Annotated in this window: 54 protein-coding genes, 1 pseudogene and 1 riboswitch (2 of these 56 cut by a window edge); of the genes and pseudogenes, 8 read left to right on the plus strand and 47 right to left on the minus strand. The window is 48.3% G+C overall.

Translation table 11 applies throughout. The features are described 5' to 3' along the window. From C6P39_RS26870 to spoIIIAA, 32 genes are all read right to left on the minus strand, one after another. Nucleotides 1-300 carry the beginning of a sensor histidine kinase gene (locus C6P39_RS26870; protein ID WP_104805766.1) on the minus strand. Its footprint begins 717 nt before the window's first position, so the window shows 300 of its 1,017 coding nt (coding positions 1-300); its start codon is at nt 298-300; its stop codon lies beyond the left edge, outside the window. Then, entirely contained in the window at nt 297-965 is a 669-nt protein-coding gene (locus C6P39_RS26875; RefSeq protein WP_104805767.1) for a response regulator transcription factor, read from the minus strand. Before C6P39_RS26875 ends, C6P39_RS26870 begins: the two co-directional genes overlap by 4 nt. A 112-nt stretch (nt 966-1,077) precedes the next feature. Next, the gene (gene glgA, locus C6P39_RS26880) at nt 1,078-2,523 is read right to left on the minus strand and encodes a glycogen synthase GlgA (protein ID WP_095172471.1); all 1,446 of its coding nucleotides are present in this window, start codon (nt 2,521-2,523) and stop codon (nt 1,078-1,080) included. A gap of 150 nt (nt 2,524-2,673) precedes the next feature. Beyond that, entirely contained in the window at nt 2,674-3,468 is a 795-nt protein-coding gene (gene spo0A / locus C6P39_RS26885; RefSeq protein ID WP_033141185.1) for a sporulation transcription factor Spo0A, read from the minus strand. Nucleotides 3,469-3,667: 199 nt separating this feature from the next. Continuing rightward, entirely contained in the window at nt 3,668-4,870 is a 1,203-nt protein-coding gene (gene spoIVB, locus C6P39_RS26890) for a SpoIVB peptidase (RefSeq protein WP_242987151.1), read from the minus strand. 82 nt (nt 4,871-4,952) lie between these two features. Beyond that, on the minus strand, nt 4,953-6,638 hold the full coding sequence (recN, locus tag C6P39_RS26895; RefSeq protein WP_104805769.1) for a DNA repair protein RecN: 1,686 nt from the start codon (nt 6,636-6,638) through the stop codon (nt 4,953-4,955). A gap of 5 nt (nt 6,639-6,643) precedes the next feature. After that, on the minus strand, nt 6,644-7,114 hold the full coding sequence (argR, locus tag C6P39_RS26900) for an arginine repressor (RefSeq protein WP_095172468.1): 471 nt from the start codon (nt 7,112-7,114) through the stop codon (nt 6,644-6,646). Nucleotides 7,115-7,206: 92 nt separating this feature from the next. After that, nucleotides 7,207-8,067: an NAD(+)/NADH kinase gene (locus C6P39_RS26905; RefSeq protein ID WP_104805770.1), complete on the minus strand. Its 861-nt coding sequence runs from the start codon at nt 8,065-8,067 to the stop codon at nt 7,207-7,209. Nucleotides 8,068-8,071: 4 nt separating this feature from the next. Further along, complete coding sequence (locus C6P39_RS26910) at nt 8,072-8,881, minus strand: TlyA family RNA methyltransferase (protein WP_095172466.1); 810 nt, start codon at nt 8,879-8,881, stop codon at nt 8,072-8,074. After that, nucleotides 8,878-10,740, minus strand: a complete 1,863-nt coding sequence (gene dxs / locus C6P39_RS26915) for a 1-deoxy-D-xylulose-5-phosphate synthase (RefSeq protein ID WP_104805771.1) — start codon at nt 10,738-10,740, stop codon at nt 8,878-8,880. Before dxs ends, C6P39_RS26910 begins: the two co-directional genes overlap by 4 nt. Nucleotides 10,741-10,754: 14 nt before the next feature. Next, nucleotides 10,755-11,657: a polyprenyl synthetase family protein gene (locus C6P39_RS26920; protein ID WP_104805772.1), complete on the minus strand. Its 903-nt coding sequence runs from the start codon at nt 11,655-11,657 to the stop codon at nt 10,755-10,757. Further along, complete coding sequence (gene xseB, locus C6P39_RS26925) at nt 11,647-11,868, minus strand: exodeoxyribonuclease VII small subunit (RefSeq protein ID WP_095172463.1); 222 nt, start codon at nt 11,866-11,868, stop codon at nt 11,647-11,649. The genes C6P39_RS26920 and xseB overlap by 11 nt, the downstream gene beginning before the upstream one ends. Nucleotides 11,869-11,890: 22 nt before the next feature. Then, a complete protein-coding gene (xseA, locus tag C6P39_RS26930) occupies nt 11,891-13,186 on the minus strand; it encodes an exodeoxyribonuclease VII large subunit (RefSeq protein ID WP_242987153.1) in 1,296 nt (431 codons plus the stop codon). Continuing rightward, nucleotides 13,183-13,590: a transcription antitermination factor NusB gene (gene nusB, locus C6P39_RS26935; protein WP_095172462.1), complete on the minus strand. Its 408-nt coding sequence runs from the start codon at nt 13,588-13,590 to the stop codon at nt 13,183-13,185. The genes xseA and nusB overlap by 4 nt, the downstream gene beginning before the upstream one ends. A gap of 146 nt (nt 13,591-13,736) precedes the next feature. Then, a complete protein-coding gene (locus C6P39_RS26940; RefSeq protein WP_095172461.1) occupies nt 13,737-14,117 on the minus strand; it encodes an Asp23/Gls24 family envelope stress response protein in 381 nt (126 codons plus the stop codon). Between the two features lie 553 nt (nt 14,118-14,670). Then, the gene (locus C6P39_RS26945) at nt 14,671-16,944 is read right to left on the minus strand and encodes an oxidoreductase (RefSeq protein WP_104805773.1); all 2,274 of its coding nucleotides are present in this window, start codon (nt 16,942-16,944) and stop codon (nt 14,671-14,673) included. Between the two features lie 5 nt (nt 16,945-16,949). Beyond that, nucleotides 16,950-17,663, minus strand: a complete 714-nt coding sequence (locus C6P39_RS26950) for a hypothetical protein (protein WP_095172458.1) — start codon at nt 17,661-17,663, stop codon at nt 16,950-16,952. Further along, on the minus strand, nt 17,663-17,863 hold the full coding sequence (locus C6P39_RS26955; protein ID WP_095172457.1) for a hypothetical protein: 201 nt from the start codon (nt 17,861-17,863) through the stop codon (nt 17,663-17,665). Before C6P39_RS26955 ends, C6P39_RS26950 begins: the two co-directional genes overlap by 1 nt. 13 nt (nt 17,864-17,876) lie before the next feature. Further along, a complete protein-coding gene (locus tag C6P39_RS26960; RefSeq protein ID WP_095172456.1) occupies nt 17,877-18,671 on the minus strand; it encodes an acyl-CoA dehydratase activase in 795 nt (264 codons plus the stop codon). Between the two features lie 27 nt (nt 18,672-18,698). Then, on the minus strand, nt 18,699-20,345 hold the full coding sequence (locus tag C6P39_RS26965) for a 2-hydroxyacyl-CoA dehydratase family protein (RefSeq protein ID WP_104805774.1): 1,647 nt from the start codon (nt 20,343-20,345) through the stop codon (nt 18,699-18,701). Then, the gene (locus C6P39_RS26970; RefSeq protein WP_095172454.1) at nt 20,338-21,543 is read right to left on the minus strand and encodes a 2-hydroxyacyl-CoA dehydratase family protein; all 1,206 of its coding nucleotides are present in this window, start codon (nt 21,541-21,543) and stop codon (nt 20,338-20,340) included. Before C6P39_RS26970 ends, C6P39_RS26965 begins: the two co-directional genes overlap by 8 nt. A 15-nt stretch (nt 21,544-21,558) precedes the next feature. Next, nucleotides 21,559-22,365, minus strand: a complete 807-nt coding sequence (locus C6P39_RS26975) for an ATP-binding protein (protein ID WP_242987157.1) — start codon at nt 22,363-22,365, stop codon at nt 21,559-21,561. Between the two features lie 238 nt (nt 22,366-22,603). Further along, complete coding sequence (locus C6P39_RS26980) at nt 22,604-23,143, minus strand: M48 family metallopeptidase (protein WP_104805775.1); 540 nt, start codon at nt 23,141-23,143, stop codon at nt 22,604-22,606. Between the two features lie 240 nt (nt 23,144-23,383). Then, a complete protein-coding gene (locus C6P39_RS26985; RefSeq protein ID WP_095172452.1) occupies nt 23,384-24,976 on the minus strand; it encodes a peptide chain release factor 3 in 1,593 nt (530 codons plus the stop codon). 139 nt (nt 24,977-25,115) lie between these two features. Beyond that, a complete protein-coding gene (locus C6P39_RS26990; RefSeq protein WP_095172451.1) occupies nt 25,116-25,901 on the minus strand; it encodes a SpoIIIAH-like family protein in 786 nt (261 codons plus the stop codon). Nucleotides 25,902-25,961: 60 nt separating this feature from the next. Beyond that, the gene (locus tag C6P39_RS26995) at nt 25,962-26,447 is read right to left on the minus strand and encodes a stage III sporulation protein AG (RefSeq protein WP_104805776.1); all 486 of its coding nucleotides are present in this window, start codon (nt 26,445-26,447) and stop codon (nt 25,962-25,964) included. Next, a complete protein-coding gene (locus C6P39_RS27000; protein WP_104805777.1) occupies nt 26,444-26,797 on the minus strand; it encodes a stage III sporulation protein AF in 354 nt (117 codons plus the stop codon). Before C6P39_RS27000 ends, C6P39_RS26995 begins: the two co-directional genes overlap by 4 nt. Nucleotides 26,798-26,837: 40 nt before the next feature. Continuing rightward, on the minus strand, nt 26,838-28,376 hold the full coding sequence (locus C6P39_RS27005; RefSeq protein WP_104805778.1) for a stage III sporulation protein AE: 1,539 nt from the start codon (nt 28,374-28,376) through the stop codon (nt 26,838-26,840). After that, nucleotides 28,373-28,759: a stage III sporulation AC/AD family protein gene (locus C6P39_RS27010; protein WP_065541165.1), complete on the minus strand. Its 387-nt coding sequence runs from the start codon at nt 28,757-28,759 to the stop codon at nt 28,373-28,375. The genes C6P39_RS27005 and C6P39_RS27010 overlap by 4 nt, the downstream gene beginning before the upstream one ends. A gap of 19 nt (nt 28,760-28,778) precedes the next feature. Next, nucleotides 28,779-28,973: a stage III sporulation protein AC gene (gene spoIIIAC / locus C6P39_RS27015; protein ID WP_026255597.1), complete on the minus strand. Its 195-nt coding sequence runs from the start codon at nt 28,971-28,973 to the stop codon at nt 28,779-28,781. A gap of 78 nt (nt 28,974-29,051) precedes the next feature. Next, nucleotides 29,052-29,570 (minus strand): stage III sporulation protein AB, encoded by a 519-nt coding sequence (locus C6P39_RS27020; RefSeq protein ID WP_095172448.1) that lies wholly within the window; start codon nt 29,568-29,570, stop codon nt 29,052-29,054. Further along, nucleotides 29,564-30,535 (minus strand): stage III sporulation protein AA, encoded by a 972-nt coding sequence (gene spoIIIAA, locus C6P39_RS27025; RefSeq protein ID WP_104805779.1) that lies wholly within the window; start codon nt 30,533-30,535, stop codon nt 29,564-29,566. The genes C6P39_RS27020 and spoIIIAA overlap by 7 nt, the downstream gene beginning before the upstream one ends. 352 nt (nt 30,536-30,887) lie before the next feature. Here spoIIIAA and C6P39_RS27030 point away from each other — a divergent pair, with 352 nt between their 5' ends. Then, the gene (locus C6P39_RS27030; protein WP_095172446.1) at nt 30,888-31,448 is read left to right on the plus strand and encodes an HD domain-containing protein; all 561 of its coding nucleotides are present in this window, start codon (nt 30,888-30,890) and stop codon (nt 31,446-31,448) included. A 323-nt stretch (nt 31,449-31,771) separates the two neighbouring features. On the opposite strand, the gene C6P39_RS27035 is transcribed toward C6P39_RS27030, so the two are convergent. Then, nucleotides 31,772-32,659 carry an Rpn family recombination-promoting nuclease/putative transposase gene (locus C6P39_RS27035; protein ID WP_104805780.1) on the minus strand — a complete coding sequence of 296 codons (888 nt, stop codon included), beginning with the start codon at nt 32,657-32,659 and terminating at the stop codon, nt 31,772-31,774. Between the two features lie 674 nt (nt 32,660-33,333). After that, complete coding sequence (locus C6P39_RS27045) at nt 33,334-35,277, minus strand: glycoside hydrolase family 127 protein (RefSeq protein ID WP_104805782.1); 1,944 nt, start codon at nt 35,275-35,277, stop codon at nt 33,334-33,336. 190 nt (nt 35,278-35,467) lie between these two features. Between C6P39_RS27045 and C6P39_RS27050 the strand changes: the two genes are divergently transcribed. Then, nucleotides 35,468-36,367 carry a helix-turn-helix domain-containing protein gene (locus C6P39_RS27050; protein WP_158661703.1) on the plus strand — a complete coding sequence of 300 codons (900 nt, stop codon included), beginning with the start codon at nt 35,468-35,470 and terminating at the stop codon, nt 36,365-36,367. Nucleotides 36,368-36,604: 237 nt separating this feature from the next. Here the strand turns inward: C6P39_RS27050 and C6P39_RS27060 are convergent, their stop codons facing one another. Beyond that, nucleotides 36,605-37,015, minus strand: a complete 411-nt coding sequence (locus tag C6P39_RS27060; RefSeq protein ID WP_104805784.1) for a MerR family transcriptional regulator — start codon at nt 37,013-37,015, stop codon at nt 36,605-36,607. 368 nt (nt 37,016-37,383) lie between these two features. Here C6P39_RS27060 and C6P39_RS27065 point away from each other — a divergent pair, with 368 nt between their 5' ends. After that, nucleotides 37,384-38,370 carry an aldo/keto reductase gene (locus tag C6P39_RS27065; RefSeq protein ID WP_104805785.1) on the plus strand — a complete coding sequence of 329 codons (987 nt, stop codon included), beginning with the start codon at nt 37,384-37,386 and terminating at the stop codon, nt 38,368-38,370. A gap of 59 nt (nt 38,371-38,429) precedes the next feature. Here the strand turns inward: C6P39_RS27065 and C6P39_RS27070 are convergent, their stop codons facing one another. The 8 genes from C6P39_RS27070 to C6P39_RS27105 form a co-directional block, all read right to left on the minus strand. After that, on the minus strand, nt 38,430-39,029 hold the full coding sequence (locus C6P39_RS27070) for a 4'-phosphopantetheinyl transferase family protein (protein WP_104805786.1): 600 nt from the start codon (nt 39,027-39,029) through the stop codon (nt 38,430-38,432). Nucleotides 39,030-39,031: 2 nt separating this feature from the next. Beyond that, nucleotides 39,032-40,900 carry an ATP-dependent helicase gene (locus C6P39_RS27075; protein ID WP_104805787.1) on the minus strand — a complete coding sequence of 623 codons (1,869 nt, stop codon included), beginning with the start codon at nt 40,898-40,900 and terminating at the stop codon, nt 39,032-39,034. 79 nt (nt 40,901-40,979) lie between these two features. After that, nucleotides 40,980-42,440, minus strand: a complete 1,461-nt coding sequence (gltX, locus tag C6P39_RS27080; RefSeq protein WP_104805788.1) for a glutamate--tRNA ligase — start codon at nt 42,438-42,440, stop codon at nt 40,980-40,982. A gap of 110 nt (nt 42,441-42,550) precedes the next feature. Continuing rightward, nucleotides 42,551-44,443, minus strand: coding sequence for a beta-L-arabinofuranosidase domain-containing protein (locus C6P39_RS27085; RefSeq protein WP_104805789.1), 1,893 nt, complete (start codon nt 44,441-44,443; stop codon nt 42,551-42,553). Nucleotides 44,444-44,463: 20 nt separating this feature from the next. Further along, nucleotides 44,464-45,096: a YesL family protein gene (locus C6P39_RS27090; protein ID WP_104805790.1), complete on the minus strand. Its 633-nt coding sequence runs from the start codon at nt 45,094-45,096 to the stop codon at nt 44,464-44,466. A gap of 166 nt (nt 45,097-45,262) precedes the next feature. After that, a complete protein-coding gene (locus C6P39_RS27095) occupies nt 45,263-46,096 on the minus strand; it encodes a carbohydrate ABC transporter permease (RefSeq protein ID WP_095172434.1) in 834 nt (277 codons plus the stop codon). 15 nt (nt 46,097-46,111) lie between these two features. Then, complete coding sequence (locus C6P39_RS27100) at nt 46,112-47,005, minus strand: carbohydrate ABC transporter permease (protein ID WP_104805791.1); 894 nt, start codon at nt 47,003-47,005, stop codon at nt 46,112-46,114. A 139-nt stretch (nt 47,006-47,144) separates the two neighbouring features. Next, nucleotides 47,145-48,503 carry an ABC transporter substrate-binding protein gene (locus C6P39_RS27105; protein ID WP_104805792.1) on the minus strand — a complete coding sequence of 453 codons (1,359 nt, stop codon included), beginning with the start codon at nt 48,501-48,503 and terminating at the stop codon, nt 47,145-47,147. 216 nt (nt 48,504-48,719) lie between these two features. On the opposite strand from C6P39_RS27105, the pseudogene C6P39_RS28820 reads away from it, so the two are divergent. From C6P39_RS28820 to C6P39_RS27115, 3 genes and pseudogenes are all read left to right on the plus strand, one after another. Continuing rightward, nucleotides 48,720-48,803, plus strand: a pseudogene (locus tag C6P39_RS28820) (DUF6783 domain-containing protein); the annotation flags it as partial. After that, nucleotides 48,784-49,227: an AraC family ligand binding domain-containing protein gene (locus tag C6P39_RS27110; RefSeq protein ID WP_104805793.1), complete on the plus strand. Its 444-nt coding sequence runs from the start codon at nt 48,784-48,786 to the stop codon at nt 49,225-49,227. The pseudogene C6P39_RS28820 and the gene C6P39_RS27110, both read left to right, overlap by 20 nt. Further along, nucleotides 49,187-49,684, plus strand: a complete 498-nt coding sequence (locus C6P39_RS27115) for an AraC family transcriptional regulator (protein ID WP_147737695.1) — start codon at nt 49,187-49,189, stop codon at nt 49,682-49,684. Before C6P39_RS27110 ends, C6P39_RS27115 begins: the two co-directional genes overlap by 41 nt. A gap of 51 nt (nt 49,685-49,735) precedes the next feature. Here the strand turns inward: C6P39_RS27115 and xdhC are convergent, their stop codons facing one another. Genes xdhC through C6P39_RS27135 form a run of 4 tightly spaced genes read right to left on the minus strand, consistent with a single transcriptional unit; the run spans nt 49,736 to nt 54,864 of the window. Continuing rightward, the gene (gene xdhC, locus C6P39_RS27120) at nt 49,736-50,230 is read right to left on the minus strand and encodes a xanthine dehydrogenase subunit XdhC (RefSeq protein WP_104805795.1); all 495 of its coding nucleotides are present in this window, start codon (nt 50,228-50,230) and stop codon (nt 49,736-49,738) included. Next, a complete protein-coding gene (gene xdhB / locus C6P39_RS27125; RefSeq protein ID WP_104805796.1) occupies nt 50,223-51,116 on the minus strand; it encodes a xanthine dehydrogenase subunit XdhB in 894 nt (297 codons plus the stop codon). The genes xdhC and xdhB overlap by 8 nt, the downstream gene beginning before the upstream one ends. Further along, nucleotides 51,109-53,511, minus strand: a complete 2,403-nt coding sequence (gene xdhA, locus C6P39_RS27130) for a xanthine dehydrogenase subunit XdhA (RefSeq protein ID WP_104805797.1) — start codon at nt 53,509-53,511, stop codon at nt 51,109-51,111. The genes xdhB and xdhA overlap by 8 nt, the downstream gene beginning before the upstream one ends. Before the next feature lie 60 nt (nt 53,512-53,571). Then, the gene (locus C6P39_RS27135) at nt 53,572-54,864 is read right to left on the minus strand and encodes an amidohydrolase family protein (protein ID WP_104805798.1); all 1,293 of its coding nucleotides are present in this window, start codon (nt 54,862-54,864) and stop codon (nt 53,572-53,574) included. A 70-nt stretch (nt 54,865-54,934) separates the two neighbouring features. Next, a riboswitch (purine riboswitch) is annotated at nt 54,935-55,032 on the minus strand. Between the two features lie 479 nt (nt 55,033-55,511). Between C6P39_RS27135 and C6P39_RS27140 the strand changes: the two genes are divergently transcribed. Both C6P39_RS27140 and C6P39_RS27145 read left to right on the plus strand, forming a co-directional pair. After that, nucleotides 55,512-57,395, plus strand: a complete 1,884-nt coding sequence (locus tag C6P39_RS27140; RefSeq protein ID WP_104805799.1) for a beta-N-acetylhexosaminidase — start codon at nt 55,512-55,514, stop codon at nt 57,393-57,395. A gap of 128 nt (nt 57,396-57,523) precedes the next feature. Then, on the plus strand, nt 57,524-57,671 hold the start of the coding sequence (locus C6P39_RS27145; RefSeq protein ID WP_104805800.1) for a hypothetical protein. Its footprint extends 182 nt past the window's final position; the window shows 148 of its 330 coding nt (coding positions 1-148); the start codon lies at nt 57,524-57,526; its stop codon lies off the right edge, out of view.

The raw sequence follows: 57,671 nt of genomic DNA on the forward strand, positions 1-57,671 counted from the left end.
CTGAAGTGTTTCATACAAGAATCTTCCCTCCAGAAAACCCGGGCTTTCAAGCAGCTCCGGAAGCAGGTATTTCTGGTCCAGATGTGCCAGATGATTCTCCACTGTTTTGTAAAAACTGCGCTTTCTCATATAATCTGTACACCATACAACAAACCAGATACTGACAAATGCGCATCCCACCAGCAGCAGATAAAACCCGGGGATCATGACCAGCCCCCCAAAAAGGAGGATCACGGTCAGCACCGCCAGCAGCAGGGTAAACTGCAGCCAGCGCTCTTTTAAATATTCTCTCAGACTCATTCCAACAGATACCCCTGCCCTCTCTTGGTGTGGATGACACCCTTCTGCCCAATGGATTCCAGTTTTGCCCTAAGCCTGGTAATGTTCACGGTCAGGGTATTGTCATCCACAAACAGTTCACTGTCCCAAAGGTCATTGATCATCACATCCCTGGACACGATCTTCCCCTTATTCTTTGCAAGGCAGTACAGGATCCTGCTCTCATTTTTCGTCAGATCTGCCTCCTTTTCCCCAGCTTTTGCCACTCCCCGCGAAATATCCAGAATGAAGTCACCGCAGGATATCTCCTCTGACTCCTGCAGTGCTCCCTGGCTCCTCTTCAGCACTGCCTCCACGTGGGCCAGCAGGATCTGGGGATTAAAGGGCTTTGCTATAAAATCATCTGCCCCATAATTGAGACAGAGAAGTTCATTCATCTCTGTGTTCTGGCTGGTGATGATAAGAATGGGTATGGGGGAGCGCTTTCTGATCTCTTTGCAGATATATTTTCCGTCTGCCTCAGGCAGGGAGAGATCCAGAAGCAGGATTTGGCCCTCTGCACTACAGATCGCTTCCACTGCATGTTTGTAGTCCGTGATCTCTTCTGTCTCATACCCGTGCATTTTGAAAAACAGTGCCAGTTCTGTGCGCAGCTTATCATCATCTTCCGTCAAAAGAACTTTCATTTCTATCCCTTCTTTCTGCAAACCTTATACAACGCTATACTAGAAAACCGGACACAGCCTCTGCCGTATCCGGTTCACTCTCAATTTTACATTAGGACTTATATGCTGCCTGTCATGATCCAATCAGCCAGTTGTACATTTCCTCATACTGGTTCGCAGAATTGGACCAGGAATAGTCCTTGGCCATTGCGCGGTCAATCAATTTGTTCCACTCGCGCTTCTTATCGTAGTATACAGACTCTGCATAGCGAATCATACTCAGCATCTCATTGGCATTGTAATTCGTAAAGCTGAAGCCTGTTCCTGTACTTTCAAATTCATTATATGGTTCTACTGTGTCTTTTAAACCGCCTGTCTCACGCACAATGGGAATGGTTCCGTAGCGAAGGCTCATCAGCTGGCTCAAGCCGCAGGGCTCAAACAGTGACGGCATCAGGAACGCATCACATGATGCATAGATTCTGTGAGACAATGCATTGTCATAGAAAATATTGGCGGACACCTTGCCTTGATATTTCCATGCAAAATGGCGGAACATATTCTCATATCGTTCTTCACCAGTTCCCAGCACTACAAGCTGGATCGCATCCTGGCACAGCTCATCCATTACATAAGCGATCAGATCAAGGCCCTTCTGGTCTGTCAGACGTGACACGATACCGATCATCATAGCCTTTGGATCCTGGTTCAGACCCAGTTCGCTCTGCAGAGCTGTCTTGTTCTTTACTTTTTCTTTGCGGAATGTCTTCGCATTGTAATTCTTCGCAATCATACGGTCAGTTTCGGGGTTGTATTCATCATAGTCGATTCCATTTACGATACCGCGCAGGTCATGGGCGCGGGCGCGAAGCAGTCCGTCCAGTTTTTCTCCGTAAAATTCTGTCTTAATCTCTTCTGCATAGGTATTACTCACAGTTGTTATGGCATCCGCATACACCAGTCCGCCTTTTAAGAGGTTGCCGTCCTTAAATGACTCCAGCTTGTCAGGGGTAAAATAATATGCCGGAAGTCCGGTCAGCTCTCGGATCGTCTTAATATCCCAGGTACCCTGAAACTTCAAATTATGTATGGTCATGATTGTCTTAATTCCCTGATAAAAGGTACCTTCCTGGAACCTGTCTTTTAAATAAACCGGTATCAGTCCTGTCTGCCAGTCATGGCAGTGAATCACATCGGGCCTGAAATCGATCACCGGAAGAATAGAAAGCGCGGCTTTTGAGAAAAACGCAAATTTCTCAATGTCAAAACGGATATCACCATATGGCTGGTATCCTGAAAAATAGTATTCGTTATCAATGAAATAGAACTGAACACCGTCATATTCCATCTGCATGATGCCCACATATTCTCTGCGGTAGCCTATGTCCATATAAAAATGTGTAACATACTGAAGCTGGTTCTTAAACTCTTCCTTCATGCACATGTATTTGGGGATAATCACCCGCACATCAAAATAATTTTTATCAAAGCACTTGGGCAGCGCGCCGACAACGTCAGCCAGCCCTCCTGTTTTAATAAACGGTACGGCCTCTGAAGCCACAAACAATATCTTCTTCACTGAAATACCCTCCTTCAGTCAGGCAACTTTACACAAACCTCCCAAGTCTGCTGCCATGCCTGCATATTTTAGACAGTATCTCAACCTGCCTATTATAATGATTATACCCTATTTTCAGTGCAATGAAAAGTGCTTTTTTGCGGCTGCTTTTTATTTCTTGTATTCTAATCTGATTTTATCTGCAATTAAGGCAATAAATTCTGAATTGGTCGGTTTGCCTTTTCCTGTGCTCACGGTATAGCCAAACAGCTCGTCTATGGTATCCATTTTCCCTCTGCTCCAGGCCACCTCAATGGCGTGGCGGATTGCCCGTTCTACGCGGCTGGGTGTTGTCTGGTGTTTTTTGGCTATGGTCGGATATAAGATCTTAGTAATGGAATTGAGCATTTCCATGTCATTGACAGAGAGGATAATTGCGTCTCTCAGGTACTGATAGCCCTTGATATGTGCCGGAACACCAATCTCATGGATGATGTTTGTCACATCTGCTTCCAGATTTCTCTCGAAATAAGTACCCTTATCCTCATATGCATTGACTTTGCGCAGTTCCTTCACTCTTGTGTCCCTGGACTGCCTGATGTGCTTGATGCGGGACAGCAGCATCTTGTTGTCAAACGGTTTCATAATATAATAATTTGCCCCCAGATTAAAGGCATCCTCTGTGATCTGTTCCTGCCCTACAGCGGATACTACAATAAAAGCGGGATGTTTTTTCAGATTGCCGTCCCTTCCGACACGTTCCATCACGCTTAAACCGTCCACTTTCGGCATTATGATATCTAAAAGTACAACGTCAGGTTCTTTTTCTCTGATTATATCGTATATATCGGCGCCATTGTTGGCATGACCTACCAATTCCAGCTCTTTATCTTCATTGATGAGATTCCCCAGTAAATCCAACATTTTCTCATTATCATCTGCTATAGCGACATTTAACTTTTCCATAACTCGTCCTCCATGTCATGTTGCTCTTTTTCTTCAGTAAATGACGGGCGCCCTGTTGAATCGTCATTTCTGAAGACTACTTGTATTATATTATCAGTTGTTTTCATAATCAAGCTAAATCATCTTACAACTTTCACCGTATTGCGCCACATTCATCAATTTTTCGACATTCAACCTGATTTTGCAGATATTTTTTTGCCTAATCTTCCAGCATTTTTTCAATAAAAATGCCGTAGCCTTTGGTAGAATCCTGTACAAAAACATGTGTCACAGCGCCGATTAGTTTTCCGTTCTGAACAATAGGGCTTCCGCTCATGCCCTGAACGATCCCCCCGGTTGCTGCAAGCAGCTCCGGATCGGTCACCTGTATGGCAAAGGCTTTGTTTGTGTCCGCCTGGTCTCTGTAAATATCTGTTATATTTACCTGATATGCCTTTACCTCGCCTTCCAGATCTGCCAGGATCTGCGCCTCCCCGGTCTCTACCTCCTGTTTGTAGCCCACTTCCATGGAGGTCAGAGGAAGCTTATACATACATCCCTCACTGACAGAGCCGAATATGCCTTTTTCCGTATTGTTGTCAATGGTCCCTATCTTTTTGCTGTCATCATAGTCAATGTAACCTGAAAGTTCACCGGGATTACCTTTTGTCCCTTTTAATACAGATACGATCTGTGCCTGATACAGCTCCCCGCCGGAGATATCGAGAAGTTCCCCTGTATCCGTATCACTGATCCCATGGCCCAGCGCTCCATAACTGCCGTCCTCCTCCACATAAGTCATAGTCCCGATCCCCTGGGTATTGTCCCTCACCCAGATTCCCAGCTTATACTCCTGATCTTCTCCTAACACCGGATCAATGGAGATAGGCACTTCCTCCTCCCCGCGTCTTACAAGAAGCGTCACCGGTTTTCCGTCACAGTCGTGAATCTTGGAAATCAAATCTTTTTTGGAAGAAACAGCTTCCCCATCCACCTGCAGGATGTAATCCCCTGATTTGGCAATGTTAGCGGCCGGTTCACAGGGAATTCCGTCACTGCCTATGATTTCCCCTGTATCCACGATCAAAACGCCCTGTGTGTCCATATAAAGGCCTATGGGCATACCGCACACAGATACCCACTTATCCTCCACAGTCTCCACTTTCACATCCTTCAGCGGAACTACTCCAAGCAGGCTGCAGGGAATCCGGTAGGTGCCGCTGTCCGCCACGTTCAGGGTGTCCGGATAAGTGACCAGAGGATTATCCAGCATTTTGCTGATCCCATCCTCATTTCCTGAACGGACATACAAGGTGTCCGGTATGGAGTCTTTAACCTCCTGATATCCCATTGTGCCGGCTGCAATAATATCTGCTATTAAGAATACGAAAAGAAGGCGCCGATAATTACGCTTTTTCGACAAAAAATCACATCCTTTCATAATTTTTTTAAAAAAGAAAAAAGGATACACTCTTGTGTACCCTTTTTAGTATGTGATGATTCATCTATTTCAATCTTGTATTTTTTTGTTGACGTGCCAAATCTTTCATTTCAGAAGCATTGGATAAAACGGCGTCCGTGATCCTGTCACCGCCCAGCATCCTTGCAAGTTCTCTAACGGACTCCTGCCTGCCCAGCTTCTGGATCCTGGTCCGTGTGCCCATATTTTCCACATTTTTTTCGATCAGAAAATGAAAATCCGCCTGGGCTGCGATCTGGGGCAGATGGGTGATGCACAATACCTGATGCTGCCTTCCGATGACCGCCATCTTTTCTGACACCTTCCAGGCTGTCCTGCCGCTGATCCCCGTGTCAATCTCATCGAAGATCAGAGTCTCCTTCTCGTCCTTGTCTGCCAGAATAGTCTTGATCGCAAGCATGATCCTGGAAAGCTCACCGCCGGATACCACCTTTGTCAGATCTTTCACCGGTTCCCCGGGATTGGTGGATATCATGAAGCAGATACGGTCCACACCGTTTTCTGTGAAGACTTCCTTTTTTGCAAAATCAATGCGAAATTCCACTTCCAGAAAATTCAGATCTTTCAGCCCCTGGGTTATCTTGTGTTCCAGCTTTTCTGCCCAGGTTTTTCTGGATCTTGTCAGAGCTTCGCTTTTCTTTGTGAGTGCCTCCGCTTTCCCGGACAGCTCATGTTTCAGCTGCTCCTTGTAATGTTCAAAGTTCCGGAGACGTTCCAGTTCTTTTTCTTTCTCTTCTTTATAAAGGAAAACATCAGAAATGGTCTTTCCGTATTTTGCCTTTAAATGATTCACCAAGTTCAGTCTCTCCTCAAGCTGTAAAAACTCTTCCTGGGAGAAAGAGAAATCATTTAGATAAGAGGACAGTTCCCTGTTAAAATCACTTAAAAGCGCATCCACATCACTCAATGAAGCGTACAGCCCGGAAAGATTTTCGTCAAATTCCGTAACCTGGGCAAGGCGCCGCACAGCTCTTCCGATCCTGTCTGCGCTTCCATCCCTCTCATATCCGGTCTGTTCATATATCTCATCCAGTGCTTCCGTGATCTTTTTACCGTTTATCAGGCGGCGGTACTCTGTCTCAAGAGCTTCATCCTCGCCTTCCTTTAACTGGGCATCCTCAATCTCACCAATCTCAAATGCAAGAAAATCCATCTCCCGCTTCCGCTGTTCCTCGTCAAGTTGGTAGGTGGAAAGTTCCTTTTTCATATCTGCATATTCTCTGTACAGCTTAGCTGTCTTTTCCCTGACCGGCCAAATATCCTCCCTGCCATAGGCATCCAGAATATCCATTTGTTTTTCCGGATATAATAAGGATTGGTGTTCATGCTGACCATGGATATCCAGCAGATATGAGGCAGCTTCTTTAACCACAGATACGGTACAGGTTTCTCCGTTGATCTTACAGATACTTCTGCTCCCGGTGATTTTCCTGCTGATAATAATCTGCCCATCTTCAGGAAAAATATCCATGGCCTTCAAATGTGCTGCTGTTTTTTCATTCACCTCAAAAACCAGCTCCACAAAAGCAAATTCCGCGCCGTCCCGTATCATCTCTTTGGAAGCCTTCTGTCCCAATGCCAGATTGACGGAACCAATGAGGACCGATTTACCGGCGCCTGTCTCACCTGTGAGAATATTCAGGCCTTCTGCAAAATCCACTTCTATCTCGTCGATCAGCGCCAGATTTTTTACATGTAAATGTACCAGCATACTTTTTACCTTGTACTCTCTTCATAAGCATTGATTATTTTTTTGATCTTATCCATTAAAATGATCGTGTCATCTGTACTCCTGTTGATGCAGGCAATGGTATCATCCCCGGCAATACAGCCCACCACTTCGCTGTAATTCATATTGTCCAGGGCCGCGCCTGCAGCATTTGCCATACCGGAAACCGTTTTGATCACCAGAATATTTTGTGCCATCTCCATGGATACAAAAGCATCTTTGAGAACCCTTATGTATTTCTCGCTGTTCTGGCTGTCCCTGGGTCCCATGACCGTATACCTGGAGCCTCCGTCCGGCTTGGCGATCTTCATCAGCTTCAGTTCCCGGATATCACGTGATACGGTGGCCTGCGTTACCGCAAAGCCGGCCTCCTGCAGTTTTGCAGCCAGTTCTTCCTGTGTCTCAATATCATATTGGTTGATCAGATCAATGATCTTTGAATGTCTGGCAATCTTCATGGTTCCCTCCTTCCATAAAATTTCACTTGTTCCATATATTTGAACACTCTGCTGCTGTCAATCCATAGCCGTATAGACAGCGAAACATTTTATCAGTTCTTCATTTTCCGCCGCAGCACTTCCAGGAAACTGATATTGCTGATCTTTACGATCTGGGTATCACGGACCGAACGCCTGATCACGATCCTGTCCCCGGTTGTCATAATCACATTGGTATCCCCATCAAAGGATGCCACCGCCCGTGCCATACCTTTCTGCCTGCCCTCACCGATCTCCACGGTTATCTCGTCATCCGCCGGGAAGATCACGCTTCTGGTGTTCAGGGTATGAGGCGCTACCGGCGTCATGATCAGAATATTGGTCTCCGGAGATACAATGGGTCCTCCTGCGGAAAGGCTGTATCCTGTGGACCCTGTTGCCGTGGAAATAATAATGCCGTCCGCTGTGTAGGAGTTTAAAAATTCCCCGTTTACAAAATTGTGAAACCGGGTGACACGCAGAGGGCCTTCTCTCCCGATCACAATATCATTGAGCGCCACGTCTTTAGCCACAAGCTCTCCCCCATGGAATACCCTGCCGCTTAACATCATCCGTTTTTCAATGGTATACTCATCAAGCATCAGGTGGTTCAGGGCTGACTCAATATTGGAGTGGTCGATCTCAGCCAGATATCCCAGGGTTCCCAGATTAATTCCCAGAAGAGGGATCTGCCTGTCCACCACGTCCCTGGCTGCATGGAGCAGTGTACCGTCCCCGCCTAAAACAATGACGCATTCCACCCCTTCCGGTATGGAAGAGGCATCTGTATAATGGTTATTGGCATCTCTTTCACAGGATTTCTCTGCCCCGATGGTGCACATTTTTCCCTTGCTCTTGAGATAAGCCTCCGCCTTTTTGGAAATTTTCAGTCCCTCGTCTTTTTCACAGTTGGCTATGATAAAAAATTTTTCCATTCGTCTATTTGTCCAGCTCTCTGTGCGCCTCGCTTACCACTGTGTGAACGTCCAGAGCGGCATCCTCTGCTGGCTCTTCTCCATCTTTTTTCTTTAAGTGCAAAAGGTACTCAATGTTGCCTTCCGGTCCTTTGATCGGCGAAAACTCCAGGTGCAGAGCAGCAAATCCGATACTTTTTGCATATTCCATGACTTTTTCGATCACTTCTTCATGCACCTTGGGGTCTCTGACCACACCTTTTTTGCCCACCTTTTCTCTTCCCGCCTCAAACTGGGGCTTGATCAGGCAGACAATCTCACCGCCTTCAAGCAGCAGCTCCCGGACCGGCAGCAGTACCTTGGTCAGGGAGATAAAGGATACATCTATGGAGGAAAAACCCGCGCGCTCCCCCAGGTCCTTTGGCACCACATAGCGGATATTGGTCCGTTCCATGCAGACCACCCGCTCATCATTTCTAAGCTTCCAGTCAAGCTGTCCGTGTCCCACGTCAATGGCGTAAACTTTCACAGCTCCGTTCTGAAGCATACAGTCCGTAAACCCTCCTGTGGAAGAACCTACGTCCATGCACACTTTGCCTTCCAGGGTCACGCCGAAACGCTCCATAGCCTTCTCCAGCTTCAGTCCGCCGCGGCTTACATACTTCAGCGTACTGCCCCTTACCTCCAGCTTTACGGTATCGGCAAACATGGAGCCTGCCTTATCTTCTTTCTGATTGTCCACATAGACATTGCCTGACATAATTATGGCCTTGGCCTTCTCTCTTGACGGTGCAAGCCCTTGTTTTACCAGCATCACATCCAGACGCTCTTTCATCCTTTGTATGCCTCCTTGATCTTCTTATATATGGACAGAGCATCAATACCCACTTCTTTTTTCAGCACATCCGGGCTGCCGTGGGAAATAAACGCATCCGGAACTGCTACAATCTCCACACGTACCTGAGGATGCCTCTCATGCATATAGGCCAGCACGGTGCTGCCGAAGCCTCCGGATCTTACATTTTCCTCCATGGTCACAAGCATCTTGTGGTCATCAGCCAGGCTGTCCAGCATTTTTGTATCCAGAGGTTTTACGAACCTGGCATTTACCAGTGTTGGATCTTTCTCTTCCTCTTTCAGCAAATGGTATACTTCCTCCGCAGTCTTTACCATACTTCCCACCGGAAGCAGTGCAATGTCCTTTCCCTTATAGATCATCTCACTCTTACCGTACACCATTGGTTCCCTGTACTCTTCCAGGCCGTCATAGGCCGCGCCCCGCGGGTAGCGGACTGCAATGGGACCGTTGTGGCGCACCGCAAACTTCATCATATCGGAAAGCTCCCATTTATTTTTCGGAGCCATGACCGTCATGTTGGGAATCATAGACAGATAGGATAGATCAAAGCATCCCTGATGGGTCTCCCCGTCACTTCCCACAATGCCTGCCCGGTCCACGGCAAATATCACATGCAGATTCTGGAGACAGACATCCTCGATCACCTGGTCCATGGCTCTTTGCAGAAAAGAGGAATAGACTGCTACCACGGGGATCATCCCCCCCAAGGCAAGACCTGCCGCAAAGGTCACGGCGTGTTCCTCCGCGATGCCCACATCAAAAAAGCGATCCGGGAACATATTGCGGAACCGTTTCAGCCCTGTTCCGTCCGGCATGGCTGCTGTGACAGCTACCACCTTTTTTTCCCTGTCGCCGAATTTTCTCATGACTGTGGAAAAAATATCCGTGTAATTGGCCTTCCCGCTGTTAGCCAAGGGAATTCCATGTTCCAGGTCAAACGCGGCTGTTCCGTGAAATCTGGCCGGATGGCGCATGGCAGGTTCGTATCCCCTGCCCTTCTCTGTAAGCACATGGACCAGCACGGGGCCTTCCACCTTCCTGGCTTCATTGAGCACCTGGATCATACGGCCGCAGTCATGACCACTGATGGGTCCCAGGTATTTGATCCCCATGTCCTCAAAAAACATGCCCGGAATGATCAGTTGTTTGATACTGTCCTTTGTCTTGTGGATCCTATGCACCATGGCAGGTCCTATGCCGGGCACCTTGTTCAGCGTGCGCTTTACTTCCGTCTTCAGCCCTGTGTAGGAGTCTGCTGTGCGCAGATTACTCAGGTACTGGGAAATACCTCCCACATTTTCGGAAATGGACATTTTATTGTCATTGAGTACAATGATAAAATTCTTTTTTAACTGCGCTGCGTTGTTGAGGGCTTCATAAGCCAGACCGCCTGTCAGGGCACCGTCTCCTATGACGGAGACTACCCGGTAGTCCTCATTTGACAGATCCCGCGCGCTGACATACCCCACCCCCGCAGAAATGGAAGTGGAGCTGTGTCCTGTATCATAAGCGTCACATGAGCTCTCCGACCTTTTGGGGAATCCGCTCAGTCCGCCGAATTTTCTAAGTTCGTCAAAGCCTTCTTTCCGCCCGGTCAGGATCTTATGGGTATAGGACTGATGCCCCACATCCCAGATAATCTTATCTTTGGGCAAATCAAAGACATAGTGCAGAGCCATCGTCAGCTCCACAGCTCCCAGATTGGAAGCCAGATGCCCCCCTGTCCTGCTTAAATGCTCCAGCAGGAATTCCCTGATCTCCTGTGCAAGCTGCGGGAAATTCTCAGGCGGGATCCTCTTGATATCATTTTCTTTTTTTATCTGCTCTAACAGCATTTCTTACTGCACCTCTATTTTCTGCGGGTGCAAAGTGAGATCAGCAATTCTGTGAGAAACTCTTTTTCTCCGGGCAGCTCCTGCAAAAGCCCAATGGCTTCCTCTGTCAGAATTCTGACCTTCTCTCCCGCTTTTTCGATTCCTTCCAGGGTCACATAGGTGGTCTTGTTGTTTTTCTCATCGCTGCCCACAGCCTTTCCAAGCTCTTTCGTGCTGCCCGTCACATCCAGGATATCGTCCCGGATCTGGAAGGCAATGCCGATACGGCCTGCCGCCTGTTCAATTTTTTCTGTCTCCTCTTTGGATGCCCCTGCAAGCACTGCGCCGATCATCATGGCGCACTCAATAAGCGCTGATGTCTTATTCTCATATATATAGTCAAGCATTTCCCTGGTAAGGGGTTTTCCGTCGTTTTCCACGTCCACGCCCTGACCGCCCAGCATTCCGTATATACCGGTTTTTCTGCCCAGTATCTTAAGAGCCTGAGCGATTCTGGTCTGCATAGGCGCCCCGCATGCGCAGGTCATATCAAAAGCGGCAAATGCCGTCTCATAGGCATAATTCAGCAGGGCATCCCCTGCCAGTATGGCTGCTGATTCCCCGTAGACCACATGTGTGGTTTTTCGTCCCCTGCGGTACTCGTCATTGTCAAGGGCAGGAAGATCATCATGGATCAGTGAGTGCGTATGCACCATCTCCATCGCTGCCATAAAAGGTTCCACAAGTTCCTCCCTGCCTCCGAACATGCGGTATGTCTCATACATAAAAACAGGACGCAGGCGCTTTCCCCCTGCCAGCATACTGTAGTTCACTGCCTCAGCCATATTTTTAGAAAACCCGGACTCCTCCGGCAGGTATTTTCGGATGACCTGTTCAGCCAGATATGTCCTCTTCTGTAATTCTTCTTTAAAATTCACTTAATTCACCATTCTCATTCATCTTGAGCATCTTTTTTTCCACAGTATCAATTTTTCCGCTGCACTGTTTTAAAAGCTCCATCCCCTGCTGGTACATGGTAAAGGAGTCCTCCAGGGAAATCTCCCTGCTCTCCAGCTTTTCCACAATGGTGTCCAGTTCTTTTAAGGATTCTTCGATCGTCTTTTCTTCTGCTTCTTTTTTCGCTGCCAAATATCACACCTCTTCCCGGTTTTTACTCTGTATCGTCTGTTTCACATTTACCATCTTCCTTCGGCTTTCCTGCGGCACAAGCGTGCAGCTCTTTCTCACAGCCGCCCCGGTCAACTCTGCCCAAAGCCTGCGTATATGTCACATCCGCAGATATACATCCGTCGCTGACCTGTATATGCAGAGTATCGTCCACCTTTACCTGCGCTATGCTGGTCACTGCATGGTGTCTTATATCTTCCACATAGGAAAATCCCTGATTCAGCTTTTCAAGGGGAGACAATCCCTTCATCCTCTCAATGTAAATATCCAGACTTCTTCTTGCCATATAGATCTGATTCTTCATGGCAGCCTCCATCTTATCCTCCAGATCCATCAGATGCTGGCGTTTTTCCCGAATCTGGTTCTCGGGACTTAAAAAACGCAGCTTATTCTGATAGAGACGCAGATGCTGCCGAAGAAGCAGAGCCTTGTTCTCCACACTTCTGGAAAGTTTCTCCCGGTAATCCTCAAAAGTTTTTAACAACATACGCACATCGCCAACCGCCAGCTCTGCCGCCGCAGAAGGCGTGGGGGCACGCAAATCTGCCACATAGTCCGCAATGGTGGTGTCTGTCTCATGCCCAACGGCTGAGATCACAGGCGTCTTACAATTGAAAATGGCACGCGCCACTTCCTCCTCATTAAAAGCCCACAAATCCTCAATGGAACCGCCGCCTCTTCCCACGATCATCACATCCACGCCATAGTCGTCCAGCATCCGGATCCCCTTCACAATGCTTTCTTTGGCGCCTTCCCCCTGTACAAGTGCAGGGTAAAGGATGATCTGCACGTATGGATTTCTTCTGCCTGCCACATTCCGTATATCCTGCACGGCTGCCCCTGTGGGAGCGGTGACCACGCCCAGGGTACGGATATGCTTCGGTATGGGCTGTTTATAATCCTGGGCAAACATACCCATCTCCTCCAGCTCACGTTTCAGAGCCAGGTAGCGCTCATATAAAAGGCCAGCCCCTTCCAGGGTGATCTCTTTTGCATAGAGCTGGTATTTGCCGTCTCTTTCGTATACATTCACACTGCCGCCCACAATTACCTTGTCCCCGTTTTTCATCTGGAAGGCCAGGCCTTTTCTGGCTCCTGCAAACATTACACAGGCCATAGCTCCTGTCTCATCCTTCAGGGAAAAATAAATATGGCCGGAAGTATGGTACTTACAATTGGATACTTCCCCTTTTATATAGATTTTATTTAAAAGGAAGTCCTGCGTGAACATATTTTTAATGTAGGTGTTCACCTGTCCTACGGAGTAGACGCTGTTCATGACAGCTCCTTGGCAATCTTTCCTAAAATACCGTTTACAAAAGAGGAAGAATCATCGCCGCCGAATTTTTTTGCCAGCTCTACTGCCTCATTGATTGCCACCTTCACAGGCACATCCTCATCGTATTTCATTTCATAGACCGCAAGGCGCAGGATATTCACATCCACCTTGCTCATGCGGCTCACTTTCCATCCGGAGGACGCCAGGTTCAATGTGCCGTCAATCTCATCCAGATGTTCCAGAATCTTCTCGTATTTGTTCTGCATATAGGCTTCGTTTATGGGAGCCAGTTCCTCCAGGGATTCAAAATACATCCGAATCTGATCCGGCATCTCCTCTGACGGATTAAATTCTCTTAAAAACAGGAGCTTAAAAATATGCTCCCTCATTTCTCTTCTACCCATGGTTATCCTCCGTTTGTGTTTGTAATCATTTCAGACTCACTCTAATCTTCTATAAAGAAAAGGTGCCCTTTTTGTAAAAGACACCTTTTCATTTTTACTTCAAAATGCTGTGCTTCACTTGTCAGGGTACTGAAGGGTTTTTCACCTTATTTGGTCTTTTCCATCTCCACACTGGCAATCCGCACATTTACATCGGAAACATTCAGACCTGTCATATTTTCAATCGCAGATTTTACTCTCTCCTGCACCTTTTTGCTGGTTTCCAGGATATTGAAACCATATTCAATATTCAGGGCTAAATCTACACAGACAACATCCTCAAGCACGTCCACTTTGACACCCTTGGAAAGGTTTTTCATGCCCAGCTTACCTACCAGTTCATTGGTGATATTTCCTGCCATGGAGCCAACACCGTCAACTTCTGTAGCAGCCAGTCCTGCGATGATAGCGACTACTTCGTCAGCAATCTGCACTTCACCCAGCGAACCGTTATCATGTATCTTATAAATATTTCTGTCTTCCGCCATAGTTTCAACCTCCTATAGGAAAATCTCCTGGTTGTTATTATACCAAATTCCTATGAAAATTAAAAGAGAAATTTTTATGCTGGAAAATCAATGCCGGAAAATCATATGGTATCAAGGGCGGACGGAAGGCGGTGGGAAGGCGGACGGAAGNAGTTTATCCCACCCCGCCCCGCCCCCATCCGCTTCCTGTTTTTCATTAGCCACAGTTTTTGTGGCTTTTTCTATTCTTGCTCATATCCTTATAAGATGAAATCATGTACAACAACGCCGTAACCATATGAGGTGCATATTTGTTTTTTATCAAATTATCGTATGGCCATTCTCTTATTATCTTCCGGCAGAGAACACTAGGGTTGGAGGGGGAGGCTGCTGTCCTCTTCCGGGAGACATTGCGGTAGAGAGCCTGAAAATCCATCGCTTACGGAGACTTGGCGCGAAGCCTTTGCTGAGCGTCTTAGCCGCAGTTAGCGATTAGTTGAAGGGGAACGGAGCTGGCTGCCGGAAGAGGACAGCAGCCTCCCCCTCCAACCCGTCCCCCTACCAGCCATTTTCATTAAATATCCCTTCCCAAACGATAAGCCGCCCGTGCCGCCTCCAGCACTCTTCCGCCTGAGAAGCTGTCACCAATATTATACATCTCTTTCGCCGCATGCATTCTAAGCCCCTCCAGATACAAGCTGTCATCCGGCCTTCCGCCCATTGCAAATACGACCAGATCAGCGGCAAGCTCCCTCGCCTCCCTCTCCGGGCCGATCTTTTTAGCCAGTGGATTGGCAATATTCTCGGGGAGCTGGGGCTGCCAGGTATTGTATGGGTCCGGTACGCCTTTTGATATGTTTTTTTCTATCTGGACTCCGCTCCCTGTAAACCCTGTAACCTTCGCACAATTGAGAAGCCTGACACCGGCCTTTTCCATGTAATGGATCAGATGATAGCGGTTGGCTGTACACGCACCGCTCATAATGTAGGGCAGCATCTCTACCACCGTCACATCACAGCCTTTCTCATATTTAAGCCAGTATGCCGTCTCGCATCCCACAACACCGCCGCCGATGACTACGGTTTTCTTTGCCTCTCCCAGCTTTCCAGGATCGATCAGAAGGTCTGTGGCCTGCACCCAGTGTGCCCGGTCCACTCCCGGAATTTTTGGCACCACACTGGTGGTTCCGATATTGTAAACAATGGCGTCAAAGTTCTGTTCTTTCAGCCAGGAGGTATCTGCCTCCACACCGGTGGACACTGTAAGACTGCCTTTTTCCTCTGCCAGACGGACTTCTCTGACGAGATATTCCAGATAGTTCTTAAAATCAAATTTAATCTTAGGCCTGCTGCCCGGCACAACCTTGCCTCCAAGCTCTTTTTCCCGCTCGATGAGAGTCACCTGGTGTCCCCGGGCTGACGCGGTCAGGGCAAACTGCATGCCCGAGGGGCCTGCACCCACAACAGCGATCTTCTTTTTCTGTTCAGCTCTTGGCAGTGTCTCGGGGATCACATCCTCGAATCCGGTTCTGGGATTCACGGCACACTGGGGATGGCCGCCCTCCACAAACTCATTGATGCAGCCTTCCTGACATCCGATGCAGGGACGGATCCGCTCCACCTCTCCGGCATATGCCTTTTTACACCAGTCCGGGTCAGCCAGAAGGGGACGTCCCAGCATGACAAGGTCGCACATGCCGTCTCGGATGGCTTTCTCCGCCAAATCCGGGTATCCCAGTTTTCCCACTGCTACAATGGGCACCTCCAGACCGGCATTGGATCTCACTTCCCTGGTCTTGAAATATTTTTTTGCGATCCTGGAAATATCCAGGAAGCAGCCTGCAGGCATTCCTGCCGGGGGATGGGGCAGCCACCAGTTGTCATAGCAGCCCAAATCCACATCAAACATATCCACACCTGCTTTTACCAGGTTTTCCATATAGCGCAGCGTGTCATAGATGGTTCTGCCGTTTGTAAATTTCTTTAAGGATCTCACCGTCTCCATCCGCTCTTTGTAAGTCTCATTGAGGGCCAGGGATAAGTCGATCCTGTACATGATCGGGTAGCTGTCCCCCACACGTTTTCTGATCTCCCGTACCAGGTCCAGGCCAAAATTCTGCCAGTAGGCATATCTTCCTGCTTTTCTCCGGTTGAACGCCGGGTTTGTGAGCTGATCCAGAAGATAGCCCTCATGCCCGTGGAGATAGACGCCGTCAAGACCTGCCGTCTTTGCGTCAGAGGCAGCCTGGCTGCCATTTTTAATGATCTTGTGAAGGCCCAGGTCGGTGAGCGGCAGACAGGGCAGCTCCGGAATATAGAAATTGGGATTCAGGGATGCGGAACAGGGCAGCTTCATCTCATTGATCACGCACTGGGGCGGTCCCACCCTTCCAAGTCCGGGGGTAAGCTGAATAAAGATCCGGCTTCCATATGCATGTACACCCTGTGCCAAATCCCGCCATCCGGAGAAAACAGTCCTGCTTCTGTCAATCCTAGGGAAAAAGCTTAATTTTCCAGGCTCGGTAACCGTATTGTCAATGCCATGGCTGATAGGGATCAGCCCGGTTGTGAGAAGGCCGGTCCCTCCTTTTGCCCTGGCAAAGAAATACTGAAGCATCTTGTCATTTGGCCGTCCGTTTTCCTCACACATATTCAGATTGCCCATGGGCGCCATGACCACCCTGTTTTTCAGGGTGATACGGTTGACCCGTATGGGTGAAAAGACTGCGTCATAGGGATACAGCTCTTTGCTCATGACAGCCGTGTGCCCTGGACAGTTTTCTTTCTCCTCCTGTACCCAATTGCCGTAGCTGTCAACCAGCTTCTGAACGATTTTATCTGTTTTCAAATGTGTCACCTCTCTCTGTTCTGGAAATGCATCTTCCGAAGCCCCTCCACCTCATCGCAGATTTCTTTTAATCCGCAGGTGCTGCACTCTTTATCTGCCTTTTCCATGATCTTATTCAGTGCTTTTGTTATCATTTTATTCTTTTTGGCAAGCTGATCCAGTGCTTTGAAATCTACGGTATCCCCGGTTATGAAAAGGACCTGCACGGCTTTTACACCGGGGTATTCCAAATAGTTTCTGATAAACAGATTTCCTGTCTGCGCAAAGGTAAGCCCGTCCTTCACAGCCTTTTTTCCCACACGTACCTGTTCCCGCACCTCCATGGAGGAGGCCCTCACCATAAAACCTTCCGGGTAGACGCTGTATTTTATCAGGTCAATATCTTTACAGATGTGATATGCCCTGTCGTCTTCCCCTATATCCCCGGTCTCCGCAAAAGTGATTCTTGCATAGGAGAGGGGGCCTTTTATCTGCCCCAGATCGGGACCGTAGACCAGGGTGGCGCTTTGCCCTACAATACCGGGCGTGGAGGAGATACAGGTGTATGCCGCACTCTTTTTCTCCCTTCCCCCAAGCTCAAAGGCCGTCTCTTTTTGGAGCAGTACCTGGCTCTCCTTCCTGGCCGGTGCACAGTTCTCTGCGTCATAGGGAAAACAGGCGGACGGGATATCCCGCAGCAGGAAACGGGTGTCCCGAATGATCCGGTCCTGTATCTCCATTAAAGTTTTCTCTCCCTGTCCATATCGTCATAATGCTTTCCCAGCAGCTTGTAGACAAAACCGATCAGCTTCACATCCAGATTGAATATGTATATGATAAACAGCAGGACAGCTGCGACGGTACTCACTGCCAGTACCTTTTTCAGGATGCATCCGTGTTTTTTGATACAGCATGTTTTTACACAGCACTCTTTCTTCATAGGATTTCCTCCTTTACCTTCTTCCCTTCTGGCGGGCATATTCCGCTGCTCCCAGCGCTCCCATAAGCTGCGGGTCCACGTCCAGGTCGATCACTTTTACTTTCAGGACATGTTCGATGGCCTTTTTCAGCCCTGCATTTTTGGCACAGCCTCCGGTCAGCGTGATCCTGTCCGTAACACCGGCTTTTTTTGCCATGACAAAACATCTCTTTGCCACTGCCAGCTCGATCCCGGCTGCGATCTCATCCCTGGCCTTTCCCTCACCTACCAGGGTAATGACTTCGCTCTCCGCAAACACGGTACACTGGGCCGTGATGGGTATCACATTTTTTGCGCTTAAAGACAGGTTTGAAAAATCCTCCAGGGACATTTCAAAAGCATTTGCCATGGTCTCAAAAAAGCGTCCGGTCCCGGCTGCACATTTGTCATTCATGGCAAAATTTTTAACGGTTCCGTCTTTATCTATGGCGATTCCTTTCACATCCTGACCGCCGATATCAATGATGGCGCTCACCTCCGGGTTTGTCACATGGACGCCCATGGCATGGCAGCTTATCTCTGAAATATTTTCATCCGCAAAGGGTACCTTGTTCCTGCCATATCCGGTTCCGATCAGATAGGCCAGGTCTTTGGGGCTGTTCAGCTCCTCCACCTGTTTTACGGTTTCATCCATGGCGATCACGGAGCTTTCCGATGGATTGATCTTACTTTTTATTGTTGTGTGGGCAGCTATATTTCCCTCTTCATCCAGAATCACGCATTTGGTATAGGTGGAGCCCACGTCACATCCGCCATAATATTTTTTCATTGCCTGCAACCTCCTTCTCCCGGGTATCTACCATTCTTTCTCATCGTCAAAGTCTTCCAGAGACGGGTCCACGGGTTCCTCATGCATAACCGTGCGCATGTAGCGGTTCACGGACTCTCTCATATGCCGCCTGGAAACCGTTCTGGGGTCCATCAAATCGTGCTCCACCCAGATAAAACGGATTCCCCGTTCCCTTGCCTGGTCATCAAACAATCCCTGAAGCCCTGCCATAGTCTTGCAGGAAATATGGCTGTACATAATGACCATGTCCGCATGGAACTGCTCACAGACTTTCCAGAGTTCGTCCAGCACATTGGCATACCCGCCGTTTGTATGTTTTCTCATTGCCATGCGCTCATATGTCCACGCAATATCCTTCAGGGATTCCTCCTTGTCCTCTGTGTCGATAAACTTCATGGACATCATGCTCTCCATATCAATAAGCACGTCAATGCCCCAGCACTGCTCCGCCCAGTTTCCGAAGTTGGCGTAATAATGTGCCGGACAGGACCAGACCACGGCCCGGTGCCGCATCTCTTTTGCACATGGATTCTTCTCCCGGTAGGCCTTCATCATAATCTTGTTTACTTTCTCATCTGTTTTCAGGAATCTGGGATCCCGGCCTGCGTCTGCCATGTAGCTTAATTCCCGGTATATAGCCAGGATGGAGCCTGTAATCTGGGGATATGCAGTCTGGTTTACATCCCACTTCTCCTGTTCATATTCCGTCTCCCGATTGTATCTTTCCATTGCTTCAAAGTAAGCGTCCCAATCAAATGTCTCCCCGGTGTTCTCCTCAATAAAGCGGATCATACCCTTTATTTCTTCCACCGCGTAGTCCACTGCCTGTTCATCCAGGTAACGCACCGGAAGGGTAAGGGGATAGGTGGGCAGCTTAAAGTATCTGTCCTGGAAGATATTCGTCATGACGCTTCCGTCACAGGGCATACTGCTGGTTATGTAGCATTTTCCAAATACCGGATAATCCCCGGCGATCCCACACCCGGCCTCCGCGGAGGGCAGAGGACACACATCTGCCGGAAGCCCGTAATTTTCTGTCTCGTCCAGATAGTGGACCTGCATCTGCTGGTCCAGAAGGGAGGTGATATACACAGGCGCCATCTGGGAGGGCATACCTATCAGATTTGGAAAACCTGCCATGATATGTATGGGCATCATCTCATCAAAAAGTACAATCTTGTCACTGAGGGCATTGGGGCCATTCAGATTTTCGTCTGCCTTGAAGGTATTTTCCAGAAGGCGGGTACAGAACCGCACGATCATCCTCATGTGCTCCCTGGCAATACGGAGCTGGGGGCCCCGCAGGCCTGTGAGCTGGGCATCAATAAACATGGGCGTCTGCAGATACGAACTGAACCATCTGTATTTCCACAATCCTTTTACGGAACCTACGGGATTTTTCATGATCATGAGGCTCATATCTCCCCACACCTGCAGCCATTTTGCAAAATCGTAGGCCGTGTCCTTAACGCCCCTCCACTCCCTGAATGCAGTGGTCAGCTCACCGGTATGGACATCCCCCTTGTGATGGTCCATATCCTTCCATGCCTGGAATGCCCTGGAGACGGTTTTTCTCTCCTTTTTCAGGATATCCTGCCCCTGGTTTTTTATTTCTTTTCCTTTTTCCAGCAGTTCTTCGATCTTTTTATCCATGGAGGGTGCCTCCTCTCTGGTTCTGGATTTTTTTAATTTCCATCCGTTCCACAAAAGCCTGGATTCTGGTGCGCATCTGCCCTGAGGAACCTGCCCGGTAAGGGCGGTCCACAGACAATACCGGAAGTTGGTACTCCTCCTGCATAATATGGCTGACCAGCGCTCTTTCATATCCCCAGTAGTCACAGAATTTTAACTGTTCGTAAATGATACCGTCCGCATGGTAATCCTCGTAAAGCTTTCTCACAAAATCCCGCCTTGCCTGTATCTTTTCATGGCTCATATAACGGGCGCACTGGCTGTCCTCCATGTATCTGCGGCACACGGCCTTCAGTGCGTCTTCCTCATTTCCAAGCTGTATCTCCTGTCTTCCCGGGAAAGACCCAAAGCAGAAACGGTCTGCCACCACAAGGGCACCCGCCTCCTCCACCAGCTTCGTAAAATCAGGATCGTCAATCTCACTTCCCGCCATGACAACCCTGGCCCGGTAGTTCTTTTTTTCATCCGGTTCCCTGTTCTTTATCTCCTCCAGGGTCTCCCGCAGTTTTTCCAGGATCAGATATTTGGGACATACATAGGTTACCAGGTTCAGAATATGGAATTCATATCCGGTGATGCGCGGGTTATCCTCCTTGCGGTATTCTCCCATCTCAGTTATGATGCGGCAGATTTCATTGTGTTCTTCCACGGCTTTCCTTATGGCCTCGTCCGAGGTGTCCACCCCGTAATTTTCTTCCAGCTTCTGAAACACTTTCGTCCGAATCTGCTCTGCCTGGTGTTCTACCCCGTGTTCTGTGACTTTATAGGGCACATCCACATGGGACATAAAAAATTTATCCCCCGGTATCAGTTTCTGCACCAAAATATTTTCCATGGAACGGTTCATCTGGGCACAAGCGTCCACCCCGGCAATACCGTCCAGAAAATTGTAGCCGCCCTCCACTGCCCGCTCCAAAAGAGCACGACAATATTCACAGGTATAGTTGGACATATAATATGTGGCAATTTCCAGGGAACCTGTCCTGGGTGCCCTCATCCTGAGGGAAAAACAATTGTCCACATTGAGCAGGACCTCCGGCATATGGAAACAGGTGTATCCAATGGCCAGTTTTCCTTCCTTCTTTGCCTGCTGCACCAGCTCATTGTTTGCCTCCTGAAGCAGATTTTCAAAGTAAAACAAGTGCTTTAAATCTTTCACCCGGTTCACACCTCCTTATACAATATGTAGTTTTGCAAGTGCCTCCCCCACCCCTGCTGCCAGCTGGGAACTGTCAGGCAGGTCTAAAATATTCTTCCCCTTTAAATCAAACTCTGTCAGACTGCTGTCCGGTCCGATGGATCCCAGAAAAGGGATCCCGTCAAAATCCAAAAACCGGAGCATCCCAGCCTCCGGCAGACGGTTCACCAACGCCCCGCAGACCTCATACATGACCAGTTCATCCGCCACCTTTTTTATGGTTTTGATGACCTGCAGCCCTTTCTGGCTTGGATCAGTAATGAGGATCAGGTGTGTCACATGCTCCATGACACGGCGGTTAATCTGTTCAATTCCCGCCTCACCGTCAATCACCACATAGTCAAACTGCTCTGCCATCACGGTGATGACCTCTTTCAGATAGGCATTCACCGCACAGTAACAGCCCGCGGCCTCCGGGCGCCCGATCGCCAGAAATGCAAATCCCTCCTGTTCCTCCAGGGCATCAAACATTAAATTCCTGGCCTCACCCAGACACTCCACCGCTTCCTCCTTCTGTCCTTTCTGTACATTTTCCACAATTGCCTTCCGTATATCATCCATTGTGCTCTCCACCGAAACCCCCAAAGCTGTGGCAAGCCCCACCGCCGGATCCGCATCAATGGCCAATATCCTGGCATCCGGATACTTCCGCGTCAGGATACGGACGATCATAGCGGATATGGATGTCTTTCCAACACCTCCCTTTCCTGCAACGGCAATGATCTTTGCTACCCCATATGCCTTCTCACCTCCCGAAAACACGCTGCGCCGGCAGCGGTTCACCCTCTTATCTGCAGACCTGCCGAACAGGGGCCTGCACTGATACTTTCATTATAGGGATTCGGTCGATTATAGTCAATGCAATTTGTTTATTTCCGTCATATTTTTCTGTAAATTGCAAACATATTACTTTGTATTTCAAAATATTGTTTCCATATCTGAAAAAGTCACCCTAAAACAGCAATGGAGGCAAAGCCTTTTCACAGCTTTGCCTCCACGATTCAGCAGATACCTATTCTGTTTACTCACGGCTCCATAACAAAATGGACCGTTCCTTCAGCCATTGCTTCCATACCTGGAAGTCCGGCATAACCTGTTCCACCATCCTGATCGTTAAAAAGGGATAATTTTTCACACGGGCCAGTGTATTGATGACCACATAGTCCAGCACCTCCTCAGGTGCCAGGATCAGTCTCCAGTTAAAAAGGAGCCTGCCGTCTTTTGTGCATTTTCCCCATTGGCTGTATTTTTCCATAACCTCGATCTGCGCGTAGGAAATCCCCATAAGCGCAGCATAGTAATCTGCTTTCACGGTGAAGATTTCCAGGGCAGAATCAAGGTACTGCACCTTTTCCTCCTTCTGGTATGGCTGGGCATTGATATACCAGGCATCTGTTTTCCTGCCCTCTGCCTTTTTATGTATCCATTCTTTTTTCATTCGTACAAACTGTCTGATCTTACGCTTAGGGTAATGCCGGGGTGCCCTGACTACCACATGCCCTTCCGGTGTGATCTGGATTCCCAGCGTAGTCCTATTGCCGTATATTATTTGGTATTCCATTTTATAACCCCCGTTGCTGTACACTCTCCCCTCTCTGTTTGGCAGTCGCGGTCCACGGCGTGGACAATATCGTTTGGCGAAACTACTGCCTTTTCATTATACTGTATTTTCACTCCCGTGAAAACAGGTAATTATATAAAAAAAATCCCTGTTTCCGACAGTTTCTGCCAAAAGGCATCCTTCTATATGGGACGCCTCCCGGCAGCTTCGGGGCAGGGATTTTATTATTATTTCTTTTTGTCAGTTTCTGCTGAACTCCGCAAGCTCCAGACCTTCATTTCTGTCCAGTGTCATGCCAACGCTCCAGGCATTGACGAACAGAAGCAGCGGATTTCCTCTCATATCTTTTACTTTCTTCATATCTGAGGTACCTGTCAGCTTTTCTATATCCACAGATTCTTTGTTTGCGATCCAGCGGATATGTTCATATGGCAGGTTCTCCAGACGTATTTCCACGTTATATTCATTTTCCAGTCTGTATTTCAGCACATCAAACTGCAGGACACCTACAACACCTACTATGATCTCCTCCATGCCTCCCATAAACTCCTGGAAGATCTGGATCGCACCTTCCTGGGCAATCTGGTTGACACCTTTGACAAACTGTTTTCTCTTCATGCTGTCCATGAGACGCACCCTGGCAAAGTGCTCCGGTGCGAAGGTGGGAATCCCCTCATAGGCATATTTTTTCCCCGGTGTACACACCGTATCTCCGATGGCAAAAATGCCCGGGTCAAAGACACCGATAATGTCGCCTGCATAGGCTTCCTCCACCACATGCCGGTCTGAAGCCATCATCTGCTGGGGCTGGGAAAGGCGCATCTTTTTATTTCCCTGGACATGGAACACTTCCTGGGAAGCATCAAATTTTCCGGAACAGATACGCATAAAGGCAATTCTGTCCCTGTGGTTTTTGTTCATATTTGCCTGGATCTTAAATACAAAGGCAGAGAATTCTTCCTTCATGGGGTCAATCACTCCAATATCTGCAGTCCTCGGCAGAGGGGAGGATGTCATTTTCAGGAAATGCTCAAGGAATGTCTCTACACCGAAGTTGGTGAGGGCGGAGCCAAAAAATACGGGAGACAGTTTTCCCTCATTGACCAGATCCTGGTCAAATTCCGCACTCGCACCATCCAGCAGTTCGATTTCTTCCAAAAGCTGTTCCTTCTGTTCCGCATCCAGCACCTCATCCAGGCGGGGCTCGTCGACGCTGATCTCTTCCTCAATACCCTCTTTTGTGCCTTTCATGGTATCAGAGAAGGTGAGTACCTTCCTGGTATCTCTGTCATACACACCTCTGAACTTCTTGCCGGAACCAATGGGCCAGTTGATGGGGCAGGTGGGAATCCCCAGTTCCTTTTCAATGTCATCCAGCAGGTCAAAGGTATCGTTGGCATCTCTATCCAGCTTGTTGATAAAGGTAAAAATGGGGATATGACGCATGGCACAGACTTTAAACAGCTTTCTGGTCTGGGCCTCCACACCTTTTGAGGCATCAATGACCATGACTGCAGAATCCGCTGCCATCAGGGTACGATATGTGTCTTCCGAGAAATCCTGATGTCCCGGAGTATCCAATATGTTAATGCAATAACCGTCATAGTTAAACTGCAGTACAGAGGAAGTAACAGAAATACCCCTCTCTTTTTCGATTTCCATCCAGTCAGAAACCGCATGGCGTGAGGTTGCCTTGCCTTTCACACTACCTGCCAGGTTGATCGCACCTCCGTAGAGAAGGAATTTTTCCGTCAGGGTCGTTTTACCGGCATCGGGATGGGATATAATTGCAAATGTACGTCTTTTCGTAATTTCTTTCGTATAGTCAGCCACTTGAGGGACCTCCTTATTCTTTTACACGCTTAAAACATTTTAGTATACCGGGAATATGGTGTCAAGGTTTTCTTGAACTTTCGGGATCTTGCTCCGCAAAACACCTGGCGGAACAGGGTCTTTTGAACATCAACTTTTATTATTCCCCGTCAGAAGTCCCTTCATCCATAGGTGTGATCACAATATTCTCTACAGGAACGCTTGTTTTCCGTTTTACGATGTCCTCAATCTGGGCACGCTTGTCATCTGCCATGTACTCCTGGGGAACGATCACATCCGCGGAATCGTTTGTCAGATTCACTACCACGTTCTCAAATCCTTTTGCGTCCAGCAGCAGTTCCGCAGCTTCCTCCTGCTCTGCCAGGTCTGTCATTTTGACCATGGAGGCAATGGCTTCCTGTTTCTGCTCGTCTCCAATGTTTTCATTGTTGATGATCTCAAGAAGAGTCTCTTTGTTGGCGGAGCGCACCTGTTCCCTGCTCACTTTTGCCTGTGCCACAAAATTGGAAGCCCCTGTCAGCACGGCCTCACCAGGTGTCTCGGCGGAAGCATCTTTGCTGTCTGCATTGTTGTCCGTCGTGTTTCCGTCTTCCCCTGTGGCGGTTCCGTCTGTGGATGAGGAACTCTGGTCCTGTGTTGTATTCTGGTCTTCCGTGGTATTTGTGTCCCCGTTTTCTGCCGCTGCGTTCTCCTCCAGTAATGCGGATTCGTCTGTGAGGTCGTAATCCAGACTGTCAATATCCTCCACGATCCCGTCTGCGTCCGCTGTCTCTTTGCTCTTATCATCCGCTGTGTTTGTGCTGGCTTTCTTCAGTGTTTTGTCAATCCCCAGATGGTTATCTGAATAATTGATGTACCCGGCAACCGCAATCATGATTGCCAGCGCGGTGATAATGACCTGATTCTTCTTAAAGATTTTTTTCATGCGAGCTACTCCTTTAATTCTTTTTAGCAACTGCCCTGCCGAAAGACACGCGCTTGGACGTCAGCGGCCAGTCACCATCTTCATTACTTTAATTTTATGGGCTTCCACCTGAAATAATGCCTGCACAGCCTCCTGAATATTCTGAATTACGTGGGGGTCCTCCCCGCCCTCTGCCACAACCACCACGCCGCTGATCTTCGGATAGCGCTCGTTGGACAGATAAGGCTCCTGGTTGCCTTTGGAATCCTTGGAATATACTGTGTCTGTGCCGTCTTTCTCCACCACCTTCTCCCCCGTATCCTCAAATGTGACGAAAACATCTGTCTTCCCTATCCCCTTTACCTCAGCCAGGACTTCTTTCAGCCGGTCCTGAAGCTGGTCCTCATAATTGGCTCGCTGGCTGGTTTCACTTGTCGGTGTACTCTTCTGCGTCTGCTCCTCCGTATCCTTTTTCTTTACAGGCATGGCAATGATAAGCAGCAGGATTCCTGCCAGCAGCACTACCACGATCTGCTCTTTTTTCAGCATTTCCGGAAATGGCTTCATGGACCCACCGCTCCTTCCTGCAGGGAATTGTCTTCCTGCTGTTGTTCTGTCTCTGGGCTGCTACCTTCTTTGCTCCACCCGTACTCCTCCTCGATTTCCCGTGCATAATCCTCCCATTCCTCCCGGTCCCGCTCCTCCTCTTCCATATACCGGTCCACTCCTGCATCAATTTTATTTTCCAGATGCAGAAAATCCAGGACAGGTGAGAGTAAAAGGAGTATCAGCAGCAATCCCATATAAAACTGAATGTACTTTTTATAATTGTTGTCCGGCAGAAAATGCATCACCGCGGATAAAAATATGAAGTAACACGCCAGGTTCCGCATCCAGCCGTAAAGTGTCTCTGTCATATTGCCTGCCTCCTCCCCGGAATGAATTTTCAAACCCACTCTAATGTCCGATAAAAGAAATGGTGAGAACTGCAATGGTGATCAAAAACAGCAGTTCCATAGTCAGCAGTACCTTTAACAGCAGCATACAGCCATCTCCGATGGTGGCCAAAGCCCCCACCATTCTCTTGTCAGATATGGGCTGTACAATGGCTGCCAGCAGTTTGTAGAGCAGGGTTGTCATTCCCAGACGGATGACAGGGGGAAGTCCAACACACAGGATAACGATCATACCGATCACCCCCAGCCCGTTTCTCACCAGAACCGCAGTCCCCAATGCCACCTCCGTCACACCGTTTATGGCATTTCCAATGCCGGGAATGGCGGCCGCAGTCTTGCCGATGACATCCCGCTTGAGTGTGTCTATGGCAGGCCCTATCATGTTCTGGATGATCTGCATCCCTATCACGACCGCGATACAGGTGCGCATGGTCCATTCCACCACAGTCCTCACAAGCTCTGCCATCTTGGAAAGAAAGTCCTCACTGTGCAGAAAGTTTACAAGCTGCAGCAGCACGTATATATGGATGCCCGGCAGAACACCTTTTAAAAAGATAACCTGTACCACATACACCAATACCAGGACCACCTCGTAAAACACCATGGCCGTGGCACTTCCCGTGGCTGCAGTGACTGCCAGGAAGTAGGAGGGCATCAGCGCCTTCATAAAAGTGACAAAGCCTGTCAGCCCCTCACTTATCTCTATGCTGAGTGTGCCGAAGGAATGCACCAAAGCTGCCAGAAGAAGCATGTATACAATATAAAAACTGATTTCCCCCATCTGGCCGTTGTTAAATACATTTGAAAAATTGGAAAAAAGTGCTGCCACAAGGACCAGCAGGACCACATGGATCATGGTATCCCTCTCAGCGGCCAGGTTTTTGTAGAGAAAATTTTTGATAAGGGTAATGAAATATTCTTTTGAGAATAATTTCTCTCCGCTTAGGATCTTGTGCAGGGCATCCTCCAGACTAAAACTCTCTTCTCCCAAAAGCTCATTGATGGCATCCTGCATCTGCTCCATCTCCATGTCGTCCATGAGTTTTTCTGCTGTGGCACTCTGGGTGTCCTGCCTGATCTCCTCCTCTGACTTTTCTTCCTCCGGTACCGCTGTATCCTCATCCTCTCCTGGGGCACTTCCATCCTCTCCTTTGGCTTCCTCTGCTGCACTTCCGTTCTCTCCTGGGGCTTCCCCTGCTGCACTTCCGTTCTCTCCTGGGGCTTCCCCTGCTGCACTTCCATTCTCTCCTGGGGCTTCCCCTGCTGCACTTCCGCCCTCTCCTGGGGCTTCCCCTGCTGCACTTCCGTTCTCTCCTGGGGCTTCCTCTGCGATATCTTCTTGTGCTGCCTTATCCTTCGCTTCCTCATTTGGCTGTCCATCCTGTGATGCTGTCCCTTGTGGCCGGTCCTTCATCACTTCTTGTCCCGCATTTGCCGAAAAAAAAGAGGCTTTCACCTCCACCGCTGCAGACAATACCAGAAACAGCACTGCCAGCACACATGCTGCTGCCTTGACTCTTTTTCCAATCCCCCCTTTCATACCAAAAACCCGTATATGGCCTCCATCAAAGCCAGGAGCACCGGCATGGACATTACCATGATATAGAGTTTAACAAAAATCTCAATCTGATTCCCAATGGCTCCATATCCCGCGTCCTTGCAGATACTGGCTGAAAATTGGCCGATGTAGGCGGCCCCTATCATCTTCAGCAGTATGGTCAGATACTTTGTGTCCACCGGCACATATTCCTGTATCTTCAGTACAGAGTCCAGCAGATAGGAGAGCTTCTGCGCCATGAAGGTAAAGATGCAGATTCCCACTGCCAGGCTCAGATACAGGGAGTATTCCGGCTTTGTCTCTTTTAAAAACAGAGCCAGCACCACTCCTGTCATGCCAAGCATGACGATTTTCACCACTTCCATCCAAAGCCCTCCTTTCCCTCTACAGCGCAAATAACTCCTGTATGGTCTGGAATAGATCATTGATATAAGGCAGCACCCAGAACAGTACCAGTAAAAGTCCGGCAAGGCTTGTCAAAAAAGCCAGTTCTTCCCGCTGGCTGTGTTTTAAAATCTGGCACAGCACTGAGACCAGGATCCCCACTGCACCGATTTTGAATAAAATTGTTACCTCCAAGATTCTTCCTCCCTTCCTCTCACCTTCTGTCCCGCGTGCCTTGCCTTTTTCGTCTGCTGTTTTCCCGTTATCTTACATTCAGATAAGAGTGATCGCCAAAAAAATCCCCCCAAGTAACCCAAGACTTTGATAGAGCCTCTTTTTTGCAGGGATCTCAGACTGGATCAGCTGGATCTTCCGTTCCAATTCCTGCTGAAATAAAGCCATGGCGTTTTCCTGCTGGGTGATGTCCAGGTATCCCAGATACTGTCCCAGTTGTCTTAATTCCTCCTTATCCTCTTTTGTAAATGCGCTGTCCCTGAATGCGGATTCTGCCTCCTGCATAAAAATATCGGCAAATATGATTCCGTCGTAGGCATCCGCCCGTTTTGCAACTTTCTTCAAAAAATCCGAAAACGGCGGGGTCAATCTGCCCGCAGCCCGCAAAAGAGCCTCAGGAAGGGCCTCCTTGCGGTAGCTGATCTCTCCCTTTATGAGAAGCGCCATCCGCTGAAGTTCCCGAAGGCCGGCAAGCCTTCTGGTAAGCTTAAGGCTTCTCTCAAAACCCAGAGCCGTACAAGAGAGTACCACAAGACAGACGCCCAGCACTTTCAGCATAGGGTTCCTCTCCTCCTTTTTTCATCAAACAGGCAGGTGCCTCTCTCATCGAACACGGCCTTGACTTTCCCTGCCTTGTCCTTATTATGCAGGATAATGTACCGCTCAAATATTTTCTCCTGCACCAGACGCTGCATGAGAGGCTTTCTCTTAATATCCTCGATCGAGCTTCCGTGAACCGTGGCAAACAGTTTGCATCCGCAGTGGATAACTGATTCTATGGCGTGGATATCCTCATAATCCCCAAGCTCATCCACTGCCACCACTTCCGGGGACATGGAACGGATCAGCATCATCATGCCCTCTGCCTTTGGACAGCAGTCCAGAATATCGGTCCGTATCCCCAAGTCATTCTGGGGAATCCCCTGATAGGAGCCTGCGATCTCTGAACGCTCATCCACCACCCCTACAGACATACCCGGCAGGTAGGAATTGCCGTCACTGACCTGACGTATCAGGTCACGAAGCAGAGTGGTCTTCCCGCACATGGGCGGGGAAATGATCAACGTGTGGCACACATTTCCCTTATTGACCACATAGGGAAGAATCTGGTTGGCACATCCCTTTATCTGGTGTGAAAGTCGCAGATTCATATAAGATATGTATTTCAGGCTTTTAATCTTTGCTCCGTCCAGTACCGTTTTACCGGCAATTCCCACACGGTGGCCTCCCTGAATGGTGATGAATCCCTGCCGGATCTCTTCCTCAAATGCGTACATGGAGTAATTGCTCACGTACTCCATGGTTTCCCGCAGGTCCTTTGCCTCCACCTGGCAGACATCCTGCATCTGCTTGGTCAATTTTCCATCCTTTGTAAGAAAATACTCATTCCCTTTGTAAATTAAGATCAGCGGCGCATTCACCCTCAGCCGTATCTCATACAGTTGCTCCATATCAAACTCCGCATGTTCCAGGGCTGTTCTGATCTTTTGGGGAAATAAACGTATAATATCCCTTTCTCTCATTGTCTCACCTCTTTAAAATAATATATGAGGACAATCCCTATTTCATACGAAAAATATCATTACTGTTCACTCTGTTCTCAGAGAACGTTACTGATCACTCCGTGTCCGGTAACACGCTTCGCGATGCACAGATATGGAGCGTTCCACCCCATATCGCGCTGCCTGCCTCGGGATTTTCATGCTTCCGGCATAAAAACGCCTCCCGGTACAGCGGCAGTGAACAGGAACCAGTAAACTGCTTATATTGGCATGGAAACTATTGACCTTTTTTTCTTCTTATCTTATGCTGGTAATATCTCTGCAAGTCCAAATATTTTTATTTTCATAATTTATTCAGGGAGGATGGTAGACCATGAAAGAAACCATAGACGCCTATTTGGCTTTTATGAAAGAAACAGAACTGTTAAAGTCTGTACTGAGAACAGCATGGACAAGGACCGGCGAACAGGAAAGCACCGCGGAACACTCCTGGCACCTGGCCCTCTTTGCCGGTATCATGCTGGAGCAATATCCGGAGCTGGACGCTAAAAGGACACTGCTTATGTGTCTTCTTCACGATATGGGGGAAATCTATGAAGGCGATATCTCTGCCGCACTCCTTCCTGACAGTTCCCGGAAATATCAGGAGGAATACCGCGCTGTCCACAAAGTATTCTCTCTGCTGCCGGAGAAACAAAGAGAACATTTTATGTCTGTCTGGCAGGAATACGAGGATGGCAAAACACCAGAAGCCAAGCTTGTAAAGGCTCTGGATAAGGCTGAGACTATAATCCAGCATAATATAGGAAAAAACCCGCAGGATTTTGATTATGACTTTAATCTGCAGTATGGGAAACCGTATTTTACGGAGGATGCCCTGCTTGAGAAAATGCGGAGCGCACTGGATGAGGAGACAAAAGAACATTTATTATAACTATGAGGGTAACCCCTTCCGGCTGCCTGTTTGGGATGTCACAGACAGTAAATAATCCAACGAACCGCTGGGGATCAGGCTAACAGGCCATGGCTGAAATAATGACGCATTTCAGCTATGGCCTGATTTATGATATATTTGGCTAAAAATCGGGATATCTCCAGAGTGTGTTAAACACTTTTTTGCTCTGCCGGATTATGGTGGCCGCAATGGCATTTCACGCATAAATCCTGACGGAAATGAGTGTATATACTGAACCACACATCTGAATCTGTTCAACAAACAGGATTTTACGGAAGGACCAGATGTGTGTCGAACTTCATTTACAGCTTAAATTCTTCAAACAGTTTTTCCTGATATTCCGTATCATTCACGGCCTTTTCAATTTCATCTGTACGGGACTTCGCTATTAAGATTTGGATTAGCTGATTTACCCTGCCTTCCCCACGTTTCATACCCTCTTTTAAGCCCTCACTTTTTCCAGCCTCTACGCCGGCCTCCCAATTACTCCTCATCAGATAATTGTGATCCCTCAGAGCTTTTTCCCTTGCCTCATATTCCAACCGCTTCTTTTCATCTGCACTGATATTCTTGAGAGTTTTGTACGCCTTTCCAATGTATTCATTCTTCTCCGCCATCTCTTCAAATTCCTCCTGCCGTTCGGCATTCATGAATTTTGCCCAGTCCAGAAGCTCTGTTTCAGGGTAATCGTATGTCTTTAACTTAGGCAGCTCCAGAATATGTACTTCCAGCTTGTCTGTATAGAGGATACCGCTCGTATCTTCTCTCATATGAAAACAGGAATAAAAAGCCTCCTCTTTCTGAAACAAGATAAAATCCAGGATTCCAATATGGACACATTTTTTCAGCATCCCGTAATCATCTCCTTTTTCAATCTGGTCTGTATACATTTTTCCCAGATAAAACAGAGAGCGTTCCGGCCATAATGGAAATGGACTGACCTGTATCTCTATATCAATCTGTGTGTTATTATTTAACAGTACACGCACATCCAGGATGCCAAGCTTATCCTCCTCATATTTTACCCTCAAATTTGTAGGGAGCAGGATGGTCTCCCTGATTTCTGACGGATGGATATGGAGCACGGCGGCTGTAAATCCCCTGCGTACTTCCTTCTCCTCCATCAGCTCCTTAAAACAGAAATCCACTTTGGGCTTCATGATAAATTCAATTTTTATATGCTCTCCCATCCTTGCTCCTCTCCGAGTCTGAACGATGGGAAAATACTGTGTCTGTTCCACAGGTCTGCACATTCGCTGCGCTGACCATAAAAAAGTCCCATTTTGGAAGAACCTTCGGCAGGCAAGAACCCATCGCCAAAGGCATTTCTGCATGGGTTTTTGCTCGTATCTGTGAAGATTCTGAACAGTTACAGAATATCAATTATCTATATCACAGTATAACCTGGATAAACAGATTTCTCAACATCTTTCAAACTACAGCCTTATTAATTTAATATTGTAAATAGGGTAATCCGTCCCCGATCAGGGACTTTGATTATGTATCTATATAGTGATACATCAAAAGATGAGGATACTCTACCATTTCCCGGCAGGTTTGTCAATGAAAAATCAGATATATCTATGGCTCTTATCCACTTACTGTTCACAAGCCACTGTACCGGGAGGTGTTTTCATGCCGGAAGCATGAAAATCCCGAGGCAGCCAGCGCCATATGGGGCAGAATGCTCCATATCTGTGCATCGCGAAGCGTGTTACTGGACACGGAGTGAACAGTAACCTTATCCAGATCACACCAAATACCAAATCTATAAAAGCCGGATACCGGGGAAATAAAATATCCCCACAGTATCCGGCTTTCTTTCATACACATTTGAAAGACAGATTTATTGGCTACGCTGTCCTCAGATCCTAACCCATACCAGCATCTCTCCCACTGTCCTGTTTGTCCAGGCATAGTAAGGTATGAATTTCAATGTCTGAGGCACAAATTTTCTGCCCGTATAAGGTTTATAAAGTGTCTTTTCATCCCACGCTTCCTCTGAGAGGCGTTTTCCCTCCGTGGTCAGTGTCACCACTCCTTTCAGTAAATCCTTTTCGTATTTTACCGCAAATTCCGGATTTTCACTCAGGTATAATTCCTGAAGCTGGTCTTGGTTGTCCGCTTCCTCCAGACAATATACAACAGGTCCGCGCATAACCGCCACTTTGCCAATGTCTTCCCGGACTCTTGGGTTGGCAGCCACCAGTTCCACCGGCATTTCCATGGAAAAGACAATCTCATCCCCATTTTTCCAGCAGCGCTCCATAAGGAGATATCCGTTCTCCACAGGACATTTGACTGCCTCCCCGTTTAGCTTCAGACTATAACCGCGGCACCAGCCAGGCACACGGACAGCATAGGTAAATGCTGTATCCGCTTCGTTTTCAACCAGTATTTTCACATGGCCGTTCCATGGATATTCGGTCTCTACCCTGAACTGATTCTCTTTCCCGTCCAGAACCGCATGCATGCTGCCGCCGATAAACAGGTTCATGAAAAATTCCTTTTCATTATATTCATAGGCATAGCCGCCGATGGAAGAGAGAAGACGCGCCACATTCGGCGGGCAGCAGGCGCAGCCAAACCATTTCTGGCGTTCCACTTTTACATGTTTTTTGTAAAAATCCTTCTCGGACGCCTCCGGCACGGCTTCCAGGGGATTTACATAGAAGAATTTTTTGCCGTCCAAAGACATGCCGCTGATGACTCCGTTATAGAGACAGCGCTCCATCACATCCGCATATCTGCTGTCCCGGGTAATTTCAAACATTCTTCTGGCAAAGAATATCAGACCGATCGCAGCACATGTTTCCGCATAAACCGTATCATTGGGCAGATCGTAATCAAACGTGAACGCCTCCCCGTACTGGGAGGAACCGATAGCACCTGTTACATACATCTGTTTTTCCACAATGTTGTTCCAAATCCTTTGGCAGGCTTCAAATAATTCCATGTCCTCAGACGCACTGGCCACCTCAGCCATTCCCGTATACAGATATACGGCGCGCACTGCATGGCCCTCTGCCCGATCCTGCAGGCGGACCGGTTTGCCCGCCTGGTAATACTGATCCTGGAAATAGCTGTCTTTCCAGAAGAAGTCATTCTTGTTCTGTTCTCTCTCCCGGGCAAAATACAGAGGTGCCTGTCCTCTCTGGTCAATGAAATATTTGGCAAGCTCCAGATGCTTTGGATCTTTAGTCACTTCATAGAGTGCCGCCAGAGCCATCTCAGCCACTTCGTGTCCCGGATATCCGGGTTTCTTACCCGGAGCATTCCCAATATTATCGTAGACACAATTTACATAGCCAATGGCTGTATCCAGGAATTTTCTCTTTCCGGTTGCCTTATAATAAGCCACTGCCCCTTCCACCATATGTCCCAGGCAGTAAAGCTCATGGTGGTCCATAAGATTGGTAAATCGCTTTTCCAGGCCATTCAGGATATAATAGGTGTCCAAATAACCGTCCGGCTGCTGTGCCGCACTGATAATATCAATGGCCTGGTCTGCCGTTGCCTCCAATGTCTCGTCAGGGTGCCACATCAGAGAGTAGGCCACAGCTTCCAGCCATTTATAGGCATCACTGTCCTGGAAAACCATTCCCTGGAAACTTCCCTCCTCCATTTTCGCCGCAACCCGGAAATTCTGCATACAGTAACTGGGTTCTGCTCCTTCGATCCTGTCATTTAAAGCTTCCCACTGGTAAGGGATCACATGCTTTCTCACCAATTCCATATACTCTTTCCAAAAATCATCCTGAATGGAAACATCGCCCAGGGGCATCATTTTCACTTTCTTTTCTAACATGCTGTACCTCCTAAATATCTTGTTATTTTCATTTTCAAACACGCTCTGATCTGTTGAATTCCAAGATTCTTTGTGCTAACATAGAGCGATGGAAAACCATACACAGCAGCGGCTGTATCCTGAAATGATTGTACCATTTTCCGTTTTTGATACAACTTATAAAACAAAAGAAAAGGTGGTCATATCCCAGATGTTATCTTGTATTTGTGACGCTTCAAAACCGGCAGAATATTTGACCTGCGGAAATCTTGTCAGCGAGAATGGGTTTGTGCATCTTTGCAGAACCCTGGATTTTTTTGTTTTGATCTTAGTGCAGGAGGGAACTCTGCACATGTGTCAAAATGACAGGACATATGATGTACGCCCCGGTGAATTTTTTCTCCTTTTTCCCGGAAGTACCCATTACGGCTATAAGCCAACCCAGGGATCCCTCTCCTACTGCTGGGTACATTTTATGCTGCCGGGCAGTCCGGCTGATACTGTCAAAAATCTGCCCCGTTCTTCCGAAAATCATTGTCCGGCAGAAGGCATTCCCCCTTTGGATCCTGCATTACAGGAAAGGATATGTCTCCCGGAACACGGCAAAATCTCCCCTGAGAAACGTTCCCAGCTCCTGTTTCTTCAACTTTTGGACTTAGCAAAGCGGAATCGTTATGAGATCACCTGGAGCTGCCATCACGCACTGAATCTGCTGCTACTGGAAATGAGCCGTGAATACCGGCAGGCTGAATACTTTGGCCTGGGCATGCTGCCAACTTCCGTGCAGGATATTATGGAATGGGTACAGAGTCATTTTGACCAGCCTTTGACGGTCAGCGGCCTGGCGGAAAAGTTCGGGTACCATCCCACTTATTTGTCCGCATTGATCAAACAATACACGGGCTATCCCCTTGTCACTTACATTAACCGCACCCGCATCCAAGTATCAAAAAATCTGCTGAACAGTCATACCCTGACCATCCGGCAGATTTCCTCCATGTGCGGATTCACCGATGAAAAGCATTTCATGAAACTGTTCCGGCAGTTTGAGGGCATGACACCCACGCAGTACCGAAAAGCCTTTAACCAGAAAAAGATCAATACACTTTAGTGCTGGCGTATGTTTCTGGCCGGATACATGAAAACACCTCCCCCATCCAAATTTTCCGCATGAAAAAAGCGTCCTGCATATACGATACAAAGCGCCTTTTGCCACATTTCTGCTATAGCATCTTATTCAGCTTTTTATCAAAACTTGCAGCCTCATCTCCCAATACCCTGTTCCTTGCAATCAGGATGCAGTCCGCAAAATCAAGGGAGATTACAGGCTCCAAACGAAACTGAAAAACTATTCCCAATAGTCATCCCAGCAAGGATACGCACTGCCGTTGTCCACGGACTTCTTAATGTCCTTGTAATAGTTCAGCTTGCGATTTAACTGCTTCTGGGCAGACTTTAGTTTTTCTATCTGCCCGGCTACATGCTTTTCCTGCTCTCTGAGAAGGACTAAAATCTCATCAATGTGCTCCTGTTCCTGCTCTTCGTATGCAAAAAACTCCAAAAGCTTTGCCATGGACATGCCTGTCTCCTTAAAACAGCAGACGGCTCCCAGACGGTTTATGTGTTCTTCTGTATAAATACGCTGTTTTGCCTTCGTCTTCTCCACAACAGGCAGAAGGCCAATCTCCTCATAATACCTCAGTGTAGATGCAGGAAGTCCAAACATCTGAGAAACTTGTCTTATTGTGTATGCTGCCATAATAACCTCCTCATTTTCCGTAAATGTGACGAAATTCAGATTTTCATTGACTTCAAGTATACTTGAGGTGTTAGACTTTGTAAAGACAGAACAGATGGGCCGGATACTTACTGCTGCCACATATGTTACTGTACACTACGTGTCCAGTAACACGCTTCGCGATGCACAGCTATGGAGCATTCTGCACCATATCGCGCTGACCGCCTCGGGATTTTCATGCTTCCGGCATGAAAACGCCTCCCGGTACAGTGGCCTGTGGACAGTAACGCCACGCATTCATACGATCCGTGCATTAAATACACAGACCTGTCTGAAATGGTACCAAAAGAATGCAATATGCAATCATCATGGAGTAAAGGAGAACACACATGTACAGAGCAAACGACAGACGATATGATACTATGAAATACAACCGCTGCGGATACAGCGGCTTAAAGCTTCCGGAAGTCTCCCTGGGCTTGTGGCATAATTTCGGAGACACCGCAGTGTATGACAACATGAAAAAACTATGTTTCACTGCTTTTGACAACGGGATCACCCACTTTGACCTGGCTAACAATTACGGTCCCCAGCCCGGAAGCGCGGAGAAAAACTTCGGCAGGATCCTTAAGGAGAACTTTCTTCCTTACAGAGATGAAATGATCATCAGCACCAAGGCGGGCTATGATATGTGGCCGGGTCCTTACGGCGACTGGGGCAGTAAAAAATATCTGACTGCCAGCCTGGACCAGAGCCTGATGCGAATGGGCCTTGCGTATGTGGATATTTTCTACCACCACAGAATGGACCCGGAAACGCCCCTTGAGGAGACCATGGAGGCCCTGAACCAAGCGGTAAGAAGCGGAAAAGCCCTGTATGCTGGTCTCTCCAACTACGATGAGGAAACTATGAAAAAAGCGGCAGCCATACTAAAGGACCTGAAATGCCCCTTTATCATTAATCAGAATTCCTATAACATTTTCAACCGTACCATAGAAAAGAATGGTCTGAAAGATGCCTGTACAGAGGAGAAAAAAGGGATCATCTCCTTCAGTCCTCTGGCCCAGGGCATGTTGACGGACCGTTATCTGAAAGGAATCCCCTCTGACAGCAGAATCGTTACGGACGGGCGTTTCCTAAATGCAGACCAGCTCTCAGACAGCCGTCTTGCCAGTATCCGGGGACTTGACCGGATCGCATCCGAAAGAGGGGAAAGTCTTGCGCAGATGGCGCTGAAATGGGTATTAAAAGATAATGTGGTGACCAGTGTGCTTGTGGGCGCATCCAAGCCCGAACAGATCCTTGATAATCTCAAGGTCATAAAAAGCGCACCGTTTACAGAAGAGGAACTGAAGAAAATAGACGAATTTTCGTAACCGTTCAGACAGGTCTGCGCATTTCCTCCCGTGTATTTAGCATATTACCGCTGCACAGTTCAAAGGCTGTGAAGCGGTACTTTTATTTTTTCCCAATAAAACGGTACGGCTGCGCAGACCTGGCAGACATATCCTTTTTCGATGGGGATCTCCTCCATAACCGCATGTTCCATGGAAAGTTTTGAAAGGTCCCTGGTAATCCCCTCCCCGCTCCATTTGAGATAGCTCTCCTTCTGTGCCCAGAAATCCGCAAATGCCATTTCCGGGTCATCCGCACTTCTGATCACTTCCTGTTCCCGGATATTCATGATCCGTTCCAAAAGTCTTCTGCCTCTCACCGGCTGTCTTATCTGCACGTCGATCCCTACCGGAACCCCCGCTGCAGCACAGACCGCATATGCGCCGGAATGGCTGATATTAAAATGGATCTCCGGGTAACCGTGCAGATAAGGTTTTCCGTTTTTTCCCTTTGACAGCATACGCTCCAGCTGCGCAAGCCCTTCTTCTCCTTTGGGCAGAGACAATCCGTACACCTCTTTCAGGGCATGGCAAAGCAGAAGCCTCCCGGCCCGGGTTTCATACCTTCCTTTTTCCCCTCCTGGCGCCGCTTTACCGGATAATGCATCTGTTTTTCCATAAAAGATCCAAACCTTTTCCATGATCACTGCCCTCTTTTCAACTCCTCCGGCACCAGCCTGCTTTCCACCAGAAATCTGGACACTTCCAAATCCTTATCATGCCGGCTTTTTGCATAGAGTATGTAAAGCTCTTTCCTGGCTCTTGTCATGCCCACGTAAAAGAGCCTCCGCTCCTCCTCAATACTGCTGTCCGAAACCGCTTTGTGATACGGTATCGTCCCTTCATTTACATCCATGAGAAATACCCTGTCATATTCCAGTCCCTTGATGCTGTGAAGTGTGGATACGGTAACGCCTTTCTTCTCCATATCCTGTTTCTTTGCCTGCTCTTTCAGCTTTTCCGTGTAGTCCGCTATGTGGGCAAACCATTCTCCGAAGCTTTTATATCCCTTTGCACTCTCAGCCAGCTCCTCCATGACCTCATACAAGTCATCCACTTTGATCTTCCGGTAAGACGCGTAATCTTTCAGATATTCTTCATATCCGATCCCATACCGGATATAGTTGATGGCGCCGTAGGGGGTCATGCGCTTTAATGTGGTCAAATCCTCCTCCAGTTTGTCAATCCTGTCGCACATCCAGTCTTTTCCCTCGTAAAACCAGCGAAGGCCTTCAAAAGATACTGTGGCATCGTCAAGGGATTCCCTGGATATATAACGGTTTGGACGGTTCATCACCTGTAAGAATTCCCGGCGGCTCCGGTCACCCTGGGCCAGTTTTATATAGGAGATGATATTCCTGGAAATCCAGTGTTCATACAGATTTGGCAGGGCATCCCGCATCTGGAATGGAATCTGGTACTCCATCAGTGTCTCCACCAGAAATCTGGCCCCAAGATTGGTTCGGTAGAGTATAGCGATCTCTTCATAAGGAGTCCCCTCTTTCACCGCTTTTTGGATACACTCCTTCACAAAAAGCTCCTCCTCCTTGCCGTCCTCGAATCCACGTACCGTTACCGGTTTTCCCTCCTCATTATCCGTAAAAAATTCTTTTGGATAACGGTTCTTATTCTTCCCGATCACTTTTTTGGATGTCTCTACGATCTGCTTTGTGGAGCGGTAATTACAGGCCAGAAGTTCTGTCCCCGCATCGGGAAAATCCTTTGGAAAATGCAGCATGATCTCCGGTTTCGCTCCCCTGAATGCGTAGATAGACTGATCATCGTCCCCTACAATAAAAAGGTTATTCTGCGGCGCTGCCAAAAGCTTTATAATGTCATACTGAAGCTGGTTGATATCCTGGAACTCATCCACAAGCACATACTGAAACTTTCCCTGCCATCCCGCCAGAATATCTTTTCTCTTTGTCAGAAGATCATAGCAATACAGCAGCATATCATCAAAATCCAAAAGCCTGGACTGCCTGCAGGCCTCCACATAAGAATGGTAAATCTTTCGGAATGTATCGTCCGGGCAGTTGGCAGAGTAGTAATGTTCTATGGGCATTCTGCCGTTCTTAACAATTGAGATTTCCTGTACCAGACCCTCAAAAAATTCTTTCTCATCATCAATCCGCATTTTCTGGCGGTAAACGATCTCTTTTAGGATGTCGTATTTCCGCTCATCACCCAGAATATTTTTTGCTGACAGCCGGTAGGCATGGCGCAGGATCCCGTAAAAGATACCGTGAAAGGTGCCGAAGGTCACTTCCCTGTATGCCCCCTGCATTCCCTCCTCTTCACACAGGCGTAAAAAACGCTCCTTCATCTCCCTGGAAGCCGCTTTTGTAAACGTCACCACCAGTATGGACGAAGGAGTCACCTGATATTTCTTTATTAAATTAGCCACCCTCCTGGTGATGGTGGTGGTCTTCCCGGAACCAGGGCCTGCAAGAAGCATCATGGGGCCCTGGTTATGGGAAACTGCTCGTTCCTGTGCGGAATTTTTCTGCATATATGGGTTACTCCATTATCGGTTTGTTTATGCCTGGCTTAAAATGCTGCGCACTTAAAAAGTTCAGCTGTCTGAGCTGTTACGCACACTCTAACTTTTCCACAGCTGCGTGCAGGCGTTTCATGGACTCCTCTTTTCCCAGCACTTCCAGGATTTCGGTAGCACCGGCGGGTGTCATCTGTTTGCCGGAAAGCGCGGTACGGATCGGCCAGAGAATCTGTCCGTTTTTATAGCCGTTCTCTTTCGCAAAACCGCAGAGCAGATCATACAGCGCATCGTTTGTATAGTCCTCGAAGTCCTCCAGGACCGGAAGGATCTTCTTCAGGACCTCCAGTGAAAGTTCAGGGTTTGTCTTCATTTTCGTGTGTGTGTACATGGACACATCATACTCCGGTACTTCCTCAAAGAAGTCAATGAGTGCCGGAATATCCGGAAATACTTCGATTCTTGTTTTAACCATCTGGGCGATCTTCTTTAAGTCCAGATCCCTTTTTACAGCCTCTTTCACAAACGGGATCGCCATGTCACAGAACTTGTCAAAGTCCATAGCCTTGATGTACTCCCCGTTCATCCATTTCAGTTTTGTCATATCAAACACTGCCGGGGATTTGCTCATGTGATGATAGTCAAACTCTTTCACCAGCTCTTCCAGACTGAAGATCTCACGGTTGTCCTCCGGGCACCATCCAAGCAGCGCCACATAATTTACAATAGCCTCTGTGAGAAATCCCTGGTCTGTCAAGTCCTCATAGGAAGAGTGTCCGGAACGCTTGCTCAGCTTTTTGTGTTCCTCATTGGTGATCAAAGGACAGTGGACATAGGTGGGGATCTCCCAGCCAAATGCCTCGTATATCCTGTTGTATTTCGGTGAGGACGACAGGTATTCATTTCCACGCACCACATGGGTGATGCCCATCAGATGGTCATCAATAACATTTGCAAAATTGTAAGTGGGATATCCGTCGGATTTTATTAAGATCAAGTCATCCAATTCATTGTTCGGCACTGTAATATCACCGTAAATATCATCATGGAAGGTTGTATTTCCCTCTGTGGGCATATTAAAACGGATAACATGAGGTTCTCCCGCCGCAAGCTTTGCTTCCACCTCTTCTCTGCTAAGATGCAGGCAGTGCTTATCATAGACCGCGATCTCCTTGCCGTCCTCTCCCACGCTGGCTTTCAGGGAATCCAGGCGCTCTTTTGTACAGAAGCAGTAATAGGCATCTCCCTGCTCGATCAGTTGTTTTGCATAGTTCAGATAAATACCCTGGGCATTTCTCTCACTCTGGACATATGGGCCGTATCCGCCGTCTTTGTCCGGTCCTTCGTCATGGATCAGCCCTGTTTTAGCCAGTGTGCGGTAAATGATCTCCAGCGCACCGTCCACAAAACGTTCCTGGTCTGTATCCTCAATACGGAGCATAAAGCTTCCGTTCTCATGCTTTGCGATGAGATATGCATATAAAGCGGTTCTCAAATTTCCCACATGCATCCTTCCGGTGGGACTTGGGGCAAATCTTGTTCTTACGGTACTCATTATCATTAATCTCCTTATCGGTTCCTGTTTTGTTCTGGTCTTACACAAAAAAGGGGTACATGGACATTGGCCAAATACCCCATATCATTGAAATTATACCGTAAGGTTTTCTACTTTTCAAGTGGGGAATCATGATTTTTCCCCTTAAGCGGAAAATAAACCTGATATTCCTCATACCCCACCTGATGGAGCGGAACAAACCGGATGCCTGTGTCCTGCCCGATGGTCTTATATGTATTCTGCCAGTAAGCCCACTCCCTCTCATTGTCACTGACCAAGACCTGCTCCGGTTCCCGCGGATCCACGTACAAGGTACGCTCTTCCCCGCACAGCCCGGCCAGCACCACGGGTCCGTCCAGAAAAGCAGCCATATCCGGTCTGCCCGGCAGATAGTCTGCATGGATTCCTTTCGGGATCTCAACATGGATGGTGTTTTGCTTCCAGACTCTCTTGATCTCTGCAAAACTGCCCTTCTCTGCCCTAAGATCCACGGCCTTCCCATCCACAAGGAAAACCGGCGTTCCCTGCATCCACCAGGGCACTCGGATCCGGATGGAGAATTCTGTTTCCCGCTCTGCCCTTATTTTAAGGTCAAATACCAGCCTGTCAGGATGGAAGAGCTGCCTTGCCGTGGCATCGGTGATCTTCTGCCGTCCGGGGGAATCACTGGATAGATGTTCGCTCCCGCTCAGAGAATTTATGACCTGCTCCGCTGATATGGCTGTATCCCCTATCATCCCCCTGTATTCCGAATCAAAATACTGGCATACATACAAGCCGTTTTCTCCCGTGTAATACATTCCCGTATTGTGCGCCGCGTTTGCCTGGACCAGAGAGCCATGGCAGCAGAAGAAATCCTGTGTCCTGCTGCTCCACGCTTTCTGCCCCCCTGCGCGCAGAGGCAGGAAATAAGTCAAAAGCCCCTCCTCCGGATACACGGATTTCCTGCCGTGGGTAAAGCTTCCCCTCCAATATCCCTGGGCCATAATGCCATTGTATAGATTCCTTTCCCAGTAATCCATATAAACAGCATCCCCTGTGCACCTAAATAAAAAATCTGCCAGCCGCATCATATTATATACGGTACAGTGTTCCTGGTTCTTGTCACCCAGCCTGTAGGCCAGATGCATCCGGGGACTCCATATCTCTCCGCAGGTCTGTCCTCCTGTTGCATAGGTGCCCCGCCTGGTAACTGCCATGTCCCAGTAGGCCTTCACAATATCCAGCCACTTTTCTTCCCCTGTCGCCTCGTAAGCGGCTGCAGCTCCCAGGATTTCGGGGATCGTGGTGTTGGCATGCATATTCGTCAGCACGTCTCTTCCTTCCAGAAGGCCGTCGAACAAGTCGCAGCGGTAATAGCGGTCCATCAACTCACGGAACAAACCTTTTTTAGTGATCCGGTACAAAAGGACCCATATTTCCAGCATTCCCCCTGTCTCCACATCCAAGATCCCCTGGAACTGCTCTTTGGTATACCGTCCGCTCCAGTCATAGAACCACTCCCCGAAATGTACGGCAATCTCCAGAGCTTTTTCATTTCCGGCCAGTTCATACATGTCAAGAAGCCCCATGAATGTCTTGTGCACCGTATACTGGGGTGCCCAAATACGCTTTTTGTTCCCAATCCAATAAAAGTATTTCTCCGGAATCGAAGCAGCCCATCTGCCGCCGTTTTCTTTCTGGCACTTTTCCAGGACATCTACGATCTCATCTGCTTTTGCCTTTACCATCTCATTCCCGGTTGCCTCATAATGCATGGCTGCGGCGGAAAGCCAGTGCCCGAGGAAATGCCCTCTCAGTTCACAGACGGGGGATTCCCAGCCCCCATGGATACCCGGGGGCAGTTCTGATGTCTTATAGAGACCGGCCTCCAGTGTATAGGGAAGAAGCAGGTTTTCATTCTCCAGTTCCAGCAGATACTTTTTGTTTTCCTCACGGCGGCGTACCAACTCAGGGTCAAAGACTTTGACCTGACGGCCTTTTGCCATTTTTAATTTACTCATATTTCATCTCCAATCTTATTTTACTGCTCCGCGTACCAGCCGCTTTTTTCTGTTTCAGGCGTGTAGCGAATCAGAACTTTTTCCATAAAAACAGAGAATAACAGTGTTCCCACAACAGGAAGGCAAAAAGCGGACAAGGGGATGTACCACATGACCACCGTACACAAAGCCACAGTCAGGACCATGAGAAGTGTATACGGAAAATGCTTTACCATTAACCCGGCAGAAAACCGCAGAATCTCAAAACATTTCATACTGCATCTGGAAAGAACGGGAAAGGCATAACATCCAATGGATAATACGGCAAAGGCCAGGCATCCATAAACTGTTGTGGTAAAAAACCGGAAACTCTCATCCCTAATCGCCGCTGCAAATATAAAATTCATATAGAACAATAAGATTCCCAGCAGATACAGGACCCAGATACCCAATGCAGGAAAAAAGTTCATTCTGAATGCATGAAAAAATGTCCTGGTCACATATCCCCTGTTCTTTCGGATCGCTTTCACCGATGTGTAGTAAAGGGCCGTGGTGGAGGCCCCTATGGTCACAACAGGCAGACAGCAGAGAAACCACAGGATGCTGAGCCATAAGATATCCGTCACCTTGCCGATTCCTGCCATGACCGGGGAATCATATTCCATAAAACTCATCGTATCATCTCCCTCTTTTGTACATCAGTCGTAACTATTCAGTAGGTCTGCGCATTCACTGCGCTGACCGTAAGAAAGTGTACCACGGCCAAGCAAAAATCCCATCGCCAAAGGCGATTCTGCATGGATTTTTGCCTGTAACTGTGAAGGTACTGAACAGTTACCATCAGTCTTTCATTCCCGACATCATTACACCTTTTACAAAGGCATCCTGGGCGCATAAAAATGCGATCAGCACCGGCAGTACCGCGATCACTGAGGACGCCATGAGCACAGGCCAGTCCGTGGAATACATGCCCTTCATGCTGGCAAGTCCCAGAGGCAGCGTATATTTTCTGGCGTCATTAATGTAAATAAGCGGTGTAAAATAATCGTTCCATACATTCATAAAACAGAAAATACACAGCGTGGCAATGGTGGACTTTGCCATGGGAAACGCAATCCTTAAGAATGTCACAATGGGATTGCAGCCGTCAATTTTGGCAGCCTCCACCAGCTCATTTGGCACCGTGATAAAAAACTGCCGCATAAGGAACGTTCCGAAGGCAGAAACAGATGCAGGAAGCATCAGGGACCACAGGGTGTTTACCAGCCCATACATGGACATCTGCAGGAAGTTTGTGATAACCGTTACATGGAACGGGATCATCATAGTTGCCAGATACAGCGTAAAAATTTTATCCCTGCCCTTAAAATTCATCTTCGCGAACACATAACCTGCCGTGGCAGATGTAAATACCTGAAAAAACACAACCCAGGCAGACACTTTTACGCTATTCAGGAAATACGCAAAATAATCAAACCTGCTGGAGATTTGCGTGTAATTTTCCCACACCAGACGCTCTCCAAACAAAGTCGGCGGGAATACAAACACTTCCCCAAGACTTTTAAAAGATGAAGACAGCATCCAGAAAAAGGGAACCAGCATGATCACAGACCCCAAGATCAGGATCAGATGAGCTATCACTTTACCAATCAGCTTTTTTTTCTTATTACTCATGACCCGACTCCCCCTCTAATAAATTTCCCGCATGTTCTTTTCCATGCGCATATTGAACACTGTTATGATCATAACAATGAAAAACAGCAGATACGCGATCGCACAGGCATAGCCCAGTTTAAAATACTGGAAAGCATTCTGATACAGATAATGTACCAGAACAGAGGAAGAACGTCCCGGCCCGCCCTTTGTCATAAGCATTACCTGGTCAAATACCTGGAAGGAGCTGATGATGGACATGACAAAAATAAAGAAGGTTGTAGGGCGCAGCATAGGCAAGGTTATATACCTGAACTGCTGCCATTTATTTGCCCCGTCCAGTTCAGAAGCTTCATAATAACTGGTGGAGATGCCCTGGAGCCCTGACAGGAAAATGATCATATTGTAGCCTGCATTTTTCCATATCCCCACGATCGCCAGGGAAATCAGGGATGTGGAGCTGTTTAACAGCCATTTTGGCCCCTGAATCCCAAACAGGGATAACACGTAATTCAAAATACCGTAGTCCGGGTTATAGATCCACTGCCACACAATGGCAACAACAACCATGGATGTGATTGCCGGAAGAAAAAACGCCGCCCTGTAAAATCTGCGGAATCCGATCTCACGGTCCAGCATGACCGCCAAGAGCAAAGAAAAGCACATGCCGATAGGTACGGTGATAACTGTATAAATAATGGTATTTTTCGTTACTTCCCAGATGATGGGGTCTTTTGCCATGTTAATGTAATTCTGAAACCCTATAAATTTTGGCGTTGTCAGCATATCATATTTCGTAAAGCTGAGGACCAGGGTTGCCACCACCGGTATCAGCATAAATAACAAGAATCCGATCACATTTGGAGCCAGCATGAGCCAGGCCCATTTGCTGTCATCCTTTAACTTACTTATTTTCTTTGTATTTCCCACTCTTACCCTCCTGTCCCGGACCGGTACTGCGGTGCGTAAATCCGTTCCCTATCCCTTACACACGGCGGTGCCGGACACCTGTCCGCATAAAAATGCATCCTGCACAAAGCAGTGTGCAGGATGCATCAAATTTTACCACTTACTGCTGTAATGCGTCTTGAATTGCCTCGTCGATTCTGGTATCCATATTCTCTAATGTCAGATCAATATCCTGGTCCTGTTTAAAGTACATATCCGTCTCTTCCGCAATAATGTCCCTTGCCTGTGAGGTGAGCTGTAAGGCCGTGGGGTCAACAACTGCATCCTTAAAATATGTAAGCATCTGTTTGTAGCTGTCCCCATGTACTTTCTCATCATACCACTGTGCCACAGCGTCATCCTCATACATGGAATAGCGGTTTGGCATCCAGAGTCCGCTCTTTACAAGTGCTCCCTGATAATCCATCCCGGACAGGAACTGAAGGAATTTCCAGGCCTCCTCTTTATGTTTGCTGGTATCTGAAATACAATGCAGGTGGGCCTGCCCTGTGGTAAGCACTTTTCCGTAAGACGGAAGGGGTGCCATCCCAATATTCATATCGGATGCAGCCAGTTCCTGAAGGGACCAGGAACCATCCACCAGCATAGCCACTTTACCTGTCTGAAGCATCTGTTTTGCGGACATTCCCACAGCGTCTAAGGTGGAAGCATCCGGCGCGGATCCGTCCTCTGTACGGATCGCCTTGATGGTCTCAAACACTTCTTTGTTCTCCGGGGAGTTCATTGTGCTCTTGGTGTAATCTTCATTGTATCTGGTTCCCCCGTTTGAAAGGAGCTGTGCGTTCAAAGTATCTGCCACCGTCTCCAGTCCGTACACACCGTAAATATCTTCTGATGTGAGCTTTTTCGCAATATCCCTGAATTCATCAATGGTCCAGCAATTCTCTGGGTCTGCACTGGGATATTCCAGTCCTTCTGCGTCAAATACATCTTTATTATAGTAGACTATGGGAGATACGGTACAGGATGAAATCCCATACACATGCCCGTCCACCTCCATGATCTGGCGGGAGGAATCTATGAAATCATCCAGCGGATAATTCTCATCGAACTGATCTGTAATATCCCACAGTGCGCCCTTTGAGACAATGGCACGGTAACTCTCCGCTGCCACGAACATAACATCCGGCAGGGAACCGGCCGCTGCCGAGGAAAGCAGTTTTGCATTGTACTCAGAACCGGCAAGTCCAGGTGTATAATTCACCTTTATATTGGGGTTCTCTTTTTCAAAAGCCGCAATGCCGTCCTTTACGGCCTGGGTTTCCAGAGGGGATGCCTCCCACCCCATAAAGGTAAGTTCCACCACACCATCTTTTGACTCTCCACCTGAATCAGAGGAAGCATCTGTACTGCCTGCCTCACCGGAGCCGTCCGGTCTGGACGGCGCACCACAGCCTGTTACAGCCGCTGCAGCCATTGCTGCTGCCAGAGATAACGCCATGATCTGTCTCTTTTTCATGTTATAAACCCTCCTGATCTATCATTCTTATTATCAGTTACTCTGCTTGCAAGCGCTTTTTATTTGATGACATTATGTTACCATACTGAAATTCTCAAACAACGTACAATACACAAGAAAAAGTGGTCATTTCCAATTATCTGCCATTTTCCCCGTCCATAGTCTGCGATTTTGTGATACTATAAAACAAGACAAGAGTGTGATTGAAAATCGCTTTCGGCAAAATGGAGCGTGCAGATTGCCGGAATGAATTTTCAAACACACTCCAGGAGGGAATACCATGCTCTATTTTATTTCTGATGCCAGCAAACCGGTGGAATATATCTCCTGCGGCAACCTGGCAAGCAAAGATGGTTTTGTACACCCAAAAAGAAACATTGATTCTTTTGTGTTGATCATTGTAATAAAAGGGACCCTGCACATTACCCAAAACATGACAAATTATGACGTGAGGGAGAACGAATTTATCCTGCTTTTTCCTGATACGCTCCATTACGGATACCGTCAGACAGAGGGGGAACTGTCTTATTACTGGGTGCACTTCTATGTGAAAGACCCGGATTATTCCATCTATAACAGGGGCAGTCTCCTGAGGAACCGCCCTATTTTCAAGGAATCTACAGATATCACTTCTACCCCCCCCCAGGGAAAATTTTCTACTTCCCGAATACGGGGAGTTATCTGTGGAGAAACGTTCACGGCTTCTCTTCGTGCAGCTTCTTGATATTGCCAAAAGGGAAAATTATATGCCTACATGGAGGTGCCACTATGCTCTGAACCTGCTCCTCATGGAAGCCACAAATGAATCTTTCCAGATCAACCGTTTTCTGGATTCCAGCGTTCCCATCCATGTTCTGGATGTCATAGAATGGATCCGCACCCATTACGACCAGCCGCTCAGCGTGGCTTCCATTGCGGAACAATTTGGGTATCATCCCACTTATCTGACCAATATTTTTAAGAAATACACCGGATATCCCATTCTCACATATGTGAACCGTACACGGATCGCCGTGGCAAAAAACCTGCTCACCAACCGTACCCTGTCTATTTACCGGATTGCGGATATGTGCGGGTTCTCGGATGAGAAATATTTTATGAAGCTGTTTAAACGCTATGAGGGGATCACTCCCACGCAATACAGAAAGGCCTTTCATCAGAAAAAGATCAATCTGACATAAAAAGCGGGACACGCTGCCTGAATGCAGACGTGTCCCGCTGACACATTTTCATCAAATTCTATTACTGTTCACGGTCCGGTAAGTCTCCTCCACGATCCGTTCCATGGCATTCAGGATATTTTCATATCCTGTACAGCGGCACAGATGTCCGGATATGAGCTTTTTCAGTTCCTCTCTGCTGTATCTTTTCCCTGTTCCCACGATCTCCACAGCACTCATGATGAGCCCCGGCGTGCAGAAGCCGCACTGGACTGCTGCTTCCTCCACAAAGGCCTTCTGGATAGGGGAAAGGTCACCGTCTCTGCCCTTTAAGCCCTCAACCGTCATGATATGCTTTCCCTCTGCCCACATGGTCAGATAAATACAGGAATCAATTGCCTCTCCGTCCACTAAAACGGTACAGGCCCCGCACTCTCCCACTTCACAGCCGCGTTTTACACTGGTAAGTCCCAGCCGGTTTCTCAGTGTATCCAGAAGCGCTTCCCTGTAATCAACAGCCAGTTCTGTCTCCCTGCCGTTGACTGTCATCGTTATGATCTTAAGCATCCGCCTCACCTCCCGCTGCTTTTTCTATGGCTTCTTTTGCAGTACGCACAGACAGCTCACGCACAAGCTGAAGGCGGAATTCCCTGGATGCGCGCCAGCTTGAACGGGGTGTCACCTCAGATACTGCCCCTTCCCGTATCCTCTCGTATAATTCCGGGTCTGTTATATCCATGCCTTTTACCCTTTTCTCCGTCTGATAACAGCGTACGGGTGTAGGCGCAGCCACCCCGAACCCCAGCCGGAAGTCTTCCATCTGTTTTTTATCTTCACTTAATTTCACATGTACCGCACAGCCCAGGGTGGCGATCTCCATTGCGTTTCGTTTCCCGTATTTAGTATAATGCCCGTAAAATCCTTCGTAGTTATCCCTGGTGATCTTTATAGCGGTAAGGATCTCTGCGTGTTCCCGTACCGTCCGGCCCGGACCGGTATAAAATTCTGTAACAGGCACCATTCTCGTGCCCTCTTCACCTGTCAGTTCCAAGACTGCGTTCAGCGTAAAGAGAACCGCCGCACTGTCCGCGCTGGTCGCACCATTGCAGACATTGCCCCCGATGGTTCCAATATTCCGTATCTGCGGGCCTCCCACCTGGTCCACGGCCCAGCCCAGTGCAGGGATATACCGCTGTATAACAGGGTCATAGGTGATATGGGAAAATGTAGTGGCCGGGCCGATCACAATGGTCCCGTCCGCCTCCATCCTGACCCCTTTGAGGGCCGGGATCCCATGGATGCTCACCAGTGAACAGCCGGCAAGTTTCCCTTCCCTTATTTTGATCAGCACATCACTTCCACCGGAGATCACAACAGCATCCCTATCTGCCTCAAGCGCTCTCACAGCGTCTTCTACATCCCTGGCCTGATAATATTTTTCAATGTCATACATGTGTTCCGCCCCCTTTCACAGCATCCTTTTCTCCTCCGATCAGTCCCTCTTTCAGAAACCGTTCCACCAGTTTCTGGGGTGACAGAGGCAGGGAATCAAAAGCGATCCCCGTGGCATGAAGCACCGCATTCCTGATAGCCGGAGCCACCGGAATAGCCGGCGGTTCACCCAGGGCTTTATTTCCGAAAGGACCTGTAGGGTCATCCAATTCCACAAAATCCGTATGCAGCCCGGGGGTATCCATGGCCGTAGGAATCTTATAGTCCAGCAGATTGGCATTCAGCGGCCTTCCTGTCTTCTCGTCCACCAGCAGTTCTTCACTCAGGGCATACCCCATGCCCATGCTCATCCCTCCGTGTACCTGGGCTCTGGCAAGGCTGGGATTTATCAGTTTCCCGCTGTCGTGCACATTAATAATATCCAGCACCCGGATCCTGCCAAGCGGCATATCCACTTCCACCTCTGCAAAACAGACGCCTGAGGCAAAGGAATTTTCTTTGCAGTGGCTGGTGGTCTCCGCCGTGATATGTACCGATCTTTCCAAGCTGTACAGCGCTTCCTCCGCCAGTGCCGCAAGGGAAAGCAGGACCTCCCCCGAAACTTTGTCGATTACCTGATTTTCTTTTATATCCAGCCTCTTCCAGGCAGCAGTCTCTGTACTTTTGCCGGATGTTCCGGTATCCTCCGCTGTAGCTGCCGGCCCATCTTCTTTTGGCAGTTTCAGTTTAAATGCCGCATATTCCAGTATTCTCTGTTTGAACAATTCACCTGTCTTTTTGACCGCTTTTCCGCTCACATATGTCTGTCTGGAGGCATAGGCCCCCGTGTCGAAAGGTGTGGTGTCCGTATCCTGCACGGTCTCTATATGTATCCTGTCCTCCGTGATCCCGGTGACCTCTGCCGCCATCTGGGTAAACACCGTATCCGCACCCTGACCGATCTCCGTTGCCCCCATGAAAAGCTGCATGGAACCGTCCTGATTCAGGACCATACGGCAGGAGGAAGTCTCAAGGGAGATGGGATAAACCCCTGTCTTATAATTGAAAATTGCCATCCCCACGCCTCTTCTCACAGGCCCGGACTGCTTTTCATAAGCCTTCCTTTTCTCCTCCCAGCCTATATAGTCCTTTCCCTTTTCCATACAGGCTTTCAGTCCGTAAGAATGGAACGCAATGCCCAGATGAGGGTCCATGTACCCCTCTTTCACACAATTTTTCAGCCGGAATGCCAGCGGATCCATGCCCACAGCATGGGCCAGATCATCCGCCACACACTCGGTCACAAAATCCCCCTGCGGAATCCCGTATCCCCGCATGGCTCCGCCTGTCATCAGGTTTGTGTAGACCGTGTAGCTGTCGGATTCCAGCACCTTCTCATCCCGGTAAAGCTGTTTAAAAATATTGGCCGCGTTGGCTGCAATGGCGTGGGCATGGGATGCGTATGCACCCTGATTGGAATATGCCACATATTTCCGTGCCACCAGTGTGCCGTCTTCCCGCACTGCACCCTTGATCTTCCAGGTAAATGCATGGCGCACACGGGTACAGCCAAGTGTTTCCTCCCTGGACAGCTCCAGCCTGACGCCGTGGCCGCCTGTCTGGGTACATAAAAATGCGTTCAGAGGCTCGTAAAGCACATCCTGCTTGTTGCCAAAACCGCCTCCTATATAAGGCTTTATCACCCGGATCTGACCGACAGGGATCCCAAGAGCCTGACTGACCACCCGTCTCACAATATGGGGGATTTGGGTGGAGGTCACAATAACGATCCTCCCTTTCTCCATGTAGGCATAGGAAACCGGCACCTCTATATGGCAGTGCTGTACCGGCTGGGTTCTGTATTCTTTTTCTATTATGGTCAGACCTTCCTCTTTTACAGCCTGCTCAAAGCTTTCGTCTCCCAGCACAAAACCGGTATGTGCGATCACGTTTCCCGGCTTCTCCTCATGCAGAAGAGGCGCGCCCTCTTTCATGGATGCCTCCGGATCCAGGATCACAGGATATTCTTCATACTCCACTTTGATCTTATCCGCTGCCCGCCTGGCTGCGATGTCATCCTCCGCGATGACAGCCGCAATATCATCCCCGTACATGCGGACCCGTCGGTTTAACAGCTTCCTGTCCTTAATATCCTGGTGCGCCTTCTCCACGGACCAGGGGTGCCCTGGTGTGGGAAACTGAATATCCGGCACATCAAAACAGGTGACGATCTTTATCACACCGGGTACCTTTAAAGCATCCTCCAGATCAAAACTTTTTACCCATCCGTTCCCAATGGTGCTGTGCACCACTTTTGCCGTATACAAATTCTGCGGCATCAAATCTGCCGTGTATTTCGCCTGACCCGTGACCTTCTCCCAGGCATCCACACGATTCATTGAACTGCCAACTCCCATACATCATCCCTCTTTTCCGGCGGTGGACAGCCAGTATCTCCTGTACACCGCATAAAATAATTAAATGATCCTTCTCCCAGCCGCATATTTCCCGGCTATATCCCTGTCATCTGACAGATATACCACACGCTCCAGACGCTCTTTCAAAGTTAGTTTCCTGGGTGTCTGCAATCTGGCGTCATCTACGATCACCGCATCAAATTCATATCCTTTTTCAAAGCTTCCCACCTGTCCAAAGAAGGCACCGCCTCCTTTTGTACCCATATAAAACACTTCCTCTACCGTGAGCGGCTTTTGTGTTTCATCCAACAGCCGCCAGCGGAGTTTGGATGCCTGCACAGCCCCCACCATCACCTGAAACAGGGAGAGCACATGGCCCCCGGCAATATCACTTCCCAGTCCCACATGTATGCCCTCCTCCAGATATCTCCGAATGGGTGCGGCCCCGGAAGACAGATCCGTGTTGGAGTGAGGACAATGAGCGGCAAAGATTCGGTTTTTCTTCATAAGTGCAATCTCTTCCTCCGTGGGATGCACACAATGTGCCATGACCGCCGGATAGTCTCCCCCAAACATGCCGAACCGCTCATACGCATCCCCGTAAAAAGCAGACCAGGGGCAAAGCTCCTTCACCCATGTGATCTCCCCTTTATTTTCAGAGAGGTGGGACTGCACCGGAAGGTCATATTCCCTGCGGATCTCACACAGCATTTCCATCAGACGGTCCGAACAGCTTGGAATAAACCGGGGGGTAAGGATTGGTTTTATATTCCTGTATTTCCCCTTTACTTCCCTCAGCCACTGCAGGGTGTCCTCCGCGGATTTTTCCGGGCTGTCCTCACAGAGGTAGTCCGGCGCATTCCGGTCCATATTTACTTTTCCCACCATTGCCTGCAGACCTGTCTCCTCCAGCATATCCATCAAAAGAATGGTAGCCGGAACATGGCGTGTGGCAAAAACACAGGCCCTGGTGGTTGCACTTTTTTTCAGATCCTCTGTAAAAATACGGTATGCCTTTTTGGCATACTCCATATCCTCGTACCTGCCCTCCTCAGGAAATGTCCTGGTATCCAGCCACTCCAGAAGCTCCATATCCATACCAAGCCCTGTAAACGCATACTGGGGCGCATGCAGGTGCAGATCCACCAGCCCGGGAAGGATCAGCGCATCCCCGTAATCTGTCAGGGGATACTCTTTGTAATCATCCGGCAGACTCTCAAATACGCCCTGGCAGATGCCGTCCCTGCATAAAAGATATGCATGGGGGATCGTAGTTACTTCTTTTTCGGTCTTGCTGTAGCAGATATTTCCTTTCAATATAAAGGTATCTGCCTTTTTTTCCTCTTTTCTCATGTCACTTCCTCCTATATGAGGAGCCTTTGCCAACAATAAAAAACCAGCCACCAAAGCCAGACTGCAAAGCCCCCAAGATCAGGGGACTTATAGTCAGCTATTTCGGTAGCTGGTAGAAACGTTCAACCCGCATTATGAACATATATAAGTCCTGTTTTCACCGTATTACTACGGCGAACTACTATTATTAGTATAGTATACACAGGTGTAAAAGTCAATATTCATGAAACAGGATTCTTTCAATTGCCCGGTTTCCCGTTATTGTTCACAGTCCAATTCCCGGGAGGTGTTTTCCCAAAGGGATGCTGCGCGATGCGCAGCAAAATCCCGAGTTGGCCAGCGCCAAAATGCAACTCATTGCATTTCTAAAAATCACACTGCAGCCTTACCGTCCGGCCCGTCCATATGTTCTTTCCCTGTTTTTGTCATTTTTATGTCATTTCTCTTAACAATATACGCCATCCTTGTATACTTTGTCCAGCATCTGCTTTCCGGCCTTGTGCACATTTGTTATATCTCTCCTGATCTTATAGATTCTTTCGTTGACTCCTGCCTAAAACTCCTTTACAATGAAAGAGCACTGCGAATAATAGAAACTACGCTTCGCAGGTTTTCTATCATGACGAATCACGAAAAGGAGACTGCTTATGGAATTTTTTAACCTTGCATGTATAGACCCGTCCCTGATGCCCGGAGCCGTATGTGCCGTGGAATATCTGGAAGAAAACATGACCGGAGGATCCCGTGTAAAAATACTTGCAGAAAAAGGCGGCAGCGGCCTGTCTGTCCGGTTGGACCGGGATCTTGCCAGCATTACATACAGTAAAACTTCCGAGTTTTTCCGGGGCCTGGGTTTTGTAAAAGAATGGATAACGGAAAACCGCACCAGCGCTGCCAGGGAAGAACATCCCGTCTTTGAACATCTCACCTATATGGCTGACTGCTCCCGCAATGGGGTATGCAGCCCTGATCATCTGAGACGGCTCATGGTCAAACTTTCCCTGATGGGATATGACCGCCTAATGCTCTACACAGAGGACACTTACCAGGTGGAGGGCTATCCTTACTTCGGCCATTTCCGGGGCAGGTACAGCAGGCAGGAACTGCGGGAACTGGACGAATTTGCCGCCTCGCTGGGCATTGAGATGGTTCCCTGCATCCAGACATTGGCCCACTTAAATGCCATTTTCCGCTGGCCTGCCTTTAAACAGGTACACGACACAGGGGACATTCTCCTGTGCGGAAGCGACGATACCTATAAATTGATCGAAGCTATGATACGCACCTGGTCTGAAACCTTTAAAAGCCGTGTGATCAACATTGGGATGGATGAAGCCGAGATGATCGGCCGGGGCGCTTACCTGAACCAATTCGGATATGAGGAACGTATCGACATTATGGAGCGCCATCTGCACCGCGTGCTTGAAATCTGTGAAAAGTATGGATATACTGCCATGATGTGGAGTGACATGTTTTTCAAAATGATCTCCGGCGGGGAATATTACGGAAAGGAATTTCATATCACAGAGGAGATCAAAAAGAAGATTCCGCAAAATGTGGAACTGCTCTATTGGGATTACTATTCCAGAGAGGAAAATACCTATGACCAGATGATGAAATACCACAGGGAACTGGCCGGAAACGTGGGCTTTGCCGGAGGTGCCTGGAAATGGAATGGATACGCACCGCTTCTGAACCACAGTATGCAGGTGTCCCGCCTTGCCCTCAGACAATGCCAAAAACACGGCATAACCAATGTACTGGTAACCGGCTGGGGAGATGACGGCAGTGAGGCATCCCAGTCTGCCGTTCTGCCTGTGCTCTCCCTCTTCGCAGAGTATGATTATGGGCAGACGGTAAATGACTGTGACCTGGCCCCGCGCTTCCTGGCGTGTACCGGAGCTGTGCTGGAGGATTTCCTGAAGCTGGACCTTCCTAACCTGACACCTGATAATCCGCTGCCAGGAAAGATGAGTGCAGCCCCTGCCAGATATCTGCTGTATCAGGATGTTCTTATGGGTATCTATGACTGCCATGTGGATATGTCCTTTAAATCCCATTACCACCGCTGTGCCGAAGAGCTCCGGGCGATCGCCCAAAAGGGCGGGGAGTATGCCTGCATGTTCCGCACACTGGCACTCCTAAGTGAAGTGCTGGCTAAAAAAGCCACCCTTGGACTTGAAGCAAAGGCAGCCTATGACGGGGAGGACAAAGCCGCGCTCCTGCAGACTGCGGATATCTGCATCAAAACCGCCGGGCTGGTGGAACAGTTTAAACACGCATTAAAAGACCAGTGGTTTCAGGAAAATAAAGCCTTTGGCTACGAGGTCCTGGATATCCGCTTAGGCGGTCTGATGGAGCGACTTAAAAGCTGTGCTGCCCGCATGGCGGATTATGCGGAAGGAAAGATCACCTGCATAGAGGAACTGGAGGAAACGCGTCAGCCCATACTTACAGATGACAAAGGGCAGACCCTCTCCCCAGTCTGCGATAATATCTGGCGTGAGATGGTGACTGACTCTGTGATGTAAACTGTTTACATACAATTATAATCTTAAATTTTTAGAAAATTTGTTTTTTCTTCCATTTAATCATTGACTATTGTTTTCAAAAGAATTAATATAAAGATAACAAATAAATGTGCAAAGGGGTGTTCATAATGTTGGAAAGATTGATTATCACTTTGATTTTTGCTACCGGATTCCTGTTAGTCTGTTGGACTTTGATGGAATACTGGCTTCGTTCTTCCAGACGCACAACAGAAACGGGGTTACGAGATAAAACCATTTTAGTGATCGGCCGGTTCT

The organism is Blautia marasmi, from assembly GCF_900258535.1.
GTDB classification, from domain to species: Bacteria; Bacillota; Clostridia; order Lachnospirales; family Lachnospiraceae; genus Blautia; species Blautia hominis.

Excerpts from the sequence above, each read along its gene's own strand:
- C6P39_RS26875 (WP_104805767.1), bottom strand. The coding sequence starts at position 965 with ATGAAAGTTCTTTTGACGGAAGATGATGATAAGCTGCGCACAGAACTG.
- spo0A (WP_033141185.1), bottom strand. The coding sequence starts at position 3,468 with ATGGAAAAGTTAAATGTCGCTATAGCAGATGATAATGAGAAAATGTTG.
- recN (WP_104805769.1), bottom strand. The coding sequence starts at position 6,638 with ATGCTGGTACATTTACATGTAAAAAATCTGGCGCTGATCGACGAGATA.
- argR (WP_095172468.1), bottom strand. The coding sequence starts at position 7,114 with ATGAAGATTGCCAGACATTCAAAGATCATTGATCTGATCAACCAATAT.
- C6P39_RS26905 (WP_104805770.1), bottom strand. The coding sequence starts at position 8,067 with ATGGAAAAATTTTTTATCATAGCCAACTGTGAAAAAGACGAGGGACTG.
- C6P39_RS26910 (WP_095172466.1), bottom strand. The coding sequence starts at position 8,881 with ATGAAAGAGCGTCTGGATGTGATGCTGGTAAAACAAGGGCTTGCACCG.
- dxs (WP_104805771.1), bottom strand. The coding sequence starts at position 10,740 with ATGCTGTTAGAGCAGATAAAAAAAGAAAATGATATCAAGAGGATCCCG.
- xseA (WP_242987153.1), bottom strand. The coding sequence starts at position 13,186 with ATGAACAGCGTCTACTCCGTAGGACAGGTGAACACCTACATTAAAAAT.
- nusB (WP_095172462.1), bottom strand. The coding sequence starts at position 13,590 with ATGGGTAGAAGAGAAATGAGGGAGCATATTTTTAAGCTCCTGTTTTTA.
- C6P39_RS26940 (WP_095172461.1), bottom strand. The coding sequence starts at position 14,117 with ATGGCGGAAGACAGAAATATTTATAAGATACATGATAACGGTTCGCTG.
- C6P39_RS26950 (WP_095172458.1), bottom strand. The coding sequence starts at position 17,663 with ATGGAGATACAGGACCGGATCATTCGGGACACCCGTTTCCTGCTGCGG.
- C6P39_RS26955 (WP_095172457.1), bottom strand. The coding sequence starts at position 17,863 with ATGAAGAAAGAGTGCTGTGTAAAAACATGCTGTATCAAAAAACACGGA.
- C6P39_RS26960 (WP_095172456.1), bottom strand. The coding sequence starts at position 18,671 with ATGAAAAAATATTATGGCGGATGTGACGTGGGCTCCACCTATACCAAA.
- C6P39_RS26965 (WP_104805774.1), bottom strand. The coding sequence starts at position 20,345 with ATGGATAAAAAGATCGAAGAACTGCTGGAAAAAGGAAAAGAAATAAAA.
- C6P39_RS26980 (WP_104805775.1), bottom strand. The coding sequence starts at position 23,143 with ATGGAATACCAAATAATATACGGCAATAGGACTACGCTGGGAATCCAG.
- C6P39_RS26990 (WP_095172451.1), bottom strand. The coding sequence starts at position 25,901 with ATGAAAAAAATCTTTAAGAAGAATCAGGTCATTATCACCGCGCTGGCA.
- C6P39_RS26995 (WP_104805776.1), bottom strand. The coding sequence starts at position 26,447 with ATGAAGCCATTTCCGGAAATGCTGAAAAAAGAGCAGATCGTGGTAGTG.
- C6P39_RS27000 (WP_104805777.1), bottom strand. The coding sequence starts at position 26,797 with ATGACAGAGACACTTTACGGCTGGATGCGGAACCTGGCGTGTTACTTC.
- C6P39_RS27005 (WP_104805778.1), bottom strand. The coding sequence starts at position 28,376 with ATGAAAGGGGGGATTGGAAAAAGAGTCAAGGCAGCAGCATGTGTGCTG.
- C6P39_RS27010 (WP_065541165.1), bottom strand. The coding sequence starts at position 28,759 with ATGGAAGTGGTGAAAATCGTCATGCTTGGCATGACAGGAGTGGTGCTG.
- C6P39_RS27020 (WP_095172448.1), bottom strand. The coding sequence starts at position 29,570 with ATGCTGAAAGTGCTGGGCGTCTGTCTTGTGGTACTCTCTTGTACGGCT.
- spoIIIAA (WP_104805779.1), bottom strand. The coding sequence starts at position 30,535 with ATGAGAGAAAGGGATATTATACGTTTATTTCCCCAAAAGATCAGAACA.
- C6P39_RS27030 (WP_095172446.1), top strand. The coding sequence starts at position 30,888 with ATGAAAGAAACCATAGACGCCTATTTGGCTTTTATGAAAGAAACAGAA.
- C6P39_RS27035 (WP_104805780.1), bottom strand. The coding sequence starts at position 32,659 with ATGGGAGAGCATATAAAAATTGAATTTATCATGAAGCCCAAAGTGGAT.
- C6P39_RS27045 (WP_104805782.1), bottom strand. The coding sequence starts at position 35,277 with ATGTTAGAAAAGAAAGTGAAAATGATGCCCCTGGGCGATGTTTCCATT.
- C6P39_RS27050 (WP_158661703.1), top strand. The coding sequence starts at position 35,468 with ATGTTATCTTGTATTTGTGACGCTTCAAAACCGGCAGAATATTTGACC.
- C6P39_RS27060 (WP_104805784.1), bottom strand. The coding sequence starts at position 37,015 with ATGGCAGCATACACAATAAGACAAGTTTCTCAGATGTTTGGACTTCCT.
- C6P39_RS27065 (WP_104805785.1), top strand. The coding sequence starts at position 37,384 with ATGTACAGAGCAAACGACAGACGATATGATACTATGAAATACAACCGC.
- C6P39_RS27070 (WP_104805786.1), bottom strand. The coding sequence starts at position 39,029 with ATGGAAAAGGTTTGGATCTTTTATGGAAAAACAGATGCATTATCCGGT.
- C6P39_RS27075 (WP_104805787.1), bottom strand. The coding sequence starts at position 40,900 with ATGCAGAAAAATTCCGCACAGGAACGAGCAGTTTCCCATAACCAGGGC.
- gltX (WP_104805788.1), bottom strand. The coding sequence starts at position 42,440 with ATGAGTACCGTAAGAACAAGATTTGCCCCAAGTCCCACCGGAAGGATG.
- C6P39_RS27085 (WP_104805789.1), bottom strand. The coding sequence starts at position 44,443 with ATGAGTAAATTAAAAATGGCAAAAGGCCGTCAGGTCAAAGTCTTTGAC.
- C6P39_RS27090 (WP_104805790.1), bottom strand. The coding sequence starts at position 45,096 with ATGAGTTTTATGGAATATGATTCCCCGGTCATGGCAGGAATCGGCAAG.
- C6P39_RS27095 (WP_095172434.1), bottom strand. The coding sequence starts at position 46,096 with ATGAGTAATAAGAAAAAAAAGCTGATTGGTAAAGTGATAGCTCATCTG.
- C6P39_RS27105 (WP_104805792.1), bottom strand. The coding sequence starts at position 48,503 with ATGAAAAAGAGACAGATCATGGCGTTATCTCTGGCAGCAGCAATGGCT.
- C6P39_RS27110 (WP_104805793.1), top strand. The coding sequence starts at position 48,784 with ATGCTCTATTTTATTTCTGATGCCAGCAAACCGGTGGAATATATCTCC.
- xdhC (WP_104805795.1), bottom strand. The coding sequence starts at position 50,230 with ATGCTTAAGATCATAACGATGACAGTCAACGGCAGGGAGACAGAACTG.
- xdhB (WP_104805796.1), bottom strand. The coding sequence starts at position 51,116 with ATGTATGACATTGAAAAATATTATCAGGCCAGGGATGTAGAAGACGCT.
- xdhA (WP_104805797.1), bottom strand. The coding sequence starts at position 53,511 with ATGGGAGTTGGCAGTTCAATGAATCGTGTGGATGCCTGGGAGAAGGTC.
- C6P39_RS27135 (WP_104805798.1), bottom strand. The coding sequence starts at position 54,864 with ATGAGAAAAGAGGAAAAAAAGGCAGATACCTTTATATTGAAAGGAAAT.
- C6P39_RS27140 (WP_104805799.1), top strand. The coding sequence starts at position 55,512 with ATGGAATTTTTTAACCTTGCATGTATAGACCCGTCCCTGATGCCCGGA.